Below are 57,386 nucleotides of genomic sequence, written 5' to 3'. Positions count from 1 at the left end.
GCGGTGCCGGTGAGCACCGGGTTCACCTGGCCGGCGATGGTCGCCTTGCGGATGGCCGCCTTGAGGCGGTCGACCGTGATCTCCTCGCCGCCGAGGTAGTCCTCCATCAGCGAGTCGTCGAAGTCCGCGATGTTCTCGAGCAGCTTCTCGCGGTACTCGGCGGCCTGGTCGGCCAGCTCGGCGGGGATCTCCTCGACGGCGTAGTCCTCGCCCATCTTGGTCTCACCGCGCCAGGTGAGCGCCCGCATCTGCACCAGGTCGACGACGCCGATGAAGTCGGCCTCGGCACCGATCGGCAGCTGCAGCACCAGCGGGTTGGCCGCCAGGCGCTCGATCATCATCTCGACGCAGCGGAAGAAGTCGGCTCCGGTGCGGTCGAGCTTGTTGACGAAGCACATGCGCGGGACGCCGTACTTCTCCGCCTGCCGCCAGACCTGCTCGGTCTGCGGCTCCACGCCGGCGACACCGTCGTAGACGGCCACGGCACCGTCGAGCACGCGCAGGGACCGCTCTACCTCGACGGTGAAGTCGACGTGCCCCGGGGTGTCGATGATGTTGATGTCGTGGCCGTTCCAGGTGCACTTGGTCGCGGCGGACGTGATGGTGATGCCGCGCTCCTGCTCCTGCTCCATCCAGTCCATCGTGGCCGCGCCGTCGTGGACCTCACCGATCTTGTAGTTGATACCGGTGTAGAAGAGGATGCGCTCGGTCGTCGTGGTCTTGCCGGCGTCGATGTGCGCCATGATCCCGATGTTGCGGGTCTTGCGGAGCTGGGCCTCGTTGCTGGCCATCTCTCTCTCCTCTTTGTCTCTGGTCCGCGTGCGGGTGTCCGGGGGTGGCCCGGCGTCTCCCGCCGGCGGGTGCTGGCGGACGTGTGCGTCACCAGCGGGGTGCGACTACCAGCGGTAGTGCGCGAAGGCCTTGTTCGACTCGGCCATCTTGTGCGTGTCCTCGCGGCGCTTGACCGCGGCACCGAGGCCGTTGCTCGCGTCGAGCAGCTCGTTCATGAGGCGCTCGGTCATGGTCTTCTCGCGACGGGCGCGGCTGTACTGGATCAGCCAGCGCAGCCCGAGGGTGGTGCTGCGGGAGGCGCGGACCTCGACCGGGACCTGGTAGGTCGCACCACCGACGCGGCGGCTGCGGACCTCGAGGGCCGGCTTGACGTTGTCCAGCGCCCGCTTGAGCGTGACCACCGGGTCGGTGTCGGTCTTGGCGCGGCAGCCCTCGAGGGCGCCGTAGACGATCGACTCGGCGACCGAGCGCTTGCCGTCGACTAGGACCTTGTTCACCAGCTGGGTGACCAGGGGGGACTGGTAGACGGGGTCGTTGACCAGCGGACGGCGCGGCGCGGGGCCCTTGCGCGGCATCTCAGCTCTTCTCCTTCTTCGCGCCGTAGCGGCTGCGAGCCTGCTTGCGGTTGCGCACGCCCTGGGTGTCCAGCGAGCCGCGGATGATCTTGTAGCGCACGCCCGGGAGGTCCTTCACGCGGCCACCGCGCACGAGCACCATCGAGTGCTCCTGCAGGTTGTGGCCGACGCCCGGGATGTACGCGGTCACCTCGATGCCACTGGTGAGGCGGACGCGAGCGACCTTGCGCAGCGCCGAGTTCGGCTTCTTCGGCGTCGTCGTGTACACGCGGGTGCACACGCCACGACGCTGAGGGGAGCCCTTCAACGCCGGGGTCTTGGTCTTCTCGACCTTGTCCTCGCGGCCCTTGCGGACCAGCTGGTTGATCGTGGGCATGGGTGGCCTGGATCTCCTACCTGCGCTGGGTCGTGCTGTGGACGGTGCTGCTTGTCGTGTCGCCGGTGCCGGTCCTGCTGGGGTCGTCCGCCCTGCTCAGCCGCCATCGTCCGGCCCCCGCGGTCGGGCGTGTCGCCTTTCCCGGGACCGGCCGGCGTGTCGAACCGGACGGATCGCCCCCCGCGACTCGGCGCCGCCACCTCCGGCCGCCGCCCTGTCGAGGACGGCCCACCGGGGCGGACCCTCGGCCTGGAGGACGGACCTCCGGACACCCAGGCGCACCGCGAACGGGAGCAGGCCCAGGGCACCCTGGGCACGGCTGCCCACGATACCCGCGGTCCGGGAGGCGGTCAAAGCCGGGTCCCGGGCACCCTGCGGGCAGGGCAGCCTGATCCCCGGACTCAACTCACCCGGGGGGCAACGGCGCGGGCGCCGGAGCCATTCCCGGCGGGCTCACCGGCCCGGGGGTGGCGAGGACTGTACCGCGAGACGACGGTCACGCCAGGGGTGCAGCGCCGGGTCCCGCGGCACCGGATCCTGCGGTGGTCACGGACGCGGGAACGGCGGTGGGGCGCGGACTGTCGGTACCTCCCCCTACGGTCGGTCGCAGCAGAGCAACTCACCGCAACGGAGGTCCCCGTGCTCATCGACTCGGCGCGCGAGCTCAAGGCGCGCCTGACCGCGCGGTTGGCCGAGGGCTTCCCCCCGGTCGTCGCGAGCGACCTCGGCGGCCGCGTGTGGACCCGGCCGGCCATCGGCCTGGCGCCGGTGTCCCCGGGGAGGGTCCACCTGGCGATCCGCGTCGCGGCCCGGGCGGATGCCGAGATCCTGCTCACCGGTCTCGACGACGTCGTCCGGGCGGAGGTCGACGTCCGCGTGACCGGGCCGATACTGGCGCAGGCCTCCCCCTCCGCCGGGCAACTGCAGCAGCGCACCCGGCCCCTGGTCCCCGGCCTGTCCGTCGGGCACCCGGCCGTGTCGGCGGGCACGCTCGGCGGCTTCGTGCGGCTCGGTGGCCGCCTGGCGGTGCTGTCCAACAGCCACGTGCTGGCGGCCGCCGGCGCGGGCGCCGCCGGCGACGCGGTGCTGCAGCCCGGCCCGGCCGACGGCGGCACGCCGGCCGACCGGGTGGCCACGCTGGCCGCAGCCGTGCCGTTCACCGCCCGCGCGAACCGGGTCGACGCCGCCGTCGCCACCGTCGACGAGGGGGTCGGCGCCGACCCGGGGGCGGTCCCGGGCGGACCGCTGGGCACCACGGTGCCCGACGGGTACGAAGTAGAGCCCGACGAGGAGGTCGAGAAGCTCGGCCGGACCACCGGGCACACGCGCGGGCGGATCACCGCGGTGGAGGTCGACGGTGTCGCCGTGCAGTACGACGACGGCGTCCACGTCTTCGACGACCAGATCGAGATCGAGGGCCTGTCCGGGGCCTTCTCCGCCGGAGGCGACAGCGGCTCGGTCATCTGGCGCAGCAGCGACCGCGCGCCGTTGGCCCTGCTGTTCGCCGGGAGCAGCGAGGGCGGCAGCACCGGGGCGGGGCTGACGTTCGCCAACCCGCTGTCGACCGTGCTGGAGGCGCTCGGCGTGGAGTGGGTCTCCTCCTGAGCGGTCCTCCCGGGTCAGGGGGATGTCGCTGCGGGCGGGAACGGGGCACCATGGGGAGGTGACCGAGCCCGCCCGGCCCTCCGGGGCGTCCGCCCCGAGCTCCTCGCCGGTGGGCGTCAGCGAGGAGACCTCGTGACCGACCGTGCCGCCGCCCGCGCCGCCAAGAGCACGCTCGCGCAGCAGCTGTCCGCGCAGCCCGGTGTGGTGGGCATCGGCCTGGCCCGGCGCGACAGCGGGTACGTCGTCAAGGTCGACGTCGCGGACTCCGACGCGGCCGGCCGGGTGCCCCGCGACGTCGACGGCGTCCGGGTGGTCACCGAGGTCGTGGGCGTGATCCGCCCCCTGCGCAGCCGCACCGCCTGACCCCTCCCCGCACCGCCTGGACCCCTCCCGCGCACCGCCCGGAGGCCGCAGGGGCGGCCGGGGGCACCCGCTACGGTCGCCGGTGGCGCCGACGCGGGCGCCGCCGACCAGAGGAGTGCAGGTGCGCATCGGCATCCAGGCCAGTTACGCCGGGGGGTTCCAGGAGACGGCGGCGGAGATCGTCGACCTGGAGGCCGCCGGGCTCGACCTCGCGATGTGCGCGGAGGTCTACACCTTCGACGCCGTCAGCCAGCTCGGCTACCTGGCCGCGGTGACCGAGCGGGTCGAGCTCATGAGCGCGATCCTGCCGATCTACAGCCGCACGCCGGCCCTCACGGCGATGACAGCGGCCGGCCTGGACTTCGTCTCCGGTGGCCGGTTCAGCCTGGGCCTGGGCGCCTCCGGCCCGCAGGTGATCGAGGGCTGGCACGGCGTCCCCTACGACGCGCCGATCCAGCGCACCCGCGAGGTCGTGGAGATCTGCCGCCAGGTGTGGCGGCGGGAGCGCCTCGTGCACGAGGGCCCGAAGTACAGCATCCCGCTCCCGGCCGACCAGGGCACCGGCCTGGGCAAGCCGCTCAAGCTGATCAACACCCCGGTCCGGCAGCGCATCCCGATCATGCTGGCCGCGCTGGGCCCGAAGAACGTCGAGCTGGCCGCCGAGGTCGCCGAGATCTGGGAGCCGATCTGGTTCATGCCCGAGCGCGCCGACGCCGTCTGGGGCGACGCGCTGCGGGCCGGCAGGGCCAAGCGCGACCCCGAGCTCGGCGACCTGCAGGTCGTCTGCGGCGTCCCGGTGGCGATCGGTGAGGACGTCGACCACCTGCACGACCACGTCCGCCCCCAGCTGGCGCTCTACGTCGGCGGCATGGGCGCCAAGGGCAAGAACTTCTACAACGACCTGGCCCGGCGCTACGGGTTCGAGGACGCCGCCGAGACCGTGCAGGAGCTGTACCTGAGCGGCCGCAAGGACGAGGCGGCCGCGGCGCTGCCCGACGAGTTCGTGCGCTCGGTATCGCTCATCGGCCCCGAGGGGTACGTCGCCGAGCGGATCGCCGCCTACGCCGAGGCCGGGGTCACCACGATCGCCCTGCAGCCCCTCGACGACAGCCGCGAGAGCCGGCTCCGCACCGTCGAGACCATGCGCCGCCTCGCCGACGCCTAGCGAAGCTCGCCCGCCCCGCGTTCCGTCACGTGACGGGGCGCCGGGCTAGGGCGGCGCCGTCGTCCTCCCCCACCGCAGCGCGTCCTCCCGCACGTCCCACCGTGAGGGAGGACGCCCGACGATCAGGTCACCTGATCCCCGCCGGGACGGCACGGAGAGCACGGAAGGGCCCCCAGGTCGACGACCTGGGGGCCCTTCTCACGTGCTACCGGGGCTCAGCCCCGCCAGTCGTACTCCTCGAGACGCACGGCCTCGCCGGAGCCCGCACCGAAGACGTCGGGGCTGTAGTACTGCCCGTCGTCGTACCCGGCCATCGTGTAGACGGCGGCGCGGGCCTCCTCGGTCGGCTCGACCGTGATGTTCCGGTAGCGGCTGATGCCCGTACCCGCCGGGATCAGCTTGCCGATGATCACGTTCTCCTTGAGTCCGAGCAGGCTGTCGCTCTTGCCCTGGATCGCGGCGTCGGTGAGCACCTTGGTCGTCTCCTGGAAGGAGGCGGCCGACAGCCACGACTCGGTCGCGAGGGAGGCCTTGGTGATGCCCATGAGCACCGGTCGGGCCGAGGCCGGCTCGCCGCCCTCGGCGACGACACGACGGTTCTCGGTCTCGAACAGCGTCCGCTCGACCAGCGCACCGGGGAGGAACTCCGTGGCGCCCGAGTCGATGATGGTCACCCGCTTCAGCATCTGGCGGATGATCACCTCGATGTGCTTGTCGTGGATCGACACGCCCTGGCTGCGGTAGACCTCCTGGACCTCGCGGACGAGGTGCAGCTGCACCTCGCGCGGGCCCATGATCCGCAGCACCTCGTGCGGGTCCACCGCACCCTCGGTGAGCTGCTCGCCGACCTCGACGTGGGCACCGTCCTCGACCCGCAGCCGCGACCGGCGCGACAGCTTGTCGTAGACGACCTCGTCGGAGCCGTCGTCCGGGGTGATCGTCAGCTTGCGGAACTGCTCGCCGTCCTCGATCCGGACGGAGCCGGCCAGCTCGGCGATCGGGGCCTTGCCCTTGGGGACGCGGGCCTCGAAGAGCTCCACCACACGCGGCAGACCGTGGGTGATGTCCTCACCCGCGACACCACCGGTGTGGAAGGTGCGCATCGTCAGCTGGGTGCCGGGCTCACCGATCGACTGGGCGGCGATGATGCCGACCGCCTCGCCGACGTCGACGAGCTTGCCGGTGGCCAGCGACCGGCCGTAGCAGGTCGCGCAGGTGCCGAGCAGCGACTCGCAGGTCAGGACGCAGCGGACCTTGACCTCGGCGATGCCGGCGTCGACCAGCTCGCCGATGAGCACGTCACCGAGGTCCTGGCCGGCCTGCGCGACCAGCGTGCCGTCCTCGGCCGCCACGTCGGCGGCCAGGGAGCGGGCGTAGACGCTGGTCTCGACGTGCGCGTCCCGGGTGAGGACCCCGTTGACCACCGTGGCGATCGGCATGATGACGCCGCGCTCGGTGCCGCAGTCCTCCTCGCGGATGATGACGTCCTGGGAGACGTCGACCAGCCGCCGGGTGAGGTAGCCGGAGTCCGCGGTCCGCAGGGCGGTGTCGGCCAGGCCCTTGCGCGCACCGTGCGTGGAGATGAAGTACTCCAGCACGGACAGACCCTCCCGGAAGTTGGCCTTGATCGGCCGCGGGATGATCTCGCCCTTCGGGTTGGCCACCAGACCGCGCATGCCGGCGATCTGGCTGATCTGCATCATGTTGCCTCGGGCGCCCGAGTTGACCATGACCCAGACCGGGTTGGTGGTGGGGAAGTTGTCCACCATCGCCTGGCTGACCTCGGCCCGCGCGCGGGTCCAGATCTCGATGAGCTCGCCACGTCGCTCGGCGTCGGTGATGACGCCGCGCTCGTACTGCTTCTCGATCTGCCGGGCCTCGTTCTCGTGCCGGTCCAGGATCTCCTGCTTGGCCGGCGGGGTGACGACGTCGTCGATGGCGATCGTCACGCCGGAGCGGGTGGCCCAGCGGAAGCCGGCCGACTTGAGGGCGTCCAGCGTCGCCGCGACCTGCACCTTGGGGTAGCGCTCGGCGAGGTCGTTGACGATCGCCCCGAGCTCCTTCTTCGGCACCTGGTAGTTGACGAAGCGGTAGTCCTCGGGCAGGGCCTCGTTGAACAGCACCCGGCCCAGGCTGGTCTCGACCAGCGCCGGGGCACCCGGGGTCCAGTCCGCGGGCTGCTCCCACGCGGGGTTGACCTTGCCGTTGTCGACGCCGAACACCTCGTCGAGGCGGATCAGCGCACGCTCCTGCAGGCCCAGGGCGCCCTTGTCGAACGCCATGATCGCCTCGGCCGTCGACCCGAAGGCCGCCGGACGGCCGCCGTCGGCCTCGTACCGGCTGGCCACCAGGGTGGTCAGGTGGTACAGGCCCAGCACCATGTCCTGGGTCGGCGCGGTGATCGGGCGACCGTCGGCCGGGCTCAGGATGTTGTTGCTCGACAGCATGAGGATGCGGGCCTCGGCCTGCGCCTCGGCCGACAGCGGCAGGTGCACCGCCATCTGGTCGCCGTCGAAGTCGGCGTTGAAGGCCGTGCAGACCAGCGGGTGGATCTGGATGGCCTTGCCCTCGACCAGCTGCGGCTCGAAGGCCTGGATGCCCAGGCGGTGCAGCGTCGGCGCCCGGTTCAGCAGGACCGGGTGCTCGGTGATGACCTCCTCGAGCACGTCCCACACGACCGGACGGGCACGCTCGACCATGCGCTTGGCGGACTTGATGTTCTGCGCGTGGTTGAGGTCGACGAGCCGCTTCATGACGAAGGGCTTGAACAGCTCCAGCGCCATCTGCTTGGGCAGACCGCACTGGTGCAGCTTCAGCTGCGGGCCGACGACGATGACCGAACGGCCGGAGTAGTCGACGCGCTTGCCGAGCAGGTTCTGGCGGAACCGGCCCTGCTTGCCCTTGAGCAGGTCGCTCAGGGACTTGAGGGGACGGTTGCCCGGGCCGGTGACCGGCCGGCCGCGGCGGCCGTTGTCGAACAGCGCGTCCACGGACTCCTGGAGCATCCGCTTCTCGTTGTTGACGATGATCTCGGGCGCGCCGAGGTCGAGCAGCCGCTTGAGCCGGTTGTTCCGGTTGATGACCCGGCGGTAGAGGTCGTTCATGTCGCTGGTCGCGAACCGGCCACCGTCGAGCTGCACCATCGGGCGCAGGTCCGGCGGGATGACCGGCACGCAGTCGAGCACCATGCCCATGGGCGAGTTGCGCGTCTGCTGGAACGCCGCGACGACCTTGAGCCGCTTGAGGGCCCGCAGCTTGCGCTGGCCCTTGCCGTTGCGGATGGTGTCGCGCAGCGAGGCGGCCTCGGCGTCGAGGTCGAAGTCGGCCAGCAGCTTCTGCAGGGCCGCGGCACCCATGCCGCCCTCGAAGTACTCACCGAAGCGGTCGCGCAGCTCGCGGTAGAGGCCCTCGTCGGCGATGAGCTGCTTGACCTCGAGCTTGCGGAAGGTGTCGAGCACCTCCTCGAGGCGGTCGATCTCCCGCTGGGCGCGGTCGCGCAGCTGGCGCATCTCGCGCTCGCCACCCTCGCGCACCTTGCGGCGGACGTCGGACTTGGCGCCCTCCGCCTCGAGCTCGGCCAGGTCGGCCTCGAGCTTCTGCTGACGGGCCTCGACGTCGGCGTCGCGACGGTTCTCGAGGTTGTGCTTCTCCGCGCTGATCTCGGCCTCGATGGTCGGGAGGTCGCGGTGGCGCGCCTCGTCGTCGACCGAGGTGATCAGGTAGGCGGCGAAGTAGATGATCTTCTCGAGGTCCTTGGGCGCCAGGTCGAGCAGGTAGCCCAGGCGCGAGGGGACGCCCTTGAAGAACCAGATGTGGGTGACCGGCGCGGCCAGCTCGATGTGGCCCATCCGCTCACGGCGGACCTTGGCCCGGGTCACCTCGACGCCGCAGCGCTCGCAGATGATGCCCTTGAAGCGGACGCGCTTGTACTTGCCGCAGTAGCACTCCCAGTCCCGCGTGGGACCGAAGATCTTCTCGCAGAAGAGACCGTCCTTCTCCGGACGGAGGGTGCGGTAGTTGATGGTCTCGGGCTTCTTCACCTCACCGTGCGACCACTGGCGGATGTCGTCGCCGGTGGCTAGACCGATGCGGAGCTCGTCGAAGAAGTTGACGTCGAGCACTGAGTGGACCCCTTTCCCGGGGCTCGGTTACTGCACTTCGATCAGTTGTCGGAGGAGGGCGCCGGCCGGCCCCGCGCACGGGGCCGGCCGGCGGCCGATCACACGTCCTCGACGCTGGAGGGCTCGCGGCGGGAGAGGTCGATGCCCAGCTCCTCCGCGGCCCGGAACACCTCGTCGTCGGTGTCGCGCAGCTCGATCGCCTGCCCGTCGCCGGACAGCACCTCCACGTTGAGGCAGAGCGACTGCAGCTCCTTGAGCAACACCTTGAACGACTCGGGGATGCCCGGCTCGGGGATGTTCTCGCCCTTGACGATGGCCTCGTAGACCTTGACGCGGCCGAGGATGTCGTCGGACTTGATGGTCAGCAGCTCCTGCAGCGCGTAGGCCGCGCCGTAGGCCTGCATCGCCCAGCACTCCATCTCACCGAAGCGCTGGCCACCGAACTGCGCCTTACCACCCAGCGGCTGCTGCGTGATCATCGAGTACGGGCCGGTCGACCGGGCGTGGATCTTGTCGTCGACCAGGTGCAGCAGCTTGAGGATGTAGACGTAGCCCACCGAGATCGGCTCGGGGAAGGGCTCCCCGGACCGGCCGTCGAAGAGCCGGGCCTTGCCGGTCTCCTCCACCATCCGGTCACCGTCGCGGTTGGGGATCGTCGAGCCGAGCAGGCCGATGATCTCCTCCTCGCGGGCGCCGTCGAACACCGGCGTCGCGGTCCGGGTGCCCGGCTGGGCCGAGCGCGCCGGCTGCGGCAGGTTGGCCGCCCACCCGGGGTCGCCCTCGACCTGCCAGCCGGACTTGGCGATCCACCCGAGGTGGGTCTCCAGCACCTGGCCGACGTTCATCCGGCCGGGGACGCCGAGCGGGTTGAGCACGATGTCGACCGGCGTGCCGTCGGAGAGGAACGGCATGTCCTCCTGCGGCAGGATCTTCGCGATGACGCCCTTGTTGCCGTGGCGCCCGGCGAGCTTGTCGCCGTCGGAGATCTTGCGCATCTGGGCGACGTAGACCCGGATCAGCTCGTTGACGCCGGCGGGCAGCTCGTCGCCGTCCTCGCGCGAGAACACGCGGACACCGATGACCTTGCCGGACTCACCGTGCTTGACCTTCAGCGACGTGTCGCGGACCTCGCGGGCCTTCTCGCCGAAGATCGCGCGCAGCAGCCGCTCCTCGGGGGTCAACTCGGTCTCGCCCTTGGGCGTGACCTTGCCGACGAGGATGTCGCCGGGGACGACCTCGGCACCGATGCGGATGATGCCGCGCTCGTCGAGGTCGGCGAGGACCTCCTCGGAGACGTTCGGGATGTCCCGGGTGATCTCCTCGGCACCGAGCTTGGTGTCGCGGGCGTCGACCTCGAACTCCTCGATGTGGATCGAGGACAGGACGTCGTCCTGCACGAGGCGCTGCGACAGGATGATCGCGTCCTCGTAGTTGTGGCCCTCCCACGGCATGAAGGCGACGAGCAGGTTCTTGCCCAGCGCCATCTCACCCTGGTCGGTGCACGGCCCGTCGGCGATGACCTGTCCGACCTCGACCCGCTGGCCCTCGTCCACGACGGGGGTCTGGTTGATCGAGGTGCCCTGGTTGGAGCGGCGGAACTTCAGCAGCCGGTAGGTCTGCCGGGTGCCGTCGTCGGCCATGACAGTCACGTAGTCGGCGGTGGAGTCCTCGACCACACCGGCCTTCTCCGCCACGACGACGTCGCCGGCGTCGACCGCGGCGCGCAGCTCCATGCCGGTGCCCACGAGCGGGGCCTCCGAGCGGAGCAGCGGCACGGCCTGGCGCTGCATGTTCGCGCCCATGAGCGCGCGGTTGGCGTCGTCGTGCTCGAGGAACGGGATCATCGCCGTCGCGACCGAGGTCATCTGCCGCGGCGAGACGTCCATGTAGTCGACGTTCTCGGGGACGAGGTAGTCGACCTCACCGCCCTTGGTGCGGACCAGGACGCGGTCCTCGGCGAACCGGCCCTGGGCGTCCAGCGGCGAGTTGGCCTGGGCGACGACGAAGCGGTCCTCCTCGTCGGCGGTCAGGTAGTCGATCGAGTCGCTGACCACACCGTTGTTCACGCGGCGGTACGGCGTCTCGATGAAGCCGAAGGCGTTGACCCGCCCGTAGGCCGACAGCGAGCCGATGAGGCCGATGTTCGGGCCCTCCGGCGTCTCGATCGGGCACATCCGGCCGTAGTGGCTCGGGTGCACGTCGCGGACCTCCATGCCGGCCCGCTCACGCGACAGACCGCCCGGGCCCAGCGCCGACAGGCGGCGCTTGTGGGTCAGGCCTGCGAGCGGGTTGGTCTGGTCCATGAACTGCGACAGCTGGCTGGTGCCGAAGAACTCCTTGATGGAGGCGACGACCGGCCGGATGTTGATCAGGGTCTGCGGCGTGATCGCCTCGACGTCCTGGGTCGTCATCCGCTCGCGGACGACGCGCTCCATGCGGGAGAGGCCGACCCGGATCTGGTTCTGGATCAGCTCACCGACGGTGCGCAGCCGGCGGTTGCCGAAGTGGTCGATGTCGTCGACGCCGTGGTCGGGCTCGCCGGCGTGCAGGCGCACGACGTACTCGATGGTGGCGACGATGTCGTCCTCGGTCAGCGTCAGGGTGGCCTGGGGCACCTCGACGCCGAGCTTCTTGTTCACCTTGTAGCGGCCGACCTTGGCGAGGTCGTAGCGCTTCGGGTTGAAGAAGAGGTTCTCCAGCAGGGCCTGCGCCGACTCGCGCGTCGGCGGCTCGCCCGGCCGCAGCTTGCGGTAGATGTCGAGCAGGGCCTCGTCCTGCCCGGCGATGTGGTCCTTCTCGAGGGTGGCGAGGACCGTGGGCGACCACTGGAAGTGCTCGCGGATGCGGTCCTCGGCCCAGCCCAGCGCCTTGAGCAGCACGGTGACCGGCTGGCGGCGCTTGCGGTCGATGCGGACGCCGACGGTGTCGCGCTTGTCGACGTCGAACTCCAGCCACGCACCGCGGCTGGGGATGACCTTGGCGCTGAAGACGTCCTTGTCGGAGGTCTTGTCCAGCGTCTTGTCGAAGTAGACGCCGGGGCTGCGCACGAGCTGGGAGACCACGACGCGCTCGGTCCCGTTGATGACGAACGTGCCCTTGTTCGTCATGATCGGGAAGTCGCCCATGAACACCGTCTGGCTCTTGATCTCGCCGGTGGTGTTGTTCATGAACTCCGCGGTGACGAACAGCGGCGCCGCGTAGGTCATGTCCTTGTCCTTGCACTCCTCGAGGGACGCCTTGACGTCCTCGAAGCGCGGGTTGGAGAAGGACAGCGACATCGAGCCGCTGAAGTCCTCGATCGGGGAGATCTCCTCGAGGATCTCGGCCAGGCCGCCGACGGCGGTGGCCTGCTCCTCGGGCGAGAGGGTGGCGCGCCACTCGGGGCTGCCGACCAGCCAGTCGAAGGACGCGGTCTGCAGGGCGAGCAGGTCCGGGACCGCGAGGGGCTCGGAGATCTTCGCGAACGAGACCCGGAGCGGTGCGCCGGGGATCTTCTGCTGGTCGGCCTCTCCGGTGCGGGGGCCGGCCTGGGGAGTCTGGTTCTGCTGGCCGTAGCCGCCGGACTCTGTCGTACTGGGGGAGATGCTGGTGGGGCGAGAGCCTGCCAAGATGCGTCCTTCCAAGGACCTCACGACGTGCGGGCGGTGGGTGCTGGTTCGTCCTGGGTCGTCGTCGGTATCGGCGGGGCTGTCCACGGCGTCCGGCCCGCTCGGTCGACCGGGTGCCGGGTGATCCCGGGCACCCCAGGCGACCCGGCTCGGCGGGCAGGTAGTCAGGGAGCAGCGCAACAGGGAACCCTACCCCTGATCTGCAGCGCTGTCCACGTCAGGGGTGTGGGGCGACGAGCGCCACACCTCCGGTAAGGACGGCGCCTCCGCAGTCTCGACGGCGGGCCGCGCGTCGATGATGCCAGCCCGACCCGCCTGCTGTCTCCGCCACGCCGGACGGCGTCCTCCCGAGTCCCGCCCGGGACGCGACAGGGGCCGCCCTCCCGGAGGAGGACGGCCCCTGTCGCGTACGGGGTGGTGCGACCCGGCTCAGCGGAGCCGGGCGGGTGTCACGTGACGGTGACGTACCCGGCCTCGGTCGGGCCGGGCGCGCGTCACTTGACGGTGACGGTGGCGCCGGCGCCCTCGAGGGCGGCCTTGGCCTTCTCGGCGGCGTCCTTGGCGACCTTCTCCAGCACCGGCTTCGGCGCGCCGTCGACCAGGTCCTTGGCCTCCTTGAGGCCGAGCGAGGTCAGGCCGCGCACCTCCTTGATGACCTGGATCTTCTTGTCACCGGCGCTCTCGAGGATAACGTCGAACTCGTCCTGCTCCTCGGCGGCGGGGGCACCACCGTCGCCACCGCCGGCCGGCGCGGCGGCCGCGACGGCGACGGGGGCGGCAGCGGTGACCTCGAAGGTCTCCTCGAACTGCTTCACGAAGTCGGACAGCTCGAGCAGCGTCATCTCCTTGAACGCGTCGAGCAGCTCCGTGGTGGACAGCTTGGCCATGATCTCTCCTTCTGGGTCAGTCGGTGCCGGCCGCGGCGTCAGCGGCGTCGGCGGAGTCGGGGGTGGTGTCGGCAGCAGCGGTGTCGTCGGCGGCGGGAGCGGCGGGGCCCTCGACGGACTCCCGCTTCTCCTGCAGCGCGGCGGCCAGGCGGGCGACCTGCGACAGCGGGGCCTGGAACAGGCCGGCGGCCTTGGTCAGGTTGCCCTTCATCGCGCCGGCCAGCTTGGCCAGCAGCACCTCGCGCGGCTCGACGTCGGCCAGGGCGGTGACCTCGGCGGGGCCGACGGTGCGACCCTCGACGACGCCGCCCTTGACGACGAGCAGCGGGTTGGCGCGCGCGAAGTCGCGGATGGCCTTGGCCGCCTCGACGACGTCGCCCTCGATGAAGGCGATCGCGGTGGGGCCGTTGAGCAGCGGGGCCAGGTCGGCGTGGCCGACCTCGTCCGCCGCCCGCTTCGTCAGGGTGTTCTTGACGACGGCGTAGCTGCTGCCCGCACCGAGGGAACGGCGCAGCTGGGTCAGCTGCGCCACGGTCAGCCCGCGGTACTCGGTGAGCACGGCCGCGCTGGACCTCTGGAAGCGCTCGGTGATCTCGTCGATCACCGCGGCCTTCGCCTGCGTGGGCATGGGCCTCCTCTCGTCTGTCGGGCGACCACCCGTGCATCGCACGAGGGCGGGCGATCCGGGCCCGGAGACGGAGAACGCCCCGGCGCAGGGCGCACGGGGCGAGGGAGGCGGGCACGGGTGCCCACGTCGATCGAACCGTCCTCCTGCGCGGGCCGCCCGGGTCGTCCGGGACCTTCGATCGCACGCGGACGTGCGACGACCAGCGGTCGTGGGGGGAACGCCGTCCAGCATACGCGACTCAGCGGCGGGGGCGGCGGCCGGTCCGGGAACGGCGGAGGCCCCGCCGCGCGGCTGCGCGACGGGGCCTCCGCCAGGTCCCCTCAGCGGGGGTCCGCGCTCACGCCGACGGCTCGTCGACCGTCAGGTTGCGGGTGCGGTTCGGGTCGACCGGGATGCCCGGGCCCATGGTGGTGGAGATGGTGACCTTCTTGACGTACCGGCCCTTGGCCGCGGCCGGCTTCGCGCGCAGCACCTCGTCGAGGGCGGCGGCGTAGTTCTCGACCAGCTTGGTCTCGTCGAAGGAGGTCTTGCCGATCACCAGGTGCAGGTTGGCCTGCTTGTCGACGCGGAAGTTGATCTTCCCGCCCTTGATGTCGTTGACGGCCTTGGTGACGTCGGCGGTCACGGTGCCCGTCTTCGGGTTCGGCATCAGGCCACGGGGGCCGAGGATGCGCGCGATCCGGCCGACCTTGGCCATCTGGTCGGGGGTGGCGATCGCCGCGTCGAAGTCCAGGAAGCCCTCCTGGATGCGCGCGATGAGGTCGTCCGAGCCGACGACGTCGGCGCCGGCGGCCTCGGCCTCGGCGGCCCTGTCGCCGGTCGCGAAGACGATGACGCGGGCGGTCTTGCCGGTGCCGTGCGGCAGGTTCACCGTGCCGCGGACCATCTGGTCGGCCTTGCGCGGGTCGACGCCCAGGCGCATGGCCACCTCGACGGTGGCGTCGTAGGTGGTCGGCGAGGTCTCCTTCGCCAGACCCGCGGCCTGCAGCGGGCTGTAGAGGGCCTCGCGGTCGACCTTGGCCGCCGCCTCGCGGTACTTCTTGCCGTGCTTCGCCATGGTGGTTCCTCTCCCCCGCCGCGCGGGCGGGGATCGCGTGGTGCACGGGCCTGGCCGGCCCTCCCACGGTGGTGACGTGCTGGAACGGCCCTCGGACGGGCCGCCGGGGGCCTCAGCCCTGGACGGTGATGCCCATCGACCGCGCGGTGCCGGCGATGATCTTCTCGGCCTCGTCGAGGTCGTTGGCGTTGAGGTCGACCATCTTGGTCTGGGCGATCTCGCGGACCTGGTCACGCGTGACGGTGGCGACCTTGGTCTTGTGCGGCTCGCCGGAGCCCTTCTCGACACCGGCGGCCTTGAGCAGCATGCGCGCGGCCGGCGGGGTCTTGGTGACGAAGGTGAACGAGCGGTCCTCGTAGACCGAGATCTCGACGGGCACGACGTCGCCGCGCTGCGACTCGGTCGCCGCGTTGTACGCCTTGCAGAACTCCATGATGTTGACGCCGTGCTGGCCGAGCGCCGGACCGACGGGCGGGGCGGGGGTGGCCGCACCGGCCTTGATCTGGAGCTTGATGACCGCGGTCAACCGCTTCCTGGGGGGCATGTCATTCCTTCTTCGTGAGCGTGGTGCGTGGTGTCGGCTGGAAGGCCCCCTCGCAGGATCCCACCCTGAGCGCGCAGGGGTGGGGGCGAGGGGGCCTCCGGCTAGATCTTGGCGACCTGGGTGAAGGACAGCTCGACCGGCGTCTCCCGGCCGAAGATCGAGACCAGCACCTGCAGCTTCGACTGCTCTGCGTTGATCTCGTTGATGGTCGCCGGGAGGGTGGCGAACGGGCCGTCCATGACGGTGACCGACTCGCCGATCTCGAAGTCGACGACGGTGACCGGCGCGGAGGCCGCGGCGGGCGACGCCGCCTCGGCGACCTTGGCCGCCTGCGCCGGGGCGTCGGGCACCAGCAGGTTGACGACCTCGTCGATGGTCAGCGGCGAGGGCCGCGAGGTGGCACCGACGAAGCCGGTGACGCCGGGGGTGTTGCGGACCGCACCCCAGGACTCGTCGTTGAGGTCCATCCGGACGAGCAGGTAGCCGGGCAGCTTTTTCCGGTTGACCTGGGTGCGCTTGCCGTTCTTGATCTCGGTGACCTCCTCGGTGGGCACCTCGATCTGGAAGATGTAGTCCTCCATGTCCAGCGACTGGATGCGGGACTCGAGGTTGGTCTTCACCTTGTTCTCGTAGCCCGCGTAGGAGTGGATGACGTACCAGTCGCCGAACTGCGTGCGCAGGGTGCGCTTGAGCGTCTCCCGGGGGTCCTCGTCGGCCGCCTCGGCCTCGGCCAGCGCCTCGGTGACGAGGGGGTCGTGGTCGGGCGCGGGGGCGACCAGCGGGTCGCCGACCAGGCTGTCGCGGCCGCCGCCCTCGACCAGCGGGGTCACGTCGGCCACGCCGGTGGCGGTGTCCTGGTCGGTGGTGTCGGCCGAGCCCTCGGCGGCGCCGGTCTCGCCGGTCCCGGTCTCGAGGTCGACGCTGCCGCGCACGTCCAGCCGCTCGTCGTCGAGGTCGATGGCCTCGACGTCGCTGTCGGTGTCGAGGGGCTCGCGGGGGTCGGTCACGGGGATCTCTTCCTTGTCGGGTGCGGGCGGGCGCTGGGGACGGTCAGCCGAAGACGGCGATCACGCCCTGCGCGAAGAGGACGTCCAGGCCCGCGACCAGCGCGACCATGAAGGCCACGAAGAGGATGACGACGGTGGTGTAGGTGATCAGCTCCCGGCGGCCGGGCCAGATCACCTTCCGCAGCTCGGCGACGACCTCGCGGAGGAACCGGCGCAGGTTGCGGCGCTGACGGACCTCGTCGCCCCGCGAGCGCTCGGCGGCGGCGCGCGAACGGCTACCGGCACCGTCGGCCGGGCGGCCGGCGGGGCGGCTCGCCGTGCTCCCGCGGGACGGACGGCGGGCGCGGGTGGTGCCCGCGGACTCGTCGTCCTCGTCGTCGTCGGCGGTGATCCGGCCACCGCGGCGGCGCGTCGGCGTGGGGACGACCTTGTCCTCCTCGGCCTGCGCCTCGGCGGCGAGCTCGTCCTCCGCGGCCTCGAGCTCGGCGGCGTCCTCGACGCCCGGCGCCTCGCGGTCGAGCTGCTCGTCGGTCAGCTCGGCGTCGGAGGCGGCGCGGGGGTCCTCCCCGCTGCCCGGCTTCTCGTCGCTCACTGCGCCTCGCTCGCGTCGTGGTGGTGGCCGCTGCTCTCCGGCCGTCTGGTGTCGTGCTCCCGGACCGGGCGGGTCCGGGGCGGCACCGGCCGCGGCCGGCGCTGCCGGGACACGGGGCGGTGCCGGGTCGTGCTGCCCGCCGGCACGGGGCCGGCGGCACGGGCAGGGGTGACAGGACTTGAACCTGCAGCCTGCGGTTTTGGAGACCGCTGCTCTGCCAGTTGAGCTACACCCCTAGTGCCCGGGAGGGTGCCTCCCGGGCGGCCCCGGGACGGCCGGCCCGCCGGTCCGGCGCCGTCCCCAGGTGGTCCCGGGGCACGCCGGTGGCGGGGTCGATCGCCCCAGGGTTGCCAGTGTACGGGACCGCGGTACCGGTCCGTGACCGCGTTCCGGGACGTGCCCCCGACGGGTGCCGTGCCGGACCGGGAACTGACCGGCCCGCACCCGGGCGCCTCCGGCAGGATGGGCCCATGACCGCCGCCTCCCCCTCGGAGTCCGCTGCCCCCTCCCCGGCCGAGCGCCGCGTCTCACGGCGCATCGCGGCCATCACCGAGTCCGCGACGCTCGCGGTCGACGCGAAGGCCAAGGCGCTGAAGGCGGCGGGCAAGCCGGTCATCGGCTTCGGCGCCGGCGAGCCGGACTTCCCGACGCCGGACTACGTCGTCGAGGCCGCGGTCGCGGCCTGCCGGCAGCCGGCGATGCACCGCTACACCCCCGCCGGGGGCCTGCCGGCGCTCAAGGAGGCGATCGTCGCCAAGACCGCCCGCGACTCGGGGCTGACCGTCACGCCCGCGCAGGTGCTGGTGACCAACGGGGGCAAGCAGGCCGTCTACGAGGCCTTCGCCGCCATGCTCGACCCGGGCGACGAGGTGCTGGTGCCCGCGCCGTACTGGACCACCTACCCCGAGGCGATCCGGCTGGCCGGCGGCGTACCGGTGCCGGTGGTCGCCGACGAGGAGAGCGGCTACCTGGTGTCGGTGGAGCAGCTGGAGGCCGCCCGCACCGGGCGGACGAAGGTGCTGCTGTTCGTCTCCCCCTCCAACCCGACCGGCGCGGTGTACCCGCCCGACCAGGTCGAGGCCATCGGCCGCTGGGCGCTGGAGGCGGGCCTGTGGGTGCTCACCGACGAGATCTACGAGCACCTCACCTACGGCGGCGCGACGGCGCCGTCGATGCCCGTGGTGGTGCCCGAGCTCGCCGACCGGTGCGTCGTCGTCAACGGGGTGGCCAAGACCTACGCCATGACCGGCTGGCGGGTGGGCTGGATGGTGGGCCCGGCCGACGTCGTCAAGGCAGCCACCAACCTGCAGTCGCACGCGACGTCCAACGTGGCCAACGTGTCGCAGGCCGCCGCGGTGGCCGCGCTCACCGGCGACCTGTCGGCGGTCGACGAGATGCGCACGGCGTTCGACCGGCGCCGCAGGACCATCGTGTCGATGCTGCGGGAGATCCCCGGCGTCGCCTGCCCCGAGCCGCAGGGTGCCTTCTACGTCTACCCGTCGGTCAAGGCGCTGCTCGGCCGGCCCGTCAACGGGCGGACGGCGTCGTCGAGCGTCGAGCTCGCCGAGATCGTGCTGGAGGAGGCCGAGGTCGCCGTCGTCCCGGGCGAGGCGTTCGGCACCCCGGGCTACCTGCGGATGTCCTACGCGCTCGGCGACGACGACCTCGCCGAGGGCGTCGGCCGGCTGCAGCGGCTGCTCGGCTCGGCGGGCTAGCCGGGCACGTCCTCCTCGTCGAGGGCGCCGGCCGACACCAGCACGTCGAGGGCGGCCGGCAGGTCGGCGAGGGCGGCCGCGACGTCGTCGGGCGTGGCGATGCCCCACGCGTTGCGCTGCACGTAGCAGCGCAGGGCGGCGTCGAACGGTCCCGCGCCGGCGGCCTCCCGGGCGGCCAGCAGCGCCGCCCCGCCCTTGCCGTAGACGGCGTCGAAGTACTCGTCGGTGCCGGGGAACTCGTCCATCGCCGCCCCGACGTCGCCCGGGGCGGCGAGCGCCCGGTCCAGCGCCTCCCGCGACACCTGCCCGTCGACGCTCTCGGCGTAGGTGGCGAAGGCCTCGTCCAGCCACGGGTCGCGGAACTGCGAGCCGCCGACCATCCCGTAGAACCACATGTGCGCGACCTCGTGCTCGAGGACCGAGCGGTCGGCGCCGGCCATGAGGATCGAGCTGGGGTACTCGATGCCGCCGCCCTCGGCCGGGAGCAGCGGCACGGTGAGCGTGCCGTACGGGAAGGCGCCGAAGCGGTCGGCCAGCGCGGTGACGGCCTCGTCGGTCCAGTCGGCGAGCTCACCGGGACCGACGTCGGCGTCGGCGAGCACCCCGGTGGTGATCTCCACCCCGCCGGCCGTGGTCAGGGTGGCGGTGCGGAAGGGGCCGACGGCGACGCTGACGTCGCGGGCGACCGGCTCGCGCGAGGTCCAGGTGCGCCGGCCGTCAGCGGGCTGGGAGGGCGCCTCCTGCGCGCCGGTCATCAGCACGGTGAGGTCCTCGGGCACGTCGACGGTGACCGTGGTGTCGGCGACCGGACTCGTGGCGGTCTCGCCGAGGCCCTCGATGAAGGGGTCGCGCGCCCAGCCGACGCCGGGCTCCCACGCCAGCAGGGGGAAGCCGCTGGCCCACCAGGCGACGCCGTCGGCGGAGCCGAGGCGCTCGAAGCCGCCCTCGCCGAGGGACAGCGTGAAGTCCAGCGCCACCTCGGTGGAGTCGCCGGCCGCCAGCGCGTCGTCGAGCTGCAGCACGTAGAGGCCGCCACGCCCCTCGGCGCCGGCGTCCTCGTACCCCGCCTGGGCGACGTCGTCGCCGCGGACGTCGTCGACGGTGATCCGGTTGCCGAGCCCGGCCGCGGAGGGGCTGTTGGGGACCAGCCGGAAGACCAGCTCGTCGGTGCGCCCGTCGGGCGTGAAGACGACGGTCTCGGTGCCGGTGACCGTGCGCAGGTCGTCGGAGAGCCGGAACTCGAGGTCGACGACCGGGCGGTCGGGGTCGGGCTCGGCGCGCTCGGCCGGGCAGGACGCGTCGCCGCCGGCGTCGGCCGACGGCGTCGCCGGGGTCGCCGGGGTCTCCTCGACGGCGGCGGTCTCGCTGAACGAGGTGCACCCGGACAGCAGCAGGACGGCGGCGAGCGCCGCGCCCCGGGCCCGCGTGCCCGGACTCATGCCAGGGCGACGACCGCGCGGGCCAGCGAGAGCACCTTCTCGCCGCCGCTGGTGACCGTGAGGTCGACGCGCACCCGCCCGCCGTCGAGGACCTGGGCGACCCTCCCGCGCACGGTGACCTCGGCGCCGGTGTCGTCGTCGGGGACGACGACCGGCCGGCCGAAGCGCACCTGGTACTCGGCGAGCGCGGCCGGGTCGCCGGCCCACTCGGTGACCGCGCGGGCGGCCAGCCCCATGGTGAGCATCCCGTGCGCGATGACGCCGGGCAGGCCCACGCCGGTGGCCACGCGGTCGCTCCAGTGGATGGGGTTGAGGTCACCGGAGGCGCCGGCGTAGCGGACGAGGTCCGCGCGGGTCACCCGGTGCGTCTGCTCGGGCAGTTCGGTGCCGACGGCGACGTCGGCGGCGCGCACGCGGGCGGTCACGCCGTCCCCCGGGCCACGAGCATCGAGGTGGCGGTGCAGACGGCCTCGCCGTCCTCGGTGGCGACGTCGACCCGGGTGGTGAGCAGGTCGTTGCCGGCCACGCTGCGGACGGCCTCGATCGTCGTGGTGCTGACCAGCCGGTCCCCAGCGCGGATGGGGCGGTGGTGGGTGAAGCGCTGCTCGCCGTGCACCACGCGGCTGTAGTCGAGGGCGACGCCGGGGTCGGCGAGCACGACGTCGGCCGCGCCGAGGGTCACCACGATGGCGAAGGTGGGCGGGGCGACGACGTCGGGGTGGCCCAGCGCCCGGGCGGCGTCGGCGTCGGTGTGCGCCGGGTCGGTGGCCCCGACGGCGGCGGCGAACTCGGCGATCTTCGCGCGGCCGACCTCGTAGACGGCGGAGGGCGGGTAGCTGCGCCCGACCAGTCCTGCCTCCAGCGCCACTCCTGCCCTCCCTGCTCCGTCCGCGACCCGGGTCAGCGGGTCTCGCGGTGGACGGTGTGGCGCTTGTCCTTGGGGCAGTACTTCTTCAGCTCGAGCCGGTCGGGGTCGTTGCGCCGGTTCTTGCGGGTGATGTAGTTGCGGTTCTTGCACTCCTGGCAGGCCAGGGTGATCTTCGGACGGACGTCGGTGGCTGCCATGGAGGCTCTCCTAGCCTTGTGCGGACCGGCCCACCACGGGCCGGGAGACCGTGGCAGCGGGTGCCGACACGGCGACGGACCCCGGGGAGCCGGGGTCCGTCTGGAGTAGCGGTGACCGGACTTGAACCGGTGACACAGCGATTATGAGCCGCTTGCTCTACCAGGCTGAGCTACACCGCCGGGATGACCGCGCGGCCCGGTCTCGCGACTGGACCGGCTGGTCGGAGCCCCTTTACGGAATCGAACCGTAGACCTTCTCCTTACCATGGAGACGCTCTGCCGACTGAGCTAAAGGGGCGTGCTCGAAGAGCCGCTGAGGACTATACCCGACCCCTCCCGGCCTCCCCGCAGGGGCCCGACGCGAGCCGGTGACGCGCCGGAACGACCCTCCTGCAGGGACCCACTGCGAGCCGGTGACGTGCTGGAACGGCCTCCCGCAGGCCCCGCCGCGAGCGCGCGAGCGGTGGGGGGCAGGAGGGACCTCGCTCAGGCGCGGACGAACAGGCGGCGGTGCTGGGCCCCGGGGGCGGCCGACCGGACGCCGGTGCGCGCGAGGAGCCAGCTCTCCAGCCGCTCGTCGGGCAGCGGCCGGCTGACCAGGAAGCCCTGCAGCTTGTCGCAGCCCATCTCGGTGAGCAGCTTGCGGGTGAGCTCGTCCTCGACGCCCTCGGCGACGACGCGCAGGCCGAGGTTGTGCGCCAGCTCGATGATCGAGCGGGCGATGAACGATTCGCCCTGGCTGGTCGACATCCCCAGCACGAAGGACTTGTCGATCTTCACCTCGTCGATCGGCAGCTGGCGCAGCTGCGACAGCGACGAGTAACCGGTGCCGAAGTCGTCCATCGACAGCCGCAGGCCCAGCGCGTGCAGCTCGGCGAGGACCGTGCTCGACCGCACCGAGTCGTCGACGACGCTGCCCTCGGTCAGCTCGAGGATGAGCAGTTCGCCGGGGACGCCGTGGCGGCGCAGCGACCGCTGCACCCGTTCGACGAGGTCGGGCTCGGCCAGGCAGCGCGCCGAGAGGTTGACCGCGACGGACAGAGCGATGTCCTGGTCCAGCCACCGGCGGCAGCGGGCCAGCGCCAGGTCCAGCACGTGGTCGGTGAGGGGACCGATCCGGCCGATCTGCTCGGCGAGGTGGATGAACTCGTCGGGCGGGATGGCGCCGAAGCGCGGGTGCGCCCAGCGCACGAGGGTCTCGACCGAGACGATGTCGGAGGTCCGGGCGTCGATGATCGGCTGGAAGACCACGCTGATCTGCCCGTCGGCCATCGCCTGCTCGAGCTCGGTGCCCAGCTGCAGGCGGCGCAGGCTCTGCTGGTCGAGCACCTGGTGGTAGCTCGCGACGCCGTCGCTGTCGGAGGCGGCGAGCAGCGCGACGTCGGCGCGCTGCATGAGCGTGCCGGAGTCGGTGCCGTGCACGGGGGCCGCCGCCACGCCGATGGTGAGGGTGACCTCCAGGTCCAGGCCGGCCACCCGGGCCCGGGTGGACGTCGCCTCGCGCAGCCGCCGGGCGGCCCGCTCCGCGGCGGCCAGCGACAGGCCCGGCAGCAGGACGGCGAACTGCTCGCCCTCCATGCGGGCCACCAGGGCGTCGGGCGGCGCGTGCTCGCGCAGCAACCCGGCGGTGACCAGCAGGAGCTCGTCGGCCGCCGCGTGCCCGAGGGTGTCGATGACCTCGGTGTGGTTGTCCAGCGCGGCCAGCACCAGCCCGGCCCGCCCGCCGACCGGGTCGCCGGCCAGCAGCTGGTCGATCTCCACGGCCAGCCGCTGCCGGTTGGGCAGGCCGGTGAGCCGGTCGTGGTCGGCGTCGTAGCGGATCTGGGTCAGCAGCTGCTGCTGGCGGATCGCGGCGTTGACGTGGGTGAGCATCGAGTCCAGCGCCGAGCGGTCGCCCTCGCTGAACCACACGACGTCGCTGCGCCGGTCGCAGACCTCGAGGTAACCCGGTTCGCCGGCGGCGGTGGCCACGGGCGCGCCCAGGACCTCCTGGGCGCCGCGGCGGGTGAGGGCGGCGGCCTCCGCGGCGCTCGCCCGGCCCGCGGTGACCAGCACCGGCTCCGAGGAGCCGGGCGTCAGTGCCTGCTGGCGGACGACGTCCTCGGGGTCGGCCGGCCCGTCGTACCAGGAGACGCCGCCGTCACCGGCGACGACCAGTCGCGGGGCCTCGTCGAGGTAGGGCGGCAGCCACAGCGCGACCTTGTCTGCGTTGAGCAGCTCCCTGACCGCCTCGACCAGCCGCTGCGGGCCGTCCTCCTCCGAGGAGAGCTGCCCGACCCGGCGGGCGAAGGCGTAGACCCGCTCGACCCGCTCGCCCTCCTGCGTGACCCGGGCGAAGCGCCGGTAGAGCAGCGCGAGGGCCGTGAGCACCGGCAGGAGGAGCAGCCAGGCCCAGGCGGTGCTCTCGACGAGCAGCGCGCCGGCCAGGCCGATGATCACCGACAGCGGGTACACGACGACGACCGGCACGAACAGGCGCGCGAGCATGTCGCCGGCCAGCCGGCCCTGGGTGACGGTGATGGCGCCGACGACGATGAGGGTGCCGACGGCCGTGGCGGGGACGACCGCCGCGATGTAGCAGAGCCACGTGAGCGGCTCGTCGAGCGAGCCGACGGGCAGGACCCCGAGCAGGACCACCGCGACGCCGACCTGGATGACGTAGATGGCGACGTTGGTCAGCGTCTTCGCGAAGGAGATGTGGTCACGGACGCTGATCAGCCAGATGGCGCCGGCGTACACGAGGGCCGTCCAGGCGCCCCCCATCTCCACCAGGGAGACGACGAGGACGACCTCACCGACCGAGCAGGAGACGGTGTGCGACCGGAGCTCGACGGTGAGGGTAAGCGACTCGGCCACCAGGAAGGCCGGCACGACCCACAGCCCGATCGGCTCGACCGCCGTCGTCAGGAGGTGGTGGACGACCAGCAGCGCGATCACCGTCGTGCTCGCCGCCACGAGTGCCGGCCGACGGGACGATCGCACGGTGGCGCCGTCGTCGTGTGCGGCCACGGTCACCCGGTTCCTGGGGGCTGAGAGAGGGGAGGACTGCGGCCGCGAGGTTAACAGCCCCGGGGGTCTCCCCAGGCCCGTCGGAGCGGGCCCCCACCCGATGGGGGCAGCCGGCGTCGTGCCGGCCGCCCCGCGCCGGGCTGCGTCAGTTCCAGCGGCTGCCGCGGTTCCAGCGCGAGCCGCGGTTCCAACGGCTGCCGCGGTTCCAGCGCGAGCCGCGGGACTGGGTGGTGGACGTGGCGGTGCTCATGACGCCTCCTCAGGCTTGGACTTACAGACGCGAGTTGCGGCTGTCACCCGGGCGCGGGGGCAGAGCGTCGTTCGTGTACGGACCGCGCCGGGGACACTGCTGCCCCTCCCCCGGGCGAGGCAAGCACGCAGGATCACGATCGGGTGACGAGACGTAATGTCGTCACGCTGAGTGCCGAGCAATCAGCACATGGTCACCGAGACGGGTGAACGGTGTGTCGCGTGGGGCGGAGGCCCCTGGGGACCGGCCCCGTGCGTCAGGCTGAGGGGCCCTACGCTGCCCGCCGTGCAGGCAGTGTCCCCCGTGGTCGACTCCCCGGAGCGGGGCTCGGCGCTGCCGTTCGTGCTGGTCTGCTGGCTGGTCGCCGCGTTCATGGCACTGGGGGCGGTGGCGGCCTCCGACGCCTTCCTGGAGCAGCAGGACCTGCAGGCGGCGTGCGACGGCGCGGCGCTCGCCGCGGCCAACCGGGCCGACGAGGAGCGGGTCTACGCCGCGGGCGTGGGCACCTCGCTGCCCCTGACGCTCGAGACGGCACGGTCGGCTGTCGCCGACCACCTCGCCGACGGCGCCACCGCGGTCGACACGTGGTCGGCCGAGACCGACGGCTCCGAGGTGACCGTCCGCTGCGGCCGCTCGGTGGACATCGCCTTCGGCTGGCTGTTCCTCGGCGGCCGGCCGCTGCAGGTCGACGCCGTCGCCGGGGCACGCGCGCCGACACTCGGCTGACCCCCCGACGCGGAGCGGCCCCCGACCTGCCGGTCGGGGGCCGCTGTGCGTGGGTGTGGCGGGTGAAGGATTCGAACCTTCGTAGGCTAAGCCGACGGATTTACAGTCCGCTCCCATTGGCCACTCGGGCAACCCGCCGTCGTGCCACGGGAGAAGAGTACAAGACGGGCCGACGGAGGCCCGGAGGGTCCTGCCGCGGGCCACCCGCGCGGGAGACGAGGAGCAGACATGGCCGACGCGTCCTTCGACGTCGTGAGCAAGGTCGACCGCCAGGAGATCGACAACGCGCTCAACCAGGCGGGCAAGGAGCTCTCACAGCGGTTCGACTTCCGCGGCACCAACGCCCGCATCACCTGGGCGGGAGAGAACGGGGTCCTCCTCGAGGCCGACACCGAGGAGCGCGTCACCGCCGCCCTCGACGTCTTCAAGGACAAGCTGGTCAAGCGCGGCATCTCGCTCAAGGCGCTGGACGCCGACGAGCCGCAGGCCTCGGGCAAGGCCTACAAGCTGTCCGCGCGGATCAAGCAGGGCATCGAGTCCGACACCGCGAAGAAGATCGCGAAGCTGATCCGCGACGAGGGCCCCAAGGGCGTGCAGGCGCAGATCCAGGGCGACCAGCTGCGGGTCAGCGGCAAGAAGCGCGACGACCTGCAGGCGGTGCAGCAGCTGCTGCGCGGCGCGGACCTCGACGTCGCGCTGCAGTTCGACAACTACCGCTGATCCGGCGGACGACCGCGACTCAGCACGTCGGCACTGCGGCTCGGTCCGCACCGAGCCGCAGGAGCGCGCGTGTGCTGCAGGCGTTCAGCCGCCACGTCCTGCCGCAGCCGTCCGACTGGCCCCGCACACGCGCCTGTCACCGGGTACTGGACCTCGGCCGCCGCGGGCCAGGGTCCGTCGCCGGCACTCGCCGAGTTCCTCGACGGCGGAGCACCGCCGATCCACGTCGGCTTCGGGAGCATGCGGGGCCAGGACCCCACGGAGCAGGCACGACAGCCGCCGCGCTGCTCGCCGGACGGCCACGGGTGACCTGTCCCTCCACCGGCGACCAGCCGTTCTGGTCCGGGCGGATGCGGGCTCTCGGGGTCTCCCCGGACCCCGTCCCACAGCGGCGACCCACCGCCGGACGCCTCATCGAGGCAGTCGAGGCGACGGGATCGGACGCCTCGATGTCCCGCAGGGCCACCGAGCTCGGCGAGCTGGTGCGCTGCGAGGGCGGAACACACCGTGCAGTCGAACTCCTGCTCGAGCTCACCACCCACCAGCCCACGCACTCGGGCTGAGCGACCGGGACACCCGTCCCGGATGCGGTCGCGGCCGAGATCGTCCCGACGTCCCACCGCCCCTCGGAACGGTCGGGTGGGGTCCGCGGACGGCGCCGTGCCAGTGCGCGGAGCGGCAGCCGGAGACCACGTACCGGTTCGACCACCGCTGACCGTCCCGCGGTGCGCCGGATCCCCCTGGACGGGGGTACCCGGGCCGTCCGCGGTCTCCCTACCGTCCGGCCATGCCGGTACACCCGCAGGCCCGGGCCTTCCTCGACATGGTCGCCGACGCCCCTCCGCTGGACACCTGCACGGTGGAGGAGAACCGCGCCCAGCTCGCCGCCGTCGTCCCGCTGACCGGGGAGCCCGCCGCCCTGGCGGAGGTCCGGGACACCACCGTCCCCGGTCCGGCCGGCGACCTCCCCGTCCGCGTCTACCGCCCCACCGCCGACGACGGTCTGCCGGCCGTGGCGTACTTCCACGGCGGCGGCTGGGTGCTGGGCGACCTGGACACGCACGACACGACCTGCCGCGACCTCGCCCGGTACTCCGGGTCGGTGGTCGTGTCGGTCGACTACCGCCGGGCACCGGAGGCGCCGTTCCCCGCGGCGTTCGACGACTGCCTCGCCGTCACCCGCGCCCTGCTCGACGGCTCGGCAGGCCTCGGGACGGACAGCGCGCGGGTCGCCGTCGCCGGCGACAGCGCAGGGGGGAACCTGGCGGCCGGGATCGCCCAGGCGTTGCGCGGAGCCCGGCCGCCGCTGGCGCACCAGGTGCTGATCTACCCCCTGGTCGACGCCAGCACCGGGCGCACCGGGAGCTACGACACCTACGGGGACGGCCACTTCCTCACCCACCGCGACATCGACTGGTTCCTCACGGCCTACGGCGGCGACGCCGACCGGTCCGACCCGCGGCTGTCCCCGGCGGTGACCACGGACCTGGGCGGGCTCGCACCGGCGACGGTGGTCACCGCCGAGTGCGATCCCCCTCGTCGACGAGGGTGCCGCGTACGCCCGGGCACTGGCCGAGGCCGGCGTCCCGACCGAGTACGCGTGCTTCGCCGGGCAGGTGCACCCCTTCGTGCTGCTCGGTGGCCTCATCGACGACGCGCACGAGGCACGCCGGCTCATCGGCCGCCGTCTGGCGGAGTCCTTCGGCAGCGTCCCGGCCTCCCGCTGAGGGCCGGAGCCGTGAGCCGCCGGCAGCCCGGACCAGCGGTGACACCGGCCCGCCGGGCCGTGCTCGAGCAGGTCGCCGGGCGCGTGCCGGCCCGGAGCCCGGACGGGGTGCGGGTCGGCGTCGACGCGCCCCGGGTCGTCGGCGTGCGGTGACCGGTCGGGTCAGCCGGCCCGGACGTCGCCGCCGGGCTCCTGCGCCATCCGCTCCAGGCGGGCGATCCGCTCGGCCATCGGCGGGTGGGTGGCGAACAGCGCCGCCAGCCCGGTCGCCCGGCACGGCGCGACGATCATGAGGTGGCTCTGGGCGACCAGCCGGTCGTCGGCCGGCAGCGGGCGGGCCGCGGCGCCCTCGCCGATGCGGCGCAGCGCCGCCGCGAGGGCCAGCGGGTCGCCGGAGAGCCGGGCGCCGTCGGCGTCGGCCTCGTACTCGCGGCTGCGGCTGACCGCGAGCCGCACCAGGCCCGCGGCCAGCGGCCCGAGCAGGACCAGCAGCAGCGTGCCGACCAGCCCGCCGCCCTCCCGCTCCTCGGAGCGCCCGCCGAACAGGGCGCTGAACGTCGCCAGGTGCGCCAGGTAGGTGACGACCGCGGCCAGCGCGCCGGCGACCGAGCCGAGCAGGACGTCGCGGTTGTAGACGTGCGAGAGCTCGTGGGCGAGGACGGCGCGCAGCTGGCGGCGGTCGAGCAGCTCCAGGACGCCCTGCGTGCAGCAGACCGCGGCGCGCCGCGGTGTGCGGCCGGTGGCGAAGGCGTTGGGCTGGTCGGTGGGGCTGACGTAGAGCCGCGGCATCGGCTGCCGGGCTCGCGTCGCCAGCTCGCGGACCACCGCGTACAGACCCGGTGCCTGCGTCTCGGTGACGGGGAAGGCGCGCATGGCCCGCAGCGCCAGCCGGTCGGAGCGGTACCAGGCCCACCCGTTCACACCGAGGGCGACCACGAGCGCGACGAGCAGCCCGGTCCGCCCCCCGACGAGACCGCCGGCGGCGAGCACGAGGCCGGCCATCAGCCCCAGCAGGAGGGCGGTCCGCACCCCGTTGCCCCATCGCCGCACCCCCCGAGAACGGAACGACGGGGACCGCCGTTCCCCGCGTCCGGTTGCGATCCCTCTCACGGACGGCGCCGTCCGGAATGGGCGCCGCCCGTGCGGGGTTGGGCTGGTCGGGAACCCGCGATGCACCGGGCGTTCCGGCCGTCCTCGTGATCCGCCTCACGGGCCCGGCCGCGACACCGGCACGTAACCTCGGCCGCTGGAGGTAACACGCCTGATGACTGCTCTCGAACCGTCCACCTCGCCCGGCAGCTCGGCCCCCGGTGGGCTCGTCAAGAGCGTCGTCGAGCTCGACCGCGTCGTCATCCGGCTGGCGGGCGACTCCGGTGACGGCATGCAGCTGACCGGGAACCGCTTCACCAGCGAGACCGCGTCGTTCGGCAACGACCTGTCGACGCTGCCCAACTTCCCCGCCGAGATCCGCGCGCCGACGGGGACGCTGCCCGGCGTCAGCTCCTTCCAGCTGCACTTCGCCGACCACGACATCATGACGCCGGGCGACGCCCCGGACGTGCTGGTCGCCATGAACCCGGCCGCGCTCAAGGCCAACCTCACCGACCTGCCCGGCGGCGGCCTGGTGATCGTCGACAGCGACGAGTTCACGCCGCGCAATCTGGCGAAGGTCGGCTACGCGACCAGCCCGCTCGAGGACGGCTCGCTCGAGGGCTGGCAGGTCGTCCCGGTCCCGCTGACGAGCATGACGCTCGAGGCGCTCAAGGACTCCGGCCTCGGCAAGAAGGAGGCCGAGCGGAGCAAGAACATGTTCACCCTCGGCCTGCTCAGCTGGATGTACCACCGGCCCACCGAGGGCACCGTCCGCTTCCTCGAGCGGCAGTTCCGCCGCAAGCCCGACATCGCCGCGGCGAACATCGCCGCCTTCCGCGCCGGCTACAACTACGGCGAGACCACCGAGGCGTTCGCGGTCTCCTACGAGATCAAGCCGGCGCCGATGGCCCCGGGCCGCTACCGCAACATCTCCGGCAACCAGGCGCTGTCCCTCGGGCTGGTCGCCGCCGGGCAGCGCGCGGGCCTGCCGGTGTTCCTCGGCGCCTACCCGATCACCCCGGCGTCGGACATCCTCCACGAGCTGTCGCGGCACAAGTCCTTCGGCGTGCGCACCTTCCAGGCCGAGGACGAGATCGCCGGCATCGGCGCGGCGCTCGGCGCCTCGTTCGGCGGCGCGCTCGGCGTCACGACGACGTCGGGTCCCGGCGTCTCGCTCAAGTCGGAGACGATCGGCCTGGCCGTCATGACCGAGCTGCCCTTGGTGATCATCGACGTGCAGCGCGGCGGCCCCTCCACCGGCCTGCCCACCAAGACCGAGCAGTCGGACCTGCTGCAGGCGATGTTCGGCCGCAACGGCGAGGCACCGCTGCCGGTGATCGCCCCCCGCTCCCCCGGCGACTGCTTCGACGCGGCGCTGGAGGCGGCGCGGATCGCGCTCAAGTACCGCACCCCGGTCATGCTGCTGTCGGACGGCTACCTGGCCAACGGCGCCGAGCCGTGGCCCATCCCGTCGGTCGACGAGCTGCCCGACCTGCGGGTCGACTTCGCCACCGAGCCCAACGGCGCGGCCGCCGACGGGACGCCGGAGTTCCTCCCCTACCTGCGCGACCCCGAGACGCTGGCCCGCCCGTGGGCCGTCCCGGGCACCGCCGGCATGCAGCACCGCATCGGCGGGCTGGAGAAGGCCGACAAGAGCGGCAACATCTCCTACGACCCGGCCAACCACGACCTCATGACCCGGCTGCGGCAGGCCAAGGTCGACGGCATCGCCGCCGACATCCCGCCGACGGACGTCGACGACCCCGACGGCGACGCGCGGGTGGCGGTCATCGGCTGGGGCTCGACCTACGGGCCGATCGGCGCGGCCTGCCGGCGGATCCGCCGCTCGGGCCGCAAGGTCGCCCAGATCCACGTGCGGCACATCAGCCCGTTCCCGGCCGACCTCGGCGACGTCCTGCGCCGCTACGACCGGGTGGTGTGCCCCGAGATGAACCTCGGACAGCTCTCGCTGCTGCTGCGCGCCAAGTACCTCGTCGACGTCCAGAGCCACACCCAGGTGCGCGGGCTGCCCTTCCGGGCCGCCGAGCTCGCCGCGGTGGTCCAGGACGTCATCGACTCCACCTCTCCGACTGCCAGCACCGGAGGCACGAAGTGACCACCTCCCCGCACACGCACGACCTCGGCATGCCCGGGACGCCGATCGACGCCCGCATCCAGCAGGCCATCGCCGACTCCGTGGGCACCCAGGGCGAGAAGCAGACCGCCCTCAAGGCCAGGGACATGAAGACCGACCAGGAGGTGCGCTGGTGCCCCGGGTGCGGTGACTACGTCATCCTCAACGCGGTCCAGAGCTTCCTGCCCTCGCTCGGCATCGCCCGCGAGGACATGGTCATCGTCTCGGGCATCGGCTGCTCCTCGCGCTTCCCGTACTACATGAACACCTACGGGATGCACTCGATCCACGGCCGCGCCCCGGCCATCGCCACCGGCCTGGCCGCCTCCCGGCCGGACCTGTCGGTGTGGGTCGTGACGGGGGACGGCGACGCGCTGTCGATCGGCGGCAACCACCTGATCCACGCGCTGCGCCGCAACGTCGACATGACGATCCTGCTGTTCAACAACCGGATCTACGGGCTGACCAAGGGCCAGTACTCCCCCACGTCCGAGGTCGGCAAGGTCACCAAGTCCACGCCGATGGGCTCGCTGGACCACCCGTTCAACCCGGTCTCGCTGGCCATCGGCGCCGACGCGACGTTCGTCGGGCGGGCCATGGACTCCGACCGCAAGGGCCTCACCGAGGTGCTGCGGCAGGCGGCCGAGCACCAGGGCACCGCGCTGGTGGAGATCTACCAGAACTGCAACATCTTCAACGACGGCGCGTTCGACCTGCTGAAGGACTCCTCCACCGGGCCGATGTGGACGATCCCGCTGGTGCACGGCGAGCCGCTGGTGTTCGGCCCGGACGGCGCCGCCTGCGTGGTCCGGGACGAGGCCGGCGGGCTGCGGATCGCCGAGACCAACCAGGTCGGCGCGGCCGAGATCGTCGTGCACGACGCGACCCGCCAGGACCCGTCCTACGCGTTCGCGCTGTCGCGGCTGTCGAGCCAGGACCTGCGCTACACGCCGATGGGCGTGTTCCGCTCGGTGCAGAAGCCGACCTACGACCGGATGATGCTCGACCAGCTCGAGGAGGCCCGCACGCAGGGACCCGGCGACTTGGCGACCCTGCTGGCCGGCAACGACACCTGGACCGTGTCTGCCTGACGGTCATCGCACGGACGGCCCGCTCCCCCTGGGGGGCGGGCCGTCCGCGTCCCGGCCCCTCTGCAGCAGGTCCGCCAGCACGGGGAGGGCGCGGACGAGCTCGGCGCGCGAGGGGGCGGCGAAGCCGAGGACCAGGCCGGCGGCCGGCCGGTGCGGCCCGGGGCCGGCGAGGTGCCGGGCGAGGCCGTCGACGGCGAGGCCCCGCGCGGCCGCCCCGGCGACGACGGCCTCCTCGGTGTCCCGGTCGGACAGCGGCACGAAGACGTGCGCGCCGGCCGGGTCCCCGGCCACGTGCACGCCGTGCCGGGTCAGCTCCCCGGTCAGCACCGCGCGCCGCGCGGCGAGCTCCCGCCGCAGCCGCCGCAGGTGCCGGGACAGGTCCCCGGACCCGGCCAGCGCCGCCAGCACCCGCTGCCCGGCGCGCGCCGGCCGGGTGCCGGTCGCCGTCCGCCGGGCCAGCAGGTCCGCCCGCAGTGCCGGCGGTGCCACCAGCCAGCCGACGCCGAGGGTCGGGCTGACCGTCTTGCTGCTCGTGCCGAGGTGCACGACGACGTCCGGGGCGAGCGCGGCGAGCAGCGGCAGCGGGGCGACGTCGTAGCGCAGCTCGCCGTCGTAGTCGTCCTCGAGGACGAACCAGCCCTCGGCGCGCGCCCGGGCGACCAGCGCCATCCGCCGCGCCGCCGGCATCCGCCGCCCGAGCGGCCACTGGTGCGCGGGGGTGCAGTAGACGGCGGCCAGCCCGTCCGGGACGGCGTCGACGACCAGGCCGTCGTCGTCGACCGGGCAGGGCACCACCTCGACCCCGGCGGCGCGCAGCGCCCCGGCCGCCCGCTGGTAGCCGGGGTCCTCGACGCCGACCCGGCTGCCGGGCGGCAGGAGCCGGGCCACCTCGCCCACCGCCGCGGACGTGCCCGCGGTGGCCAGCACCGCGGTCGGGTCGACCGGCAGTCCCCGGTGCCGCAGCAGGTGCCCGGTGACGGCGGCCCGGAACGCGGGGTCGCCCGCGGGGTCGGGGCGGGCGTCGGGCGGGGCGTCGCCGGCGGCCCGCCACGCCCGTCGCCACGCGGCCCGGTCGAGCACCTCGAGGCAGGGCGAGCCCGCTCGCAGGTCGACCACCGCCGGGGGCTCGGCGGGGACCTCGGGAGCGGCGGTGGCCGGCACGCTCCCGGAGGGAGCGGCGCCGACGACGAAGGTGCCCGCGCCGCGGCGGCCGGCGGCCCAGCCCTCGGCGACCAGCTGGTCGTAGGCGGCGGCGGTGACGGTCCGGCTCACCCGCAGGGCCGTGGCGAGCTCACGGGTGGAGGGCAGCCGGTCGCCGGGGCGCAGGGAGCCGCCGGCCGCCGCGGCACGCAGGGCGTCGGCGAGCTGCGTGGCCAGCGGGCGGGCGGACCCGCGCTCGAGCACGACGGGCGGCACGTCCACGCGGGTCCTCCTCCAGTGGCCTGGTGGAACGGCAGCGTACTGGCCCTTCCGGGAGGCCACTGCAGCCCGGAGGCTGGCGACGTGACCGCCGCACCGCCGCTCTCCCCCACCGACCGCAGCACCGTCCGCCGGGGCGCCCAGCGCGCCCGCACCGACCGGGGCGAGCTGTACGCCGTCCTCGACGCCGGCCTCGTCGGCCACCTCGGTGTCGTCCTCGACGGCGCGCCCGTGGTGCTGCCCACCGGGTACGGGCGGCGGGGCGACACCCTCTACCTGCACGGCTCCACCGGTGCGGCCACGCTGCGGGCCGCGGCGGCCGAGGCGCCGGTCTGCTTCACCGTCACGCACGTCGACGGCCTCGTGTACGCCCGCTCGGCGTTCCACCACTCGATGAACTACCGCTGCGCCGTCGTGCACGGTGCGGCCCGCGTGGTGACCGACCCGGCCGAGCGGCTGCTCGGGCTGGAGGTGCTCACCGAGCACCTGGCGCCGGGCTCCTGGACGGCCACCCGGCAGCCGGACCGCCGGGAGCTGGCGGCGACGGCGCTGCTCACGCTCGACCTCGCCGAGGCCAGCGTCAAGGTGCGCACCGGCCCGCCCGTCGACGACGAGCGCGACCTGGCCGCGCCGGTGTGGGCCGGGGTGCTGCCGGTGCGGACCGTCGTCGGCGAGCCGGTACCCGACCCGCTGCTGGACCCGGCCGTCCCGGTGCCCGGCCGGGTGTCGGGCCGGCGGCTCGGCTGAGCTACCGGGCCGTCAGCAGCCACCCGTGCACGGCGGCCGCCGTCTGGTCGGGGGTCTCCGCGGTGGAGTCGTGGTGGAGGTCGGCCGGCGTGGCACGCACCCACGCGTCGAAGGTGCGCACCGCGTCGAGCAGGCCGCGCCCGGGGCCCTCCCAGAGGGCGTAGGCGCCCGAGCGCCGTGCCCGCTCGCGCGCCGCGACCGCCTCGGGCGACGGGACGAGGGCGACGGTCAGGAGGCGGAGCGGGGCGACCGCGGCGCGCACGACGGCGACCGCCTCGCCGTACACGTTGTCGGCCACGACGGTGGTGAAGCCCGCCTCGGCGTAGACCCGGGCCGCCAGGCCCAGCGCGCGGTAGCGCAGGTGCAGCTGCTCGAGCGCCTCGGCGGTCGGCTGCTCGCCGACGTCCGCGCGGCCGGAGACCACCGCCTGCCAGAACGTGTCCCCGTCGAGGAAGACGCCCCGCGACGCCCGCGCGGCCACCGCACGCCCGACCGTGGACTTCCCCGAGGCCTGGGCGCCGGTCACCAGCAGGACCGTGGCCTGGGGAGGCACGCCGGCCGACTCCGCCACGTCGTCGCCTACCCGGCCGGCGTCACACGGAGCAGGCGGTCGTCGCCCTCGCCGTTGTCGGTGGTCAGGTAGAGCGCGCCGTCCGCGCCGAGCACCGGTGAGCGCACCCGGCCGTAGGTGTCCTCCAGCTCGGGCAGGCGGAACTGCTCGACCAGCCGGCCGGCGTCGTCGAGGCGCAGGGCCAGCACGCCGGTGTCCTTCTGCACGCCGACGAGCAGCACGCCGTCGTAGGCGCCCCACTGCGGGCCGCTGAGGAAGTCCGCGCCGCTGGTGGCGATGGTCGGGTCCCCGGAGGACCAGACGGCCGGGACGGCGCCGGGCAGCTCCGGGTCGGTCATCGGGACGCTCTCGTCGTAGCGGCCGCCGGAGCCGTCGGGGTCCCAGCCGTAGTTGGCCCCCGGCACCGACAGGTTGACCTCGTCGTCGCGGTCGGGGCCCTGCTCGACGGTGAGGACCTGCCCGCTGCCCGGCCGGACGGCGAGGCCCTGCACGTTGCGGTGCCCGTAGGACAGCAGCAGGCGGGTGACCGGGTCGGGGTCGTCGGCGAAGGGGTTGCCGTCGGCGGGGTCACCGGTGACCGGGTCGATGCGCAGGACCTTGCCGGCGAGCGTGCCGAGGTCCTGCGGGGTGCTGCCGACGGCGTTGTCGCCGGTGCCGACCAGCAGCGCGCCGGTGGGGTCGAAGCGCACCCGGCAGCCGCCGTGCCGGCCGGTGGACTCGTTGACCGGGATGTCGCCGAGCAGCGGGTCGGCGACCCGGGTGGCCCGCGTCCAGCCCTCGTCCACGGTCCAGGTGATCACCTGGATCTCCGCGCCGCCGTCCTCCTCGACGCCCTGGCAGGTGTAGAACCGGCGGTCCTCGGCGAAGGCCGGGCTCAGGGTCAGGCCCATCAGCCCGGTCTCCCCGTCGGCGAAGAGGTCGGAGAGGTCGGCGTCGAGCTCGCGGGCGGTGCCGTCGGGCAGCACCGCGGTCAGCCGTCCGCCGCGCTCGTCGACCAGCAGCGTGCCGTCGGGGGCGCGGGCGACGTCCCAGGGGTGGTCCAGCCCATCGAGGACGGTGTCCACCTGCAGCGCGGGTGCGGCCGGGGTGGTGGGGGCGGCGCCGTCCGGGGCTGCGGTGGCCTTGTCCTCCTGCCGCCCGGGCAGGTCCCCGCCGGAGCCGGAGCCGGAGCCGCAGCCGGCCAGCAGGAGGACGGCGGCCAGGACGGCCCCCGTGCAGGATCCCGCCGTGAGCCTGCGAACGGTGGGGGGCACGGGGGGTCCTTCGTCTAGCTGGTGCGGGTGACCACGTAGTCGCACAGCGCCGACAGGGCCTCGCGGACCTCGCCGGCAGGCACCCCGGACAGCGACGCGCGCGCCCGGTCGGCGTACTCGCGCAGCACCTCGCCGGCCCGCTCGAGGGCCACGGAGGCGCGCAGCAGCGCCAGCGCCTCGGCGTGCTCGCCGTCGTCGGACAGCGGGCGGGAGACCAGCTCGCGCAGCCGCACGTCAGCGGGGTCGTCACCGGCGAGGGCGATCAGCGCCGGCAGGGTGGCGATGCCCTCGCGCAGGTCGGTGCCCGGCGACTTGCCCGAGGCACCGTCGGTCACGATGTCGAGCAGGTCGTCGGAGAGCTGGAACGCGACGCCGACCTCCTCGCCGAAGCGGGTCAGCGCCTCGACGAGCCCCGGCTCGACGCCGGCGAACCGGGCGCCGAAGCGGGCCGAGGTGGCCACCAGGGAGCCGGTCTTGTCGGCCAGCACCTCGAGGTAGTGGGCCACGCGGTCCTCGCCGTCGCGGGCCCCGACGGTCTCGCGGATCTGGCCGGTGACCAGCCGCTCGAAGGTGCGCGCCTGGATCCGGACGGCCTCCGGCCCGAGGTCGGCGAGGATGTCGGAGGCGCGGGCGAAGAGCAGGTCACCGGTCAGGATGGCCACGCTGTTGGTCCAGCGGCTGTTGGCGCTCTGGGCGCCACGGCGCACCGCGGCCTCGTCCATGACGTCGTCGTGGTAGAGCGTGGCCAGGTGGGTCAGCTCGCAGACGACGGCGGCCTGCACGACCTCCGGCGCCCCGGCGTCGCCGAGGTGGGCGGCCAGCAGCGCCAGCATCGGCCGGAACCGCTTCCCGCCGGCGGCCATGAGGTGACCGGCGGCCTCGGAGACGAACGGGTGCTCGCTCGTCACCGCCGCGGCCAGCGCCTCCTCGACGCGGCCGAGACCCTCGCTCATGGAGTCGCCGAGGTCTCCCGACGGCAGCCACGGGCCCATCGTGGAGGCGGGGGTCGCGATGCGGTGCCAGACCTCGACCGGGGCGGCCCCGTCGACTGCGGCACGGGATCCGGTCATCAACCGACGAAGATAGCCGCCCGATCGGCCAGACCGAGCACCGCCCCGGGGACGACGCCCAGCACGAGGGTGGCCGCGGCGGTGACCGCGAGGACGATCGTCGTCGGCAGCCCGGGGACGCCGACGGTCGGGCCGTCGGCGGCGGGCTCGGAGAAGTACATGAGCACGATGACCCGCAGGTAGAAGAAGGCCGCCACCGCGCTGGCCAGCAACGCCACCAGCGCGAGCGGCCAGGCGCCGTCCTCGATGGCCGCCCGGAACACGGCGAACTTGCCGGTGAAGCCGCTGGTGAGCGGGATCCCGGCGAGCGCGAGCAGGAAGAGGCTCATCACCGCGGCCGTCAGCGGGGAGCGCTGGGACAGCCCGGCCCACTGCGACAGGTGGGTCGCCTCCCCGTCGCCGCTGCGCACGAGGGTGAGGACGGCGAACGCGCCGAGCGTCGTCAGCCCGTAGGCGAGCAGGTAGAACATCACCGCCGGCAGGCCCGTCCCGGCCGGGTCGCCGGAGCCCGGGAAGCCGAGGACGCCGGTGAGCAGGAAGCCGGCGTGGGCCACCGACGAGTAGGCGAGCATCCGCTTGAGGTCGGTCTGGGTGAGCCCGAGGACCGCGCCGACGACCATCGAGACGATCGCGACGCCGTAGACCAGCGGCCGCCACGTCCACTCCTCGGTGCCGAAGGCGACGTAGAGCAGCCGCAGGATCGCGCCGAAGGCCGCGACCTTGGTGCAGGCGGCCATGAACGCGGTCACCGGCGTGGGCGCGCCCTGGTACACGTCGGGCGTCCAGGTGTGGAAGGGCGCGACGCTGGCCTTGAACAGCAGACCCACGATCAGCAGTGCCAGCCCGAGCACCAGGAGCGTGTCGGTCTCGCCGGCCGCGACCGCCTCGCGCACGGCGCCCAGCTGCACGCTGCCGGTGGCGCCGTAGACCAGCGCCAGGCCGTACAGGAAGAACGCCGACGCGAACGACCCGAGGAGGAAGTACTTGACCGCCGCCTCCTGCGACAGCAGCCGCCGCCGGCGGGCCAGTCCGCTGATGAGGTACAGCGGGAGGCTGAGCACCTCGAGCGCCACGAACATGATCAGCAGGTCGTTGGCGGTGACGAACAGCATCATCCCGCCGATGGCGAAGGTGGCCAGCGGGTAGACCTCGGTCTGCACCCGCTGCACGGTGAGCAGCTCGCGGTCGCGGACGCTGCCGGCCGGCACGGCGGCGGAGACGACGAAGGCCGACCGGGCGGGGTCGAGGTTGCGCTCGGCGAACAGCAGGAGCGACAGCGCGCCGAGCCCGGCGATCGTGGCCTGCAGGAACAGCCCGGCACCGTCGACGGCCAGCGCGCCGCCGGCGGTGACCTCGCGGGTGCCGGCAAGCAGCAGCGTGGCGACCAGCCCGCCGACGGTGCCGACCAGCGCGACGGCGACCTGTACCGGGTGGCGGGAGTCGCGCGGGCCGAACGCCTCCACCAGGACGCCGATGCACGCGGCGCCGAAGACGAACAGCAGCGGCGCGAGCGCGGCCAGCGACAGGTCGGGTGCCTCGATGGGCATCAGTCGGTCCCCTCCGTCGAGCCGGGTGTGGTGGCGGGGGTGGTGCCGGCCGGGTCGGCGCCGACGTCGCTCATGGTCGCGGCGACGGCGGGCTCGATCAGCCGGATCAGCGGCTGCGGGTAGACGCCGAGCCCGATGACCAGGGCGACCAGCGGCGCGACGACGACGAGCTCGCGCCGGGACAGGTCGCGCAGCCGCGAGGCCGGGCGGGCGGGGGCCTCGTGGGTGAGCGTGGCGGTGGCGGTGCCACCGCTCGCCGCCCCTGGGCCACCGCCGGTCGTGGCCGACGCCGCCGTCGCCCCGTGCCGGGTCGTCCCGTCGGTGCCCGTCGTGCCTCCGACCGCGCCGTCGGCGGGGAACAGCACGCCGCGCGGCGGGCCGTGCATGGTGCGTTGGTAGAGCAGCAGGACGTAGAGCGCGGCCAGGATGATCCCGGCGGTGGCCAGGACGGTGAACACCGGCCGGGTCGGGAACGAGCCGATGAGCACGAGGAACTCGCTGACGAAGCTGTTGGTGCCCGGCAGCGCCAGCGAGGCCAGCCCCGCGATCAGGAAGACCCCGGCCAGCTTCGGCGCGTGGGCGGCGACCCCGCCGTAGTCGCCGACCAGCCGCGAGCCACCGCGGGCGATGAGCATCCCGACGACGATGAACAGCAGGCCGGTCGCGATGCCGTGGTTGACCATGTACAGCACCGCGCCGGTGCCGGCCTCGGTGGTGAAGGCGAAGACGCCGAGGGCGATGAAGCCGAAGTGCGCGATCGAGGTGTAGCTGACCAGCCGCTTCATGTCGGTCTGGCCCATCGCCAGGAGCGCGGCGTAGAGGACGCCGGCGACGGCGAGCACGAGCACCAGCGGCGCGAACTCCCGCGACGCGTCCGGGAACAGCGGCAGGCAGTAGCGCAGGAAGCCGAACGTGCCGACCTTGTCCAGGACGCCGACCAGCAGCACCGCACCGCCGATGGGGGCCTCGGCACCGGCGTCGGGCAGCCAGGTGTGCAGCGGCACCAGCGGCGCCTTGATCGCGAAGGCGACGAAGAATCCGAGGAAGAGCAGGCGCTGCACGTCGGGGTCGATGTCGAGCTGGCGCAGCGACTCGAAGGCGAACGTCCCCTCCCCCGCCGACGCGCTGACCACGTACAGCCCGATGACCGCGGCGAGCATGACCAGCCCGCCCAGCAGGCTGTAGAGGAAGAACTTGACCGCCGCGTACTGCCGGCGCGGGCCGCCGAAGCTGCCCACGATGAAGTACATCGGGACGAGCATCGCCTCGAAGAAGACGTAGAAGAGGAAGACGTCGGTGGCGGCGAAGACGCCGACCATGCACGCCTCGAGCAGCAGCAGCCAGGCGAAGAACGTGCGCATCGACCTGTTCGCCGGCGCGCGGTCCTCCCACGAGGCGAGCACCACCACCGGCACCAGGACGCCGACCAGCAGCAGCATGACCAGCGCGATGCCGTCGACGCCGAGGGCGAAGTCGACGCCGAACCCGGGGATCCACGGCACCGAGCTGGTCAGCTGGAACCGGTCACCGCCGGTGTCGAAGGCGACGGTGGCCAGCACCGCCAGCAGCAGCACGACCAGGCTCACGCCCAGGGCCACCACGCGGGCGGTGTCGGTGCGCTCCCGGGGGAGGGCGGCGACCACCGCGGCGCCCACGGCGGGCACCGCGACCATCGCCACGAGGAGCAGGGAGTCGCTCACGCCGTCGTCCTCTCCTGGTGCCTCGTCGCGGTGCTGGTCCTGGTGCTCGTCTGCGGGGCCCGGCTCACCCGGCCGTCACCGCCAGCAGCGCCCCGGCGATGACGACCGCACCGCCGAGCATCCCGAGGGCGTAGGAGCGCACGAAGCCGGTCTGCACCCGGCCCAGCCGCGACGACGACCCGCCGAGCGTGGCGGCCAGGCCGTTGACCGCGCCGTCGACCCCCCGGTTGTCCAGCCACACCAGCGCGCGGGTGAGCCACTGGCCCGGCCGCATGAACAGCGACTCGTTGACCGCGTCGGCGTAGAGCGCCCGGCGGGCCGCGTGGACCACCGGCGAGACGCGGGCCGGCGCCACCTCGGGCACCTCGCGCCGGCCGACGAACAGCCATGCGGCGAGCACGCCGAGGGCCGCGACGGCGGTGACGACGAGGCCGACCACGGCCGGCGCGACGACGTGCTCGGCCTCCGCCGGCTCGCCGAACACCGGCTCCAGCCAGCCCTGCAGCGGGAAGACCTGCACCAGCAGGAACCCCGCGGCCACCGAGCCGACGGCGAGCACGACCATCGGCGCGGTCATGACCGACGGGGACTCGTGCGGGTGGACGCCGTCCGTCCAGCGCGGCCGGCCGAAGAACGTCATGATCATCAGCCGCGTCATGTAGAAGGCGGTCAGCCCGGCCCCGAGGACGGCGACCCCGCCGAGCAGCCAGCCCGACCAGCCGCCGCGGTCCAGCGCCGCCTCGATGATGGCGTCCTTGGTCCAGTAACCGGACAGGAACGGGAACCCGATCAGCGCGAGGTAGCCGAGCCCGAAGGTGGCGAAGGTGACCGGCAGCTTCCGCGCCAGCCCGCCGAAGCGGCGCATGTCGACCTGGTCGTCCATCGCGTGCATGACCGACCCGGCGCCCAGGAACAGCCCGGCCTTGAAGAAGCCGTGGGTGAGCAGGTGGGCGATGGCCGCGGCGTAACCGACCGGGCCGAGGCCCACGGCGAGGAACATGTAGCCGATCTGGCTGACCGTGGAGTAGGCCAGCACCTTCTTGATGTCGTCGTACGCGCAGCCCACGATCGCGCCGTAGAGCAGCGTGATCGCGCCGACGGCGAGCACCACCGCGCGGGCGGTCGGGGTGAGGTCGTAGATCGGCGCGGAGCGGGCGATGAGGTAGACGCCCGCGGTGACCATCGTCGCGGCGTGGATGAGCGCCGAGACCGGCGTCGGGCCCTCCATGGCGTCCGGCAGCCACGCCTGCAGCGGGAACTGGCCGGACTTGCCGCACGCCCCGAGCAGCAGGAGCAGGCCCAGCGCCGTGAGCGTGCCGCCGGCCAGGGCCCCCACGCCGCCGAAGACACCCTCGTAGGACACGGTCCCGAGCTGGGCGAACATGACGAAGATCGCCAGCGCCAGGCCGACGTCGCCGACCCGGTTCATCACGAAGGCCTTCTTCGCGGCGGTGGCCGCGGCCGGGCGCTCGTGCCAGAAGGCGATGAGCAGGTAGGAGGCCAGGCCCACGCCCTCCCACCCGACGTAGAGGGCCACGTAGTTGTCGCCGAGGACGAGCAGCAGCATCGCCGCGACGAACAGGTTGAGGTAGGCGAAGAACCGGCGGCGGCGCGGGTCGTGCGCCATGTAGCCGATCGAGTAGACGTGGATCAGCCCGCCGACGCCGGTGATGAGCAGCATGAACGTCGCCGACAGCGGGTCGACGAGCAGCCCCGCGGTGATCTCCAGGGACCCGGCGGAGACGAAGGTGAACAGCTCGGCGTCGACCGCCCGCTCCTCCAGCCCGGCCAGCTGCAGGGTGGCCAGCAGGGCGAGGACGAAGGCGACGGCGACGGTGGCCGTCCCTAGCAGGTGGCCCCAGCGGTCGGTGCGCCGGCCGCCCAGCAGGAGCACCGCGGCGCCGAGCAGCGGCAGCGCGATCACCAGCCAGGTGGCGGACAGCAGGCCCTCGGCCGCGACGGTGTCCATGGGTGTGCCGGCTCCCGTCAGTACTTGAGCAGGTTGGCGTCGTCGACCGACGCCGACCGGCGGGTCCGGTAGATCGACATGATGATGGCCAGGCCGACGACGACCTCCGCGGCGGCGACGACCATGACGAAGAACGCCATGATCTGGCCGTCGATGGTGCCGGTGGCCCGGGCGAAGGTGACCAGCGTCAGGTTGACCGAGTTGAGCATCAGCTCGACGCACATGAACACGACGATCGCGTTGCGGCGCACGAGCACCCCGACTGCGCCGATCGTGAACAGGATCGCGGCCAGCACGAGGTAGTGCGTCAGCGTCATCGGGGACCCTCCAGGCTCCCCAGGGCGGCGTCGGGGCTGCCCAGCTGCTCCCGGCCGGTGGGGCGCGGCATCTGGTCGACCTCCCGGGCCTCCATGCCGGTGGCCACGGTCTCCTCGCTGGTGGTGCCGTCGGGCAGCAGCGCGGGCGTCGCGACGGAGTTGGCGCGGGCGTACACGCCGGGGCCGGGCAGGGTCTGCGGCCGGTCGGTGAGGAACCGGGCGCGCGAGAGCTCCTTCTGGCTCTGCCGGGTGCCGGGCTCGCGCTCGATGTGGGCCAGCACCATCGCGCCGACGGCGGCGGTGATGAGCAGCGCGCTGGTGACCTCGAAGGCCAGCAGGTAGCGGGTGAAGAGCACCTCGGCGATCGTCTCGATGTTGGCCGCCCCGCCCTGCTCGCCGGGGAGCCCGCCGGCGCCGGTGCCCTGTGCGGCGCGGGCGATCCCGGCGCCCACCAGCCCGGCGAAGCCGACGCCGAGCAGGATGGCCGCCACCCGCTGACCGCGCAGCGTCTCGACGACGGAGTCCGACGAGTCGCGGCCCACCAGCATGAGCACGAACAGGAAGAGGATCATGATCGCGCCGGTGTAGACGATGATCTGCACCGCACCGAGGAACGGTGCGCCCTGCACGACGTAGAAGACGCCGAGCGAGAGCATGGTGGTGACCAGCCACAGCGCGGAGTGGACGGCGTTGCGGCTGAGCACCATCCCCAGCGCCCCGGCCAGCGCGACCGGTCCGAGGACCCAGAAGACGACGGCCTCGCCGGTGCCCAGCTGGGTGGTCGTGTCGGCCGCCGCGGCGAGCACGCTCATGCCCGCTCCGCCGTGACCGGCTCGGCGGCCGAACCGGACTCCGGCTCGCGCAGGTAGTAGGCCTTCTCGTCGTCCCCGAGACGCATCGCGTGCGGCGGGGCCTCCATGCCCGGCAGCAGCGGCGCCATGAGCTGCTCCTTGGTGTAGATGAGGCTCTGCCGGTCGTCGTCGGCGAGCTCGAAGTCGTTGCTCATCGTCAGCGAGCGGGTGGGGCAGGCCTCGATGCACAGCCCGCAGAAGATGCAGCGCAGGTAGTTGATCTGGTAGACGGCGCCGTAGCGCTCACCCGGGGAGAAGCGGGCGTCCTCGGTGTTGTCGCCGCCCTCGACGTAGATGGCGTCGGCCGGGCAGGCCCAGGCGCACAGCTCGCAGCCGACGCACTTCTCCAGCCCGTCGGGGTGCCGGTTGAGCACGTGCCGGCCGTGGTAGCGCGGCTTGGTCACCTTCGGCGTCTCGGGGTACTGCTCGGTGGTCACCTTCTTGAACATCTGGGCGAAGGTGACGCCGAAGCCCTGGCCGGGTGCGGGCAGCAGACTGCGCCGGACGGCGGGCGCGCTGCCACCGCTGCCGGCCCGCTCGACCTCCCCGCCTCTGACGGCCTGCTCCAGGCCCTTCGACTCCCCACCGGTGGCCGGGTCGCGGTCAGGCATCGCTGTCCTCCTGTGCACTGGTCGCGGTGCTGCCGGCGGCCCGGCGGCCGCTGCTCACGACGCCGCCGTCGGCCCGGCCCGCGCCCACCGGCTCGGCACGGCGGAGCCGGGGCGAGGGCGGCACGGTGAGGTCCATCGGCGGCACCGGGAAGCCGCCCTCGGCGCGGGCGGGGCCGGTGCGCTGGGCCGGACGGCGGCGCGGTCCGGCCGGGGGCAGCACCTCGGGGTCGGGGTCGGGGTCGGGGTCGGTGGCGTGGACCTCGCCGGCGGCGGCGTCCTCCGCCATCAGGCGGGTGTCGCGGTTGCTCACCCGGCTGGCGATCGAGAGCCCGATCAGCACCAGCAGGGCGATGGGCACGCCCACGAAGACGGCGACCTCGCCGGTGGAGAGGTCGGCCTCCCGGGAGACGGTGCGCATCGTGGCGACGGCGAGGATCCAGACCAGCGCCGTCGGCACCAGGACCTTCCAGCCGAAGCGCATGAACTGGTCGTAGCGCAGCCGGGGCAGCGTCCCGCGCAGCCAGATGAAGACGAACAGCGCGAACACGACCTTGAGGAAGAACCACAGCATCGGCACCCAGCCGGAGTTGGCGCCGTCCCAGATCGACAGCGGCCAGGGTGCCCGCCAGCCGCCGAGGAACAGGGTCGCGGCCAGGGCCGAGACGGTGACCATGTTGATGTACTCGGCGAGGAAGAACAGCGCGAACTTCAGCGACGTGTACTCGGTGTGGAAGCCGCCGACCAGCTCGCTCTCGGCCTCGGGCAGGTCGAAGGGCGCGCGGTTGGTCTCGCCGACCACGGCGATGGCGTAGATGACGAAGCTGACCGGCAGCAGCACGGCGAACCAGCTCGGGCCGGTGAACTCCAGGCCGAAGAAGGACAACTGGGTGCCGTCGGCCTGCGCGGCGACGATCTCCGAGGTCGACATCGTGCCGGCGTAGAGGAACACCGCGACGATCGACAGCCCCATCGCGATCTCGTAGCTGACCATCTGCGCGGCGCTGCGCAGCCCGCCGAGCAGCGGGTACGTCGAGCCCGACGCCCACCCGGCCAGCACGATGCCGTAGATCCCCATCGCCGAGCAGGCCAGCACGATGAGCACGCCGATCGGGGCGTCGGTGAGCTGCAGCGGGGTGCGCTCGCCGAAGATGCTGACCGTCGGGCCGAGCGGGATGACCGAGAAGGCCAGGAACGCCGGGACGGCGGCGAGCACCGGGGCGAGGAAGTAGACCGGCCGGTCCGCGAGCGCCGGCATGATGTCTTCCTTGAACGCCAGCTTCAGCCCGTCGGCGAGGCTCTGCAGCGACCCGCCGGGCCCGACCCGGTTGGGGCCCGACCGCTGCTGCATGCGGGCGACGACCTTGCGCTCGAACACGATCGCGAACAGCGTCATGAGCACCAGGACGACGAAGACGCCGACGACCTTGATGAGGACGATCCACCACACGTCGGTGCCGAAGTCCTCGAGCGTCGGCTGGTCCGGCGCGGCCAGGAACGTCACGCGGCACCTCCGGCGGCGGTGGCGCCGGCGCGGACCCCGCTGAGGCGGACCACCCCGCCCGGCGGTGTCCCGAGGCCGGTGCGCAGCTCGCTGCCCGGCGAGCGCATCGGCAGCCACACGACGCCGTCGGGCATCTCGGTGAGGCACACCGGCAGGCTCACCGACCCGGCCGCACCGGTGACGGTGAGCAGGTCACCCTCGGCCAGGCCGAGCCGTGCGGCGGCCGCGGGGGCGATCCGGGCCACCGGCGGGCGGGCGGTGCCGGCGAGCTCGGGCTCGTCGCGCTGCAGCGTGCCGACGTCGAGCAGCATCCGCCACGAGGCCAGCAGCGCCTCGCCGTCGCCCGGCTCGGGCGCCGCGGCAGGCGGCACGTCGAGCCCGGGGACCGCGTCCGGTGCGGGAGCGGCACCGAGCGCGCCCAGCTCGGCGCGGGCCGCCCCGGGCTCGGGCAGCCGCAGGTCGACGTCGAGGTACTCGGCCAGGCCGTGCAGCACCCGGCCGTCGGGCAGCTGCCCGGTGCCGTGCAGGGTCGCGTCGAACGGGCGGACCCGGCCCTCCCAGTCGAGGAAGCTGCCGGCCTTCTCCGGCGCGGCGGCCACCGGCAGGACGACGTCGGCGTGCTCGGTGACGGCGCTCGGCCGCTGCTCGAGGCTGACCACGAACGACGCCGCGGCCAGTGCCGCCCCGGCGAGCGCCGGGTCGGGCAGGTCGGCCGGGTCGACGCCGCCGACCAGCAGGCCGGCCAGCCGGCCGTCGCGGACGGCGGTGAGGATGCCGGTGGTGTCGCGGCCGGGCGTGGCCGGCAGGTCGGCGGGGTCGATCCCCCACACCGCGGCGACCTCGGCCGCGGCGACGGGGTCGGTGACCGGCCGGCCGCCGGGCAGCAGCGCGGGCAGCGCGCCGGCCTCGACGGCGCCGCGCTCCCCCGCCCGGCGCGGCACCCAGGCCAGCCGGGCGCCGGTGGCGCGGGCCAGCGCGGCCAGCGCGGTGAACGCACCGGGCACCTCGGCCAGGCGCTCGCCGGCCAGGACCACCGTGCCGGGCTGCCGCAGCGCCTCGACCGCCGGGCCGCCCCAGCTGCCCTCGGCCAGCGCGCTGAGCGCGCGGGCCTCGTCGCCGGGTCGGGTGACCAGCACGGTGGCCTGGAGCTTCTGCGCCGCGCGGGTGGCGAACGGTGCGAGGTCGTAGACGGTGAGCGAGCCCTTGCGGACCGCCTTGCGCAGGCGGAGGAAGACGATCGGCGACTCCTCCTCCGGCTCGAACCCGGCCAGCAGCACCGCCGGCGCGGCGGCGAGGTCGTCGTAGGTGACCGCGCCCCGGCCCGGGCCGGTGCCGGCCACGTGCGCGGCGAGGAACGCCTGCTCCTCGGCCGAGTGCGCGCGGGCGCGTGCGTCGACGTCGTGGGTGCCCAGGGCCACGCGGGCGAACTTCGCGTAGGCGTAGGCGTCCTCGACGGTCAGCCGGCCGCCGGGCAGCACGCCGACGCCGCCCGCGGCGCGTGCCGCGGCCAGACCCTCCGCCGCCGCGGCCCAGGCCTCCGGCCAGGACGCGGGGGCCAGCCGGCCGTCGGCGCCCCGGACCAGCGGGGTGGCCAGCCGGTCGTTGGTGGCGGCGTAGCGGAAGGCGAAGCGGCCCTTGTCGCAGGTCCACTCCTCGTTGACCGCGGGGTCCTCCCCCGCCAGCCGGCGCATGACCTTGCCGCGCCGGTAGTCGGTGCGCATCGAACAGCCCGAGGAGCAGTGCTCGCACACCGAGGGCTCGCTGCGCAGGTCGAACGGCCGCGAGCGGAACCGGTACTGGGCGCTGGTGAGCGCCCCGACCGGGCAGATCTGGGTGGTGTTGCCGGAGAAGTAGGAGGAGAACGGCTCGTCCTCGGCGACGGCGACCTGCTCCAGCGCCCCCCGCTCGAACAGCTCGATGAACGGGTCGCCGGCGACCTGCTGGGAGAACCGGGTGCACCGCGCGCACAGCACGCAGCGCTCGCGGTCGAGCAGGACCTGGCTGCTGATCGGCAGCGGCTTGGGGTAGGTCCGCTTGACGTCGACGAAGCGGGACTCGGTGCGCCCGTTGCTCATGGCCTGGTTCTGCAGCGGGCACTCGCCGCCCTTGTCGCAGGTCGGGCAGTCCAGCGGGTGGTTGATGAGCAGCAGCTCCATCGTGCCCTGCTGGGCCTTGTCGGCGACGGCGCTGGTCAGCTGCGTCTTCACCGCCATGCCGTCGCTGACGGGCATGGTGCAGGAGGCCACCGGCTTGCGCTGGCCCTCCACCTCGACCAGGCACTGCCGGCAGGCACCGACCGGGTCGAGCAGCGGGTGGTCGCAGAACCGCGGGATCTGGATGCCGACCATCTCGGCGGCCCGGATGATCAGCGTCCCCTTGGGCACCGCGACGTCGAACCCGTCGATGGTGCAGTGGACGGCGTCGGGCGGGGTGTGTGGGCCGGGGGCGCCGGGCGGCACAGCCGCCGCGGGCTCCGGGCTGACGGGGGTGAGTGTCATGAGGCCGCTCCGACGGGCTCGAGCCGCAGCGAGCGCCCGAGGCGGGCCTGCTCGGCGGCGGGCAGCAGGGCGACGTAGTCGTCGCGGAAGTACTTGAGCGAGCTGGTGATGCAGCTGGTCGCGCCGTCACCGAGGGCGCAGAACGAGCGGCCGAGGATGTTGTCGCAGGTGTCGGTGAGCAGGTCGAGGTCGGCGGCGGTGCCCCGGCCGTCGACGAGCCGTTGCAGCACCTGCACCAGCCAGTACGTGCCCTCGCGGCACGGGGTGCACTTGCCGCAGCTCTCGTGCGCGTAGAACTCGGTGAACCGCAGGGTCGCCTCGACGATCGAGTCGGTCTCGTCGAAGACCATGAGCGCTGTGGTGCCGAGCATGGACCCGGCGGCGGCGACCGAGTCGAAGTCGAGCGGGACGTCGAGGTGCTCGGCGGTGAAGTACGGCGTCGAGGAGCCGCCCGGCGTCCAGAACCTCAGCTCGTGGCCGGGGCGCACGCCACCGGCCATCGCCAGCAGCTCGCGCATCGTCGTCCCCATGGGCGCCTCGTACTGGCCGGGGCGCACGACGCGGCCGGAGATCGAGTAGATCTTCGGCCCCGGCGACTTCTCCGGGCCGAACCGCTTGAACCACTCGGCACCGCCGCGGACGACGAACGGCACGGTGGCCAGCGTCTCGACGTTGTTGATGACCGTGGGGGCGCCGTAGAGCCCGGCGACGGCGGGGAACGGCGGCTTGAGGCGCGGCTGGCCGCGGTAGCCCTCGAGGGAGTCGAGCAGCGCCGTCTCCTCGCCGCAGATGTAGGCACCGGCGCCGGCGTGCACGACCAGGTCGAGGTCCCAGCCGGAGCCGAGGACGTCGCGGCCGAGGTAGCCGGCGGCGTAGGCCTCCTCGACGGCGGACACGAGCCGGCGGTGGGCGTGCACGGCCTCGCCGCGGACGTAGATGACGGCGAAGCTGCAGCGGATCGCGTACGCGGAGATGAGCACGCCCTCGATGAGCGAGTGCGGGTCGGTCATCATCAGCGGCAGGTCCTTGCAGGTGCCCGGCTCGCCCTCGTCGGCGTTGACCACGAGGTACTTGGGCATCGCGGCCGGCCCGGTGGGCGTCTCCCCCGGCTTGGGCTGCGGGATGAAGCTCCACTTCATGCCGGTGGGGAAGCCGGCGCCGCCGCGGCCGCGCAGGCCCGAGTCCTTGACCAGCGAGACGAGCTCGTCGGGCTGCATGGTCAGCGCGGTGCGCAGCGCGGCGTAGCCGTCGAGGGACTCGTAGGTGGACAGCCGCCAGGGCTTGTCGGCGCCCCAGCGCGACGTGAGGACGGGGGTGAGGGGCATGTCAGGCCTTCCCCGGGCCCTGGCCGGAGGTGCCCGGCTCGGTCCCGGCGGGGGTGTCGGGGGTGGGGCGGGAGCCGCCTGGCGTCATCCGGCCGTACTCGGTCCCGCGGTCGGGGTGTGTCTCAGCGGCGCCGGCGCGCTCGGCGGGGGTGTCGGCCGCGGCGACGCGGGCGTCGGCGGCCTCCTTCTCCGGCGTCTCGCCGGTCCGGCCCGAGGGCGCCACGGTGGCCGCGGGCTCGCCGCGGTCCGCGGGCTGCGGCTCGGGGCCGTCCATGGGCGGGGCGGTCTCGCCGCGCTCGGCTGCCAGCCGGACCCCGGCCAGCGTCGGGCCCCAGTGGCCCTCGGCGTCCACGGCGGCGCGGTCGCCGGCCACGTCGGCGTGCGGGGAGAAGCCGGCGAGCTGCCGGGACACCCCGCGGAAGTCCGTCAGGGGCGCGCCGCGGGTGGGGTGCGGCTTCTCGCCCCGGCGCAGCGCGGCCACCAGCGCGCGGGCGCTGTCGACGTCCTGCTGGTCGTAGAACTCGTAGTCGACGGTGACCACCGGCGCGTAGTCGCAGGCGGCCAGGCACTCGGCGTGCTCGAGGGTGACCGAGCCGTCGGCCGCCGTCTCGTCGTGGTGCACGCCGAGGTCGGCGGACAGGGCGTCCATGATCCGCTGCCCGCCGAGGACGGCGCACAGCGTGTTGGTGCAGACGCTGACGATGTGCCGGCCGGTCGGTCGGCGCTTGTACATCGTGTAGAAGGTCGCGACCGCGCCGACCTCGGCCTTGGTGAGCCCCAGCTCCTCGGCGCACAGCGCGATGCCCTCGGGGCTGACGTAGCCCTGGTAGCTCTGCACCAGGTGCAGCATCGGCAGCAGCGCCGAGCGCGGCTGCGGGTAGCGGGTCATGATCTCCCGCGCCTCGAGCCGGGTCTGCTCGGTCAGGGGCGGCAGGTCGGCCGGCGCGGGCTGGACCGGGCTGTCGACCAGCCCCGTCGTCGCCGCGCCCTCCGCCGATCCGGGCAGCGAACTCACCTGTCGACTCCCTCTGCCCGGGTCGGTTCCGCGGCCGCTCCGCTCCTCGCTCGCCGGCGCTCGCTGCGATGCTCACTCACCTGTCGACTCCCCCCATCACCGGGTCGATCGAGGCGATCGCGGCGATGACGTCGGCGATCATGCCGCCCTCGCTCATCGCTGCGGTGGCCTGCAGGTTGACGAAGCTGGGGTCGCGCACGTGGACCCGGAACGGGCGGGTGCCGCCGTCGCTGACCACGTGGTAGCCGAGCTCTCCGCGCGGGGACTCGACCGGCACGTAGACCTGCCCGGCCGGCACCCGGAAGCCCTCGGTGACCAGCTTGAAGTGGTGGATCAGGGCCTCCATCGAGGTGCCCATGATGTGCCGGACGTGCTCGAGGGAGTTGCCCATGCCGTCGGCGCCGAGCGACAGCTGCGCCGGCCAGGCGATCTTGCGGTCCTCGACCATGACGGGGCCGGGCTCGAGCCGGTCCAGCGCCTGGGCGACGATCTTGAGCGACTCGAACATCTCGGCCATGCGGACCAGGAAGCGACCCCAGGCGTCGGAGGTGTCGGCGGTCGCCACCTCGAAGTCGTAGGTCTCGTAGCCGAGGTAGGGCTCGACCTTGCGCAGGTCCCAGGCCAGCCCGGTGGCGCGCAGGGGCGGCCCGGTGACGCCGAGCGCCACGCAGCCGGTCAGGTCGAGGTAGCCGACGTCCTTGAGCCGCCGCTGCCAGATCGGCTGGCCGGTGAGCAGCCGGTGGTAGCCGGTCAGCCGCTCGGGCATGACGGCGAGCCACTCGCGGATGGACTCCTCCGCGCCGGGCGGCAGGTCCTGGGCCACGCCGCCGGGGCGGATGTAGGCGTGGTTCATCCGCAGGCCGGTGATCTCCTCGAGCAGGTCGAGGCACAGCTCCCGCTCGCGGAAGCCGTTGGTCATGCCGGTCAGCGCGCCGAGCTCCATGCCGCCGGTAGCCAGGCCGACCAGGTGCGAGGCGATCCGGTTGATCTCCATGACCAGGACGCGGATCGTCTGCGCGCGCTGCGGCACCTCGATGCCCAGCAGCTTCTCGACTGCCATGCAGTAGGCGGCCTCGTTGTACAGCGGGGCCAGGTAGTCCATCCGCGTCACGAACGTCGTCCCCTGCACCCAGTTGCGGTACTCGACGTTCTTCTCGATGCCGGTGTGCAGGTACCCGATGACCACGCGGGCCTTGGTCACCGTCTCGCCCTCGAGGTCGAGCACCAGGCGCAGGACGCCGTGCGTCGAGGGGTGCTGCGGCCCCATGTTGACGACGAGGCGCTCCTCGCCGCTGAGGTCGACGCCGAGCGTCTGGTCCCAGTCGCCACCGGTGACGGTGTAGACGCGGCCCTCGGTGGTCTGGCGGGACCCGGCATAGGGGTCGTAGGTGGTGCTCATCGGTAGGCCCGTCGGGTGTCGGGCGGCGGGATGGTCGCGTCGTGGTACTCGACCGGGACGCCGCCGAGCGGGTAGTCCTTGCGCTGGGGGTGACCGTCCCAGTCGTCGGGCATGAGGATCCGGGTCAGCGCCGGGTGCCCGTCGAAGACGACGCCGAACATGTCGTAGGTCTCCCGCTCGTGCCAGTCCGCCGTCGGGTAGATCCCCGACACCGACGGCACGTGCGGGTCCTCGGCCGTGACGGCGACCTCGAGCCGGATCCGCCGTCGGTAGGTCATCGAGGTCAGGTGGTAGACGACGTGCAGCCGCGGCCGGCCCGGCGTCGTCTCCGGCCCGCCGCTGTCCTCGTAGTCGACGCCGGAGACGCTGCTGCACAGCTCGAAGCGCAGCGCGTCGTCGTCGCGCAGGGCCTGCACCACGGTGAGCAGGTGCTCGCGGGCGACGAAGTAGGTGATCTCGCCGCGGTCGACGAGCACCCGCCGCACGGCGGCGGCGTACGTGGCCTCGCCGACCGCCTCGACGAGGGCGTCGGTGACCTCGTCGAACCAGCCGCCGTAGGGGCGGTCGGTGGAGTGCAGCGCCACCGCGCCGCCCGGCTCGACCCGGACCAGCCCGCCGAAGCCGGAGGTGTCCCCGCTGCCGGCGACGCCGAACGCGCCCTTGCGGAACCCGCCGCTCGGCGCGGCGGCACCGCGGCTCGCGTCGGCGCCGCTGCGGTCGCCCGGGCCGGTCACCGCGCGCCGCCGCGCTGCTCGGGCAGCAGGACGGCGTTGCCGCCGCGCTGCTCGATGAGGAACTGGCCGGTGCGGCCGGCGGCCGCGGCCTCCTCGTAGGCCTGCCGCGACGCCTTGTGCGCCCGGATGCTCGACGGCATCTCGACGAGCAGGTCGCGGCCGCGGCCCTCGGCCCGGTCGCGCTCGAGCTGGCGGGCGCGCCGCTCGCCGAGCGGCTCGTTCTGGATCTTGTGGTGGAGCTTGAGGATGGCGTCCATCAGCATCTCCGGACGCGGCGGGCAGCCGGGCAGGTACATGTCGACGGGGACGACGTGGTCCACGCCCTGCACCACCGCGTAGTTGTTGAACATCCCGCCGGAGCTGGCGCACACGCCCATGGCGAGCACCCAGCGCGGCTCGGGCATCTGGTCGTAGATCTGCCGCAGGACCGGCGCCATCTTCTGGCTCACCCGCCCGGCCACGATCATCAGGTCGGCCTGGCGCGGCGAGGCGCGGAAGACCTCCATGCCGAAGCGCGCGAGGTCGTAGCGGCCGGCGCCGGTGGCCATCATCTCGATGGCGCAGCAGGCCAGGCCGAAGGTGGCCGGCCACAGCGAGGACTTGCGCGTCCAGTTGACCAGCTTCTCGACCGAGGTCAGCAGGAAGCCGCTCGGCAGCTTCTCCTCGAGACCCATCTCAGCTCCCTGCCAGTCCCACGCTCAGTCCCACTCGAGGCCGCCGCGGCGCCACACGTAGGCGTAGGCCAGGAAGACGGTCGCGATGAACACGACCATCTCGATCAGGCCGAACACGCCCAGCGCGTCGTTGGCGACGGCCCAGGGGTAGAGGAAGACGATCTCGATGTCGAAGACGATGAAGAGCATCGCCGTCAGGTAGTACTTCACCGGGAACCGGCCGCCGTGCAGCGGCTGGTCGACCGGCTCGATGCCACACTCGTAGGCCTCGAGCTTGGCCCGGTTGTAGCGGCGCGGGCCGACGAACGGCGCGACCGCCACGGAGAACAGCGCGAAGGCCGCCGCGAGCGCGAACAGCCCCAGGATCGGGACGTACGTCGAGAGCACCAGCGCCTCCCCTCGCGACTCGTGCGCTTGTGAAGAAATTCACAAACTCGGTGACACGAGCCTATGCCGCCGGAACGGGGATCGGAAGCACGGGGGGTGCTCGAGTTCACATCGGCCGGTCACGGTCCGGTCACGGTGCGGTCCGCCGCGCGGGTCAGACGGACGGCGCCAGCCGCGTGAGCAGGGCGATCGCCCGGTCGAGGCGGTCGCCGTCGCGGCCGTCGGAGAGGTTGCCCATCAGCCGCAGCGCGGCGGAGACCATCGCCGGGCGCTTGAGCCCGTGCGCGGTGGCGAAGCGCACCAGTCCCGGCCGGTCGAGGAGCGCCAGGAAGGCCGTGCCGAGGCGGTGGTGGCGGCCGTAGTCCTCGCGCAGCCGCTGCGGGTAGCGGCGCAGCACCGCCTCGCGGGCCGGCCCCTCGGGCGCGGCGAGGGCCTCGGCGGCGGTCTCGCCGGCCATCCGGCCGGTCTCCAGCGCGTAACTGATGCCCTCGCCGTTGAACGGGTTGACCACCCCGGCGGTGTCACCGGCCAGCAGCAGGCCGCGGGTGTAGGCGGGGCCGCGGGCCAGGGCCATGGGCAGGCCGGCGCCGCGCAGCGGGGTGACGGCGTGCTCCTCGCCCAGCTGCCACTCGGCGGGCAGGGTGGCCAGCCAGCGGCGCAGCACGGTGCGGGCGTCGGTCTCCCCGCCGCGGCGGGTGTCGAGCAGGCCGAAACCGACGTTCGCGGTGCCGTCGCCCATGCCGAACGACCAGCCGTAGCCGGGCATCGAGTCGGCCGTCGGGCCCTCGGCGGAGAGGTCGAAGGAGATGTCGAGGTAGGGGTCCTCGCCGCGCGGGGTCCCGACGTAGCGGCGGACGGCGACCCCCAGCGGCCGGTCCTCGCGGCGGGTCAGCCCGATCGCCTTGGCCAGCCGGCCCGACAGCCCCTCGGCCGAGACGACCAGCGGCGCCCGCCAGGTCACCGGCTCCCGGTCCGGCCCCGCCTGCCCCCGGACCCCGACCACGCGGCCGGCGTCGTCGAGCAGCGGCTCGGTGACGGTGATCTCCTGCTCGAGCCGGGCACCGGCGGCGACCGCGTGCGCGGCGAGCTGCGGGTCGAGGTCCTTCCGCGGCCGGATGAGCCCGTAGGAGGGCCAGGAGTCCAGCTGCGGCCAGTCGACCTCGACGACCTGGCCGCCGCCGAACACCCGCAGGCCCCGGTGGCGGACCCAGCCGGCCGCGGGCGAGGTGTCGACGCCCATCTCGTCGAGCGCCTTGACCGCGCGGGGCGTGAGGCCGTCACCGCAGACCTTCTCGCGCGGGAAGCGGGCCTTCTCCAGCACGACGGCCTCCAGGCCGGCGGTGGCCAGCGCCCACGCGGCGGCCGATCCCGCGGGGCCGGCACCCACCACGACGACGTCGGCGCTGCCCCCGGCGGTCGGACTGCTCACGCGCTGGCCCCCTCGGTGCTCGGCTGCGATCGGTACGCCGACCCTAGGTGGGCGGGGCGGCCAGGGCCGCCCGGACCTCGTCGTCGGTGGCCTGGCCGAAGTCGGCGTACCAGCGGCCCACCGCCCCGAACGGCCGCGGCGTGACCAGGCAGACGACCTCGTCGGCGGCCAGCCCGGCGCACGCCCCGGCCGACCCGACGGGCACGGCGACCACGACGGCGGCGGGGCCGGCGCGGCGGACGGCGGCCAGCGCGGCGCGCATCGTGGCGCCGGTGGCCAGGCCGTCGTCGACGAGGACGACGGTGCGCCCGGCCACGGCGGGCGGTGGGCGGTCGCCGCGGTAGGCGGCACGGCGGCGGCGCAGCTCCACGAGCTCGGCGCGGTGCACCTCGGCAGCGGCGTCGTCGTCGACGTCGACCCGGGCGAGGACGTCGTCGGAGCGGACGGTCTCGACCTCCTCCCCCACCGCCGCGAGTGCGCCCATCGCCAACTCGGGGCGGCCGGGCACGCCGAGCTTGCGGACGGCGACGACGTCGAGGGTGGCGCGGAGTGCGGCGGCGACCGGCGCGGCGACGAGCACACCGCCGCGGGGCAGGCCGAGGACGAGGGCGCCGGGGCCGAGCGGCACGGCCGCGACGCGGGCGGGGTCGGTCAGGTGCGCGGCGAGCTGCCGGCCGGCATCGTGCCGGTCGGCGAACGGCGGCGCGCCGGTCACCGGGTCAGATCGGCTGGGGTCCGGTCGGCGGCGGGGCGGTCGGGTCGGTGGGGCTCGGCTGCGGCAGCGGGGCCGGCGACGGCGGCGAGATCGGGTCCACCGGGGACGGCGAGGGGCCGGGCGGCTCCGGCATCGGGTTCGTCATGGAGGGACGCTATCCCCGTCGGGACCCCGTGCGGACCCCCGTCCGCGAAGGGCGGACGGCGGCGCCTCCAGATGCGACGACGATCATGGCGCGCGAGCCGCGACGCGCCGACGTGTCGTGGTCCCGACGCCATGATCGCGGGGGCGGGGAGCGGGACGGCGCGCGCTACGGACGGCGGGCGCGGTGCAGGGCGACGATGCCGCCGGTCAGGTCCCGCCACTCGACGTCGGCCCACCCGGCGGCCTGGATGCGGGCGGCGAGCGCGGGCTGGTCGGGCCAGGCGCGGATCGACTCGGCGAGGTAGACGTAGGCGTCGGGGTTGCTGCTCACCGCGCGGGCGATCCGCGGCAGCGCCCGCATCAGGTACTCGGTGTAGACGGTCCGGAACGGCGTCCACGTCGGGCTGGAGAACTCGCAGACGACGAGCGTGCCGCCCGGGCGCACCACCCGCGCGAACTCCCGCAGCGCGGCGTCGGGGTCGGCGACGTTGCGCAGGCCGAAGGAGACGACCAGCCCGTCGACGCTCGCGTCGGCGAACGGCAGCGCCATCGCGTCGCCGGCCACCATCGGCACCGGCCGGCCGGCGCCGGCGCGCAGCATCCCCTGGGAGAAGTCGCAGGCGATCGCGCGCACCCCACCGGCCGCCAGCTCGACGGTGGACACCCCGGTGCCGGCCGCGACGTCGAGGACGGTGTCCCCCGGCCGGGCGCCCAGCGCCTCCCGGGTGGCCCGCCGCCAGGACGCGTCGCGGCCGCCGGAGAGCACGGTGTTGGTGAGGTCGTAGCGCCGCGCGACGCCGTCGAACATGGCCGCGACCTCGTGTGGCTGCTTGTCCAGCCCGGCCCGTGCACCGGCGGTGTGTGCGCTGTCTCGCCGGTCTGCCACGGCACCGACGCTACCGGCCTGCCTACGCTGGGGAGCGTGACAGCCGCGGCGGTGACCTCCCCGGACGCCGTCGCGCCCGCGGTCACCACGGTCGAGCTGCCCGACTCCCCCGGGCTGCTGGGCCTGCTGCCCTCCGCCGGCGCGCTGTCGTGGGTGCGCCGCGGCGAGGGCCTGGTCGGCTGGGGCGAGGCCGACCGCCTCGAGGTCTCCGGGCCCGGCGCGCTCGCCGAGGCCGCCGCCTGGTGGGCCGACCGCAGCGCCGCGCTCGACGTCGACGACACCGTCCGCGTCCCCGGCTCGGGCCCGGTCGTCTTCGCCAGCATCGCCTTCGACCCGG

The 57,386-nt window shown here is 73.6% G+C and carries 50 protein-coding genes and 4 tRNA genes (2 of these 54 running past the window's edge); 11 read left to right on the top strand and 43 right to left on the bottom strand.

Features of this window, described 5'->3' with window-relative positions; all coding sequences use genetic code 11:
• The 3 genes from fusA to rpsL form a co-directional block, all read right to left on the bottom strand.
• On the bottom strand, positions 1-791 hold the beginning of the coding sequence (fusA, locus tag BM165_RS09595) for an elongation factor G (protein ID WP_075013304.1). Its footprint begins 1,309 nt before the window's first position; only the first 791 of its 2,100 coding nucleotides appear in the window; it begins with the start codon at positions 789-791; its stop codon lies beyond the left edge, outside the window.
• Positions 792-896: 105 nt separating this feature from the next.
• The gene (gene rpsG / locus BM165_RS09590; protein ID WP_075013303.1) at positions 897-1,367 is read right to left on the bottom strand and encodes a 30S ribosomal protein S7; all 471 of its coding nucleotides are present in this window, start codon (positions 1,365-1,367) and stop codon (positions 897-899) included.
• Between the two features lies 1 nt (position 1,368).
• A complete protein-coding gene (gene rpsL, locus BM165_RS09585; RefSeq protein ID WP_012950487.1) occupies positions 1,369-1,743 on the bottom strand; it encodes a 30S ribosomal protein S12 in 375 nt (124 codons plus the stop codon).
• 639 nt (positions 1,744-2,382) lie between these two features.
• On the opposite strand from rpsL, the gene BM165_RS09580 reads away from it, so the two are divergent.
• The 3 genes from BM165_RS09580 to BM165_RS09570 all read left to right on the top strand — a co-directional run bounded on the left by BM165_RS09580 (position 2,383) and on the right by BM165_RS09570 (position 4,876).
• Complete coding sequence (locus BM165_RS09580) at positions 2,383-3,348, top strand: chymotrypsin family serine protease (protein WP_075013302.1); 966 nt, start codon at positions 2,383-2,385, stop codon at positions 3,346-3,348.
• 132 nt (positions 3,349-3,480) lie between these two features.
• Positions 3,481-3,711, top strand: coding sequence for a hypothetical protein (locus BM165_RS09575; protein ID WP_075013301.1), 231 nt, complete (start codon positions 3,481-3,483; stop codon positions 3,709-3,711).
• 121 nt (positions 3,712-3,832) lie between these two features.
• Positions 3,833-4,876 carry an LLM class F420-dependent oxidoreductase gene (locus BM165_RS09570; protein ID WP_075013300.1) on the top strand — a complete coding sequence of 348 codons (1,044 nt, stop codon included), beginning with the start codon at positions 3,833-3,835 and terminating at the stop codon, positions 4,874-4,876.
• Positions 4,877-5,091: 215 nt separating this feature from the next.
• Here BM165_RS09570 and BM165_RS09565 read toward each other — a convergent pair whose 3' ends face one another.
• The 9 genes from BM165_RS09565 to BM165_RS09525 form a co-directional block, all read right to left on the bottom strand.
• Positions 5,092-8,997 carry a DNA-directed RNA polymerase subunit beta' gene (locus BM165_RS09565; RefSeq protein WP_075013299.1) on the bottom strand — a complete coding sequence of 1,302 codons (3,906 nt, stop codon included), beginning with the start codon at positions 8,995-8,997 and terminating at the stop codon, positions 5,092-5,094.
• A gap of 98 nt (positions 8,998-9,095) precedes the next feature.
• Positions 9,096-12,605 carry a DNA-directed RNA polymerase subunit beta gene (gene rpoB, locus BM165_RS09560; RefSeq protein ID WP_244274154.1) on the bottom strand — a complete coding sequence of 1,170 codons (3,510 nt, stop codon included), beginning with the start codon at positions 12,603-12,605 and terminating at the stop codon, positions 9,096-9,098.
• A gap of 494 nt (positions 12,606-13,099) precedes the next feature.
• Positions 13,100-13,492: a 50S ribosomal protein L7/L12 gene (rplL, locus tag BM165_RS09555; protein WP_075013298.1), complete on the bottom strand. Its 393-nt coding sequence runs from the start codon at positions 13,490-13,492 to the stop codon at positions 13,100-13,102.
• Positions 13,493-13,508: 16 nt separating this feature from the next.
• Positions 13,509-14,120, bottom strand: a complete 612-nt coding sequence (gene rplJ / locus BM165_RS09550; protein WP_075013297.1) for a 50S ribosomal protein L10 — start codon at positions 14,118-14,120, stop codon at positions 13,509-13,511.
• A gap of 337 nt (positions 14,121-14,457) precedes the next feature.
• Complete coding sequence (gene rplA, locus BM165_RS09545) at positions 14,458-15,177, bottom strand: 50S ribosomal protein L1 (RefSeq protein WP_075013296.1); 720 nt, start codon at positions 15,175-15,177, stop codon at positions 14,458-14,460.
• A 112-nt stretch (positions 15,178-15,289) separates the two neighbouring features.
• Positions 15,290-15,721, bottom strand: coding sequence for a 50S ribosomal protein L11 (gene rplK / locus BM165_RS09540; protein ID WP_075013295.1), 432 nt, complete (start codon positions 15,719-15,721; stop codon positions 15,290-15,292).
• Between the two features lie 101 nt (positions 15,722-15,822).
• Positions 15,823-16,728 carry a transcription termination/antitermination protein NusG gene (nusG, locus tag BM165_RS09535; RefSeq protein WP_075013294.1) on the bottom strand — a complete coding sequence of 302 codons (906 nt, stop codon included), beginning with the start codon at positions 16,726-16,728 and terminating at the stop codon, positions 15,823-15,825.
• 43 nt (positions 16,729-16,771) lie between these two features.
• On the bottom strand, positions 16,772-17,320 hold the full coding sequence (gene secE, locus BM165_RS09530) for a preprotein translocase subunit SecE (RefSeq protein ID WP_075013293.1): 549 nt from the start codon (positions 17,318-17,320) through the stop codon (positions 16,772-16,774).
• Between the two features lie 163 nt (positions 17,321-17,483).
• Positions 17,484-17,556, bottom strand: a tRNA-Trp gene (locus BM165_RS09525).
• Positions 17,557-17,790: 234 nt separating this feature from the next.
• Here BM165_RS09525 and BM165_RS09520 point away from each other — a divergent pair.
• Positions 17,791-19,035 carry a pyridoxal phosphate-dependent aminotransferase gene (locus tag BM165_RS09520; RefSeq protein WP_075013292.1) on the top strand — a complete coding sequence of 415 codons (1,245 nt, stop codon included), beginning with the start codon at positions 17,791-17,793 and terminating at the stop codon, positions 19,033-19,035.
• Here the strand turns inward: BM165_RS09520 and BM165_RS09515 are convergent.
• The 7 genes from BM165_RS09515 to BM165_RS09485 form a co-directional block, all read right to left on the bottom strand.
• Complete coding sequence (locus tag BM165_RS09515) at positions 19,032-20,474, bottom strand: M1 family aminopeptidase (protein WP_075013291.1); 1,443 nt, start codon at positions 20,472-20,474, stop codon at positions 19,032-19,034. The two genes, BM165_RS09520 and BM165_RS09515, sit on opposite strands and share 4 nt — an antisense overlap.
• Positions 20,471-20,899 (bottom strand): MaoC family dehydratase, encoded by a 429-nt coding sequence (locus BM165_RS09510; RefSeq protein WP_075013290.1) that lies wholly within the window; start codon positions 20,897-20,899, stop codon positions 20,471-20,473. The genes BM165_RS09515 and BM165_RS09510 overlap by 4 nt, the downstream gene beginning before the upstream one ends.
• Positions 20,896-21,342 carry an FAS1-like dehydratase domain-containing protein gene (locus BM165_RS09505; RefSeq protein WP_075013289.1) on the bottom strand — a complete coding sequence of 149 codons (447 nt, stop codon included), beginning with the start codon at positions 21,340-21,342 and terminating at the stop codon, positions 20,896-20,898. Before BM165_RS09505 ends, BM165_RS09510 begins: the two co-directional genes overlap by 4 nt.
• Positions 21,343-21,374: 32 nt before the next feature.
• On the bottom strand, positions 21,375-21,539 hold the full coding sequence (gene rpmG / locus BM165_RS09500; RefSeq protein WP_073421301.1) for a 50S ribosomal protein L33: 165 nt from the start codon (positions 21,537-21,539) through the stop codon (positions 21,375-21,377).
• 106 nt (positions 21,540-21,645) lie between these two features.
• Positions 21,646-21,719: transfer RNA gene (locus BM165_RS09495), tRNA-Met, on the bottom strand.
• Between the two features lie 45 nt (positions 21,720-21,764).
• A tRNA-Thr gene (locus BM165_RS09490) sits at positions 21,765-21,837 on the bottom strand.
• A gap of 188 nt (positions 21,838-22,025) precedes the next feature.
• Positions 22,026-24,554: a putative bifunctional diguanylate cyclase/phosphodiesterase gene (locus BM165_RS09485; protein WP_083427212.1), complete on the bottom strand. Its 2,529-nt coding sequence runs from the start codon at positions 24,552-24,554 to the stop codon at positions 22,026-22,028.
• Positions 24,555-25,083: 529 nt separating this feature from the next.
• On the opposite strand from BM165_RS09485, the gene BM165_RS09480 reads away from it, so the two are divergent.
• On the top strand, positions 25,084-25,524 hold the full coding sequence (locus BM165_RS09480; RefSeq protein ID WP_075013288.1) for a pilus assembly protein TadG-related protein: 441 nt from the start codon (positions 25,084-25,086) through the stop codon (positions 25,522-25,524).
• 56 nt (positions 25,525-25,580) lie between these two features.
• On the opposite strand, the gene BM165_RS09475 is transcribed toward BM165_RS09480, so the two are convergent.
• A tRNA-Tyr gene (locus tag BM165_RS09475) sits at positions 25,581-25,662 on the bottom strand.
• Positions 25,663-25,752: 90 nt separating this feature from the next.
• On the opposite strand from BM165_RS09475, the gene BM165_RS09470 reads away from it, so the two are divergent.
• Together BM165_RS09470 and BM165_RS09460 are read left to right on the top strand one after the other, a co-directional pair.
• A complete protein-coding gene (locus BM165_RS09470; RefSeq protein ID WP_075013287.1) occupies positions 25,753-26,244 on the top strand; it encodes a YajQ family cyclic di-GMP-binding protein in 492 nt (163 codons plus the stop codon).
• Positions 26,245-27,031: 787 nt separating this feature from the next.
• A complete protein-coding gene (locus BM165_RS09460) occupies positions 27,032-28,123 on the top strand; it encodes an alpha/beta hydrolase (RefSeq protein WP_208976701.1) in 1,092 nt (363 codons plus the stop codon).
• Between the two features lie 9 nt (positions 28,124-28,132).
• Here the strand turns inward: BM165_RS09460 and htpX are convergent, their stop codons facing one another.
• Positions 28,133-29,020 carry a zinc metalloprotease HtpX gene (htpX, locus tag BM165_RS09455; protein WP_075013285.1) on the bottom strand — a complete coding sequence of 296 codons (888 nt, stop codon included), beginning with the start codon at positions 29,018-29,020 and terminating at the stop codon, positions 28,133-28,135.
• A 214-nt stretch (positions 29,021-29,234) separates the two neighbouring features.
• Between htpX and BM165_RS09450 the strand changes: the two genes are divergently transcribed.
• A complete protein-coding gene (locus BM165_RS09450) occupies positions 29,235-31,178 on the top strand; it encodes a 2-oxoacid:acceptor oxidoreductase subunit alpha (RefSeq protein WP_075013284.1) in 1,944 nt (647 codons plus the stop codon).
• On the top strand, positions 31,175-32,287 hold the full coding sequence (locus BM165_RS09445; protein ID WP_177225161.1) for a 2-oxoacid:ferredoxin oxidoreductase subunit beta: 1,113 nt from the start codon (positions 31,175-31,177) through the stop codon (positions 32,285-32,287). The genes BM165_RS09450 and BM165_RS09445 overlap by 4 nt, the downstream gene beginning before the upstream one ends.
• Before the next feature lie 3 nt (positions 32,288-32,290).
• On the opposite strand, the gene BM165_RS09440 is transcribed toward BM165_RS09445, so the two are convergent.
• Complete coding sequence (locus tag BM165_RS09440; protein WP_075013283.1) at positions 32,291-33,709, bottom strand: MocR-like pyridoxine biosynthesis transcription factor PdxR; 1,419 nt, start codon at positions 33,707-33,709, stop codon at positions 32,291-32,293.
• An 81-nt stretch (positions 33,710-33,790) separates the two neighbouring features.
• On the opposite strand from BM165_RS09440, the gene BM165_RS09435 reads away from it, so the two are divergent.
• The gene (locus tag BM165_RS09435) at positions 33,791-34,453 is read left to right on the top strand and encodes a pyridoxamine 5'-phosphate oxidase family protein (RefSeq protein WP_075013282.1); all 663 of its coding nucleotides are present in this window, start codon (positions 33,791-33,793) and stop codon (positions 34,451-34,453) included.
• A 1-nt stretch (position 34,454) separates the two neighbouring features.
• On the opposite strand, the gene BM165_RS09430 is transcribed toward BM165_RS09435, so the two are convergent.
• The 21 genes from BM165_RS09430 to BM165_RS09335 form a co-directional block, all read right to left on the bottom strand.
• Positions 34,455-35,024, bottom strand: coding sequence for a phosphotransferase-like protein (locus BM165_RS09430; protein WP_083427210.1), 570 nt, complete (start codon positions 35,022-35,024; stop codon positions 34,455-34,457).
• A gap of 8 nt (positions 35,025-35,032) precedes the next feature.
• The gene (locus tag BM165_RS09425) at positions 35,033-36,277 is read right to left on the bottom strand and encodes a PQQ-dependent sugar dehydrogenase (protein ID WP_083427209.1); all 1,245 of its coding nucleotides are present in this window, start codon (positions 36,275-36,277) and stop codon (positions 35,033-35,035) included.
• A gap of 14 nt (positions 36,278-36,291) precedes the next feature.
• Positions 36,292-37,347, bottom strand: coding sequence for a polyprenyl synthetase family protein (locus tag BM165_RS09420; protein ID WP_075013281.1), 1,056 nt, complete (start codon positions 37,345-37,347; stop codon positions 36,292-36,294).
• Positions 37,347-38,894, bottom strand: coding sequence for an NADH-quinone oxidoreductase subunit NuoN (gene nuoN, locus BM165_RS09415; protein WP_075013280.1), 1,548 nt, complete (start codon positions 38,892-38,894; stop codon positions 37,347-37,349). Before nuoN ends, BM165_RS09420 begins: the two co-directional genes overlap by 1 nt.
• Positions 38,894-40,594: an NADH-quinone oxidoreductase subunit M gene (locus BM165_RS09410; RefSeq protein ID WP_075013279.1), complete on the bottom strand. Its 1,701-nt coding sequence runs from the start codon at positions 40,592-40,594 to the stop codon at positions 38,894-38,896. The genes nuoN and BM165_RS09410 overlap by 1 nt, the downstream gene beginning before the upstream one ends.
• Positions 40,595-40,658: 64 nt before the next feature.
• Positions 40,659-42,563 carry an NADH-quinone oxidoreductase subunit L gene (nuoL, locus tag BM165_RS09405; RefSeq protein WP_208976700.1) on the bottom strand — a complete coding sequence of 635 codons (1,905 nt, stop codon included), beginning with the start codon at positions 42,561-42,563 and terminating at the stop codon, positions 40,659-40,661.
• Positions 42,564-42,580: 17 nt separating this feature from the next.
• The gene (gene nuoK / locus BM165_RS09400) at positions 42,581-42,880 is read right to left on the bottom strand and encodes an NADH-quinone oxidoreductase subunit NuoK (RefSeq protein ID WP_075013278.1); all 300 of its coding nucleotides are present in this window, start codon (positions 42,878-42,880) and stop codon (positions 42,581-42,583) included.
• Positions 42,877-43,692, bottom strand: coding sequence for an NADH-quinone oxidoreductase subunit J (locus BM165_RS09395; protein ID WP_075013277.1), 816 nt, complete (start codon positions 43,690-43,692; stop codon positions 42,877-42,879). The genes nuoK and BM165_RS09395 overlap by 4 nt, the downstream gene beginning before the upstream one ends.
• Complete coding sequence (nuoI, locus tag BM165_RS09390; protein WP_083427208.1) at positions 43,689-44,342, bottom strand: NADH-quinone oxidoreductase subunit NuoI; 654 nt, start codon at positions 44,340-44,342, stop codon at positions 43,689-43,691. Before nuoI ends, BM165_RS09395 begins: the two co-directional genes overlap by 4 nt.
• Positions 44,335-45,843: an NADH-quinone oxidoreductase subunit NuoH gene (gene nuoH, locus BM165_RS09385; RefSeq protein ID WP_075013276.1), complete on the bottom strand. Its 1,509-nt coding sequence runs from the start codon at positions 45,841-45,843 to the stop codon at positions 44,335-44,337. The genes nuoI and nuoH overlap by 8 nt, the downstream gene beginning before the upstream one ends.
• Positions 45,840-48,341 carry an NADH-quinone oxidoreductase subunit G gene (locus tag BM165_RS09380; protein ID WP_083427207.1) on the bottom strand — a complete coding sequence of 834 codons (2,502 nt, stop codon included), beginning with the start codon at positions 48,339-48,341 and terminating at the stop codon, positions 45,840-45,842. The genes nuoH and BM165_RS09380 overlap by 4 nt, the downstream gene beginning before the upstream one ends.
• Positions 48,338-49,666 carry an NADH-quinone oxidoreductase subunit NuoF gene (nuoF, locus tag BM165_RS09375; protein ID WP_075013274.1) on the bottom strand — a complete coding sequence of 443 codons (1,329 nt, stop codon included), beginning with the start codon at positions 49,664-49,666 and terminating at the stop codon, positions 48,338-48,340. The genes BM165_RS09380 and nuoF overlap by 4 nt, the downstream gene beginning before the upstream one ends.
• 1 nt (position 49,667) lies before the next feature.
• Positions 49,668-50,681, bottom strand: a complete 1,014-nt coding sequence (nuoE, locus tag BM165_RS09370) for an NADH-quinone oxidoreductase subunit NuoE (protein WP_075013273.1) — start codon at positions 50,679-50,681, stop codon at positions 49,668-49,670.
• Between the two features lie 76 nt (positions 50,682-50,757).
• Positions 50,758-52,080 (bottom strand): NADH-quinone oxidoreductase subunit D, encoded by a 1,323-nt coding sequence (locus tag BM165_RS09365; RefSeq protein ID WP_075013272.1) that lies wholly within the window; start codon positions 52,078-52,080, stop codon positions 50,758-50,760.
• Entirely contained in the window at positions 52,077-52,814 is a 738-nt protein-coding gene (locus tag BM165_RS09360; RefSeq protein WP_075013271.1) for an NADH-quinone oxidoreductase subunit C, read from the bottom strand. Before BM165_RS09360 ends, BM165_RS09365 begins: the two co-directional genes overlap by 4 nt.
• Positions 52,811-53,488: a NuoB/complex I 20 kDa subunit family protein gene (locus tag BM165_RS09355; protein ID WP_075013270.1), complete on the bottom strand. Its 678-nt coding sequence runs from the start codon at positions 53,486-53,488 to the stop codon at positions 52,811-52,813. Before BM165_RS09355 ends, BM165_RS09360 begins: the two co-directional genes overlap by 4 nt.
• A gap of 24 nt (positions 53,489-53,512) precedes the next feature.
• On the bottom strand, positions 53,513-53,875 hold the full coding sequence (locus tag BM165_RS09350) for an NADH-quinone oxidoreductase subunit A (protein ID WP_208976699.1): 363 nt from the start codon (positions 53,873-53,875) through the stop codon (positions 53,513-53,515).
• Between the two features lie 154 nt (positions 53,876-54,029).
• On the bottom strand, positions 54,030-55,304 hold the full coding sequence (locus BM165_RS09345; RefSeq protein WP_075013268.1) for a geranylgeranyl reductase family protein: 1,275 nt from the start codon (positions 55,302-55,304) through the stop codon (positions 54,030-54,032).
• Between the two features lie 43 nt (positions 55,305-55,347).
• The gene (locus BM165_RS09340; RefSeq protein ID WP_075013267.1) at positions 55,348-56,019 is read right to left on the bottom strand and encodes a phosphoribosyltransferase; all 672 of its coding nucleotides are present in this window, start codon (positions 56,017-56,019) and stop codon (positions 55,348-55,350) included.
• Between the two features lie 4 nt (positions 56,020-56,023).
• A complete protein-coding gene (locus BM165_RS24735) occupies positions 56,024-56,164 on the bottom strand; it encodes a hypothetical protein (RefSeq protein ID WP_177225160.1) in 141 nt (46 codons plus the stop codon).
• A gap of 165 nt (positions 56,165-56,329) precedes the next feature.
• Positions 56,330-57,049 (bottom strand): demethylmenaquinone methyltransferase, encoded by a 720-nt coding sequence (locus BM165_RS09335; RefSeq protein ID WP_075013266.1) that lies wholly within the window; start codon positions 57,047-57,049, stop codon positions 56,330-56,332.
• A 36-nt stretch (positions 57,050-57,085) separates the two neighbouring features.
• On the opposite strand from BM165_RS09335, the gene BM165_RS09330 reads away from it, so the two are divergent.
• On the top strand, positions 57,086-57,386 hold the beginning of the coding sequence (locus BM165_RS09330; RefSeq protein WP_075013265.1) for an isochorismate synthase. Its footprint extends 974 nt past the window's final position; 301 of the gene's 1,275 nt are visible here — the first part of the coding sequence; the start codon lies at positions 57,086-57,088; the stop codon falls past the right edge of the window.

It is taken from the genome of Geodermatophilus obscurus (assembly GCF_900115395.1).
GTDB classification, from domain to species: domain Bacteria; phylum Actinomycetota; class Actinomycetes; order Mycobacteriales; family Geodermatophilaceae; genus Geodermatophilus; species Geodermatophilus obscurus_B.
Note: the sequence above shows the minus strand (reverse complement) of the source record. Positions and strands in the feature narration are given on the sequence as shown.

Excerpts from the sequence above, each read along its gene's own strand:
- nuoK (WP_075013278.1), bottom strand. The coding sequence starts at position 42,880 with ATGACGCTGACGCACTACCTCGTGCTGGCCGCGATCCTGTTCACGATC.
- rplA (WP_075013296.1), bottom strand. The coding sequence starts at position 15,177 with ATGGCGAAGCACGGCAAGAAGTACCGCGAGGCGGCGGCCAAGGTCGAC.
- rpmG (WP_073421301.1), bottom strand. The coding sequence starts at position 21,539 with ATGGCAGCCACCGACGTCCGTCCGAAGATCACCCTGGCCTGCCAGGAG.
- rplK (WP_075013295.1), bottom strand. The coding sequence starts at position 15,721 with ATGCCCCCCAGGAAGCGGTTGACCGCGGTCATCAAGCTCCAGATCAAG.
- nuoI (WP_083427208.1), bottom strand. The coding sequence starts at position 44,342 with ATGCCTGACCGCGACCCGGCCACCGGTGGGGAGTCGAAGGGCCTGGAG.
- BM165_RS09520 (WP_075013292.1), top strand. The coding sequence starts at position 17,791 with ATGACCGCCGCCTCCCCCTCGGAGTCCGCTGCCCCCTCCCCGGCCGAG.
- BM165_RS09380 (WP_083427207.1), bottom strand. The coding sequence starts at position 48,341 with ATGACACTCACCCCCGTCAGCCCGGAGCCCGCGGCGGCTGTGCCGCCC.
- rplL (WP_075013298.1), bottom strand. The coding sequence starts at position 13,492 with ATGGCCAAGCTGTCCACCACGGAGCTGCTCGACGCGTTCAAGGAGATG.
- nuoL (WP_208976700.1), bottom strand. The coding sequence starts at position 42,563 with ATGGACACCGTCGCGGCCGAGGGCCTGCTGTCCGCCACCTGGCTGGTG.
- BM165_RS09365 (WP_075013272.1), bottom strand. The coding sequence starts at position 52,080 with ATGAGCACCACCTACGACCCCTATGCCGGGTCCCGCCAGACCACCGAG.
- BM165_RS09470 (WP_075013287.1), top strand. The coding sequence starts at position 25,753 with ATGGCCGACGCGTCCTTCGACGTCGTGAGCAAGGTCGACCGCCAGGAG.
- rpsL (WP_012950487.1), bottom strand. The coding sequence starts at position 1,743 with ATGCCCACGATCAACCAGCTGGTCCGCAAGGGCCGCGAGGACAAGGTC.
- BM165_RS09395 (WP_075013277.1), bottom strand. The coding sequence starts at position 43,692 with ATGAGCGTGCTCGCCGCGGCGGCCGACACGACCACCCAGCTGGGCACC.
- BM165_RS09355 (WP_075013270.1), bottom strand. The coding sequence starts at position 53,488 with ATGGGTCTCGAGGAGAAGCTGCCGAGCGGCTTCCTGCTGACCTCGGTC.
- BM165_RS09460 (WP_208976701.1), top strand. The coding sequence starts at position 27,032 with ATGCCGGTACACCCGCAGGCCCGGGCCTTCCTCGACATGGTCGCCGAC.
- nuoF (WP_075013274.1), bottom strand. The coding sequence starts at position 49,666 with ATGCCCCTCACCCCCGTCCTCACGTCGCGCTGGGGCGCCGACAAGCCC.
- BM165_RS09450 (WP_075013284.1), top strand. The coding sequence starts at position 29,235 with ATGACTGCTCTCGAACCGTCCACCTCGCCCGGCAGCTCGGCCCCCGGT.
- BM165_RS09515 (WP_075013291.1), bottom strand. The coding sequence starts at position 20,474 with ATGAGTCCGGGCACGCGGGCCCGGGGCGCGGCGCTCGCCGCCGTCCTG.
- rplJ (WP_075013297.1), bottom strand. The coding sequence starts at position 14,120 with ATGCCCACGCAGGCGAAGGCCGCGGTGATCGACGAGATCACCGAGCGC.
- BM165_RS09420 (WP_075013281.1), bottom strand. The coding sequence starts at position 37,347 with ATGACCGGATCCCGTGCCGCAGTCGACGGGGCCGCCCCGGTCGAGGTC.
- BM165_RS24735 (WP_177225160.1), bottom strand. The coding sequence starts at position 56,164 with ATGACGAACCCGATGCCGGAGCCGCCCGGCCCCTCGCCGTCCCCGGTG.
- nuoN (WP_075013280.1), bottom strand. The coding sequence starts at position 38,894 with ATGCCCATCGAGGCACCCGACCTGTCGCTGGCCGCGCTCGCGCCGCTG.
- rpsG (WP_075013303.1), bottom strand. The coding sequence starts at position 1,367 with ATGCCGCGCAAGGGCCCCGCGCCGCGCCGTCCGCTGGTCAACGACCCC.